General features: G+C 47.2%; 51 protein-coding genes, 2 tRNA genes and 2 pseudogenes (1 of these 55 cut by a window edge). 34 read left to right on the top strand and 21 right to left on the bottom strand.

From position 1 onward, the window contains the following. The 3 genes in view from O9K67_RS09435 to O9K67_RS09425 are tightly spaced (at most 55 nt apart) and all read right to left on the bottom strand, a layout consistent with a single transcriptional unit that may run on beyond the window. Positions 1-57, bottom strand: partial view of a LutB/LldF family L-lactate oxidation iron-sulfur protein gene (locus tag O9K67_RS09435; RefSeq protein WP_061494262.1) — the 5' portion only. 1,365 nt of this gene lie to the left of the window's left edge; the window shows 57 of its 1,422 coding nt (coding positions 1-57); it begins with the start codon at positions 55-57; its stop codon lies off the left edge, out of view. 10 nt (positions 58-67) lie between these two features. Further along, entirely contained in the window at positions 68-787 is a 720-nt protein-coding gene (locus O9K67_RS09430; RefSeq protein ID WP_061494261.1) for a (Fe-S)-binding protein, read from the bottom strand. A gap of 55 nt (positions 788-842) precedes the next feature. Then, a complete protein-coding gene (locus tag O9K67_RS09425) occupies positions 843-2,396 on the bottom strand; it encodes an L-lactate permease (RefSeq protein ID WP_061494260.1) in 1,554 nt (517 codons plus the stop codon). Positions 2,397-2,906: 510 nt separating this feature from the next. Between O9K67_RS09425 and O9K67_RS09420 the strand changes: the two genes are divergently transcribed. From O9K67_RS09420 to O9K67_RS09400, 5 genes and pseudogenes are all read left to right on the top strand, one after another. Then, a complete protein-coding gene (locus tag O9K67_RS09420) occupies positions 2,907-3,095 on the top strand; it encodes a YjfB family protein (protein WP_061494259.1) in 189 nt (62 codons plus the stop codon). A 152-nt stretch (positions 3,096-3,247) separates the two neighbouring features. Further along, positions 3,248-3,959, top strand: a pseudogene (gene acuR / locus O9K67_RS09415) (acrylate utilization transcriptional regulator AcuR). Then, positions 3,956-4,933 (top strand): acrylyl-CoA reductase (NADPH), encoded by a 978-nt coding sequence (gene acuI / locus O9K67_RS09410; protein WP_061494257.1) that lies wholly within the window; start codon positions 3,956-3,958, stop codon positions 4,931-4,933. The pseudogene acuR and the gene acuI overlap by 4 nt, the downstream one beginning before the upstream one ends. A 138-nt stretch (positions 4,934-5,071) precedes the next feature. Beyond that, positions 5,072-6,526, top strand: a complete 1,455-nt coding sequence (locus O9K67_RS09405) for an AMP nucleosidase (RefSeq protein ID WP_061494256.1) — start codon at positions 5,072-5,074, stop codon at positions 6,524-6,526. Positions 6,527-6,543: 17 nt separating this feature from the next. Further along, on the top strand, positions 6,544-8,322 hold the full coding sequence (locus O9K67_RS09400; protein ID WP_061494255.1) for an aminopeptidase P family protein: 1,779 nt from the start codon (positions 6,544-6,546) through the stop codon (positions 8,320-8,322). A 48-nt stretch (positions 8,323-8,370) separates the two neighbouring features. Here O9K67_RS09400 and O9K67_RS09395 read toward each other — a convergent pair whose 3' ends face one another. Then, a complete protein-coding gene (locus O9K67_RS09395; protein WP_061494254.1) occupies positions 8,371-8,982 on the bottom strand; it encodes a hypothetical protein in 612 nt (203 codons plus the stop codon). A gap of 266 nt (positions 8,983-9,248) precedes the next feature. On the opposite strand from O9K67_RS09395, the gene O9K67_RS09390 reads away from it, so the two are divergent. The 7 genes from O9K67_RS09390 (at position 9,249) to O9K67_RS09360 (ending at position 16,989) form a co-directional block, all read left to right on the top strand. Further along, a complete protein-coding gene (locus tag O9K67_RS09390; RefSeq protein ID WP_061499871.1) occupies positions 9,249-9,605 on the top strand; it encodes a YdiL family protein in 357 nt (118 codons plus the stop codon). 59 nt (positions 9,606-9,664) lie between these two features. Continuing rightward, a complete protein-coding gene (locus O9K67_RS09385; RefSeq protein ID WP_061494253.1) occupies positions 9,665-10,885 on the top strand; it encodes an MFS transporter in 1,221 nt (406 codons plus the stop codon). A 264-nt stretch (positions 10,886-11,149) separates the two neighbouring features. Further along, complete coding sequence (locus O9K67_RS09380) at positions 11,150-12,385, top strand: MFS transporter (RefSeq protein WP_061494252.1); 1,236 nt, start codon at positions 11,150-11,152, stop codon at positions 12,383-12,385. A gap of 38 nt (positions 12,386-12,423) precedes the next feature. After that, positions 12,424-13,290 (top strand): quinate/shikimate dehydrogenase, encoded by an 867-nt coding sequence (ydiB, locus tag O9K67_RS09375; protein WP_061494251.1) that lies wholly within the window; start codon positions 12,424-12,426, stop codon positions 13,288-13,290. 25 nt (positions 13,291-13,315) lie between these two features. Beyond that, positions 13,316-14,074, top strand: a complete 759-nt coding sequence (gene aroD / locus O9K67_RS09370; protein ID WP_061494250.1) for a type I 3-dehydroquinate dehydratase — start codon at positions 13,316-13,318, stop codon at positions 14,072-14,074. 157 nt (positions 14,075-14,231) lie between these two features. After that, entirely contained in the window at positions 14,232-15,827 is a 1,596-nt protein-coding gene (locus O9K67_RS09365; protein ID WP_061494249.1) for an acyl CoA:acetate/3-ketoacid CoA transferase, read from the top strand. Positions 15,828-15,840: 13 nt separating this feature from the next. Next, on the top strand, positions 15,841-16,989 hold the full coding sequence (locus tag O9K67_RS09360) for an acyl-CoA dehydrogenase (protein ID WP_061494248.1): 1,149 nt from the start codon (positions 15,841-15,843) through the stop codon (positions 16,987-16,989). Positions 16,990-17,036: 47 nt separating this feature from the next. Here O9K67_RS09360 and O9K67_RS09355 read toward each other — a convergent pair whose 3' ends face one another. Next, complete coding sequence (locus tag O9K67_RS09355) at positions 17,037-17,948, bottom strand: AraC family transcriptional regulator (protein ID WP_061494247.1); 912 nt, start codon at positions 17,946-17,948, stop codon at positions 17,037-17,039. Positions 17,949-18,275: 327 nt separating this feature from the next. On the opposite strand from O9K67_RS09355, the gene O9K67_RS09350 reads away from it, so the two are divergent. The 5 genes from O9K67_RS09350 to fadK all read left to right on the top strand — a co-directional run bounded on the left by O9K67_RS09350 (position 18,276) and on the right by fadK (position 23,405). Beyond that, complete coding sequence (locus O9K67_RS09350; RefSeq protein WP_061494246.1) at positions 18,276-19,040, top strand: electron transfer flavoprotein; 765 nt, start codon at positions 18,276-18,278, stop codon at positions 19,038-19,040. A gap of 20 nt (positions 19,041-19,060) precedes the next feature. Beyond that, complete coding sequence (locus tag O9K67_RS09345) at positions 19,061-20,008, top strand: electron transfer flavoprotein subunit alpha (RefSeq protein WP_061494245.1); 948 nt, start codon at positions 19,061-19,063, stop codon at positions 20,006-20,008. Positions 20,009-20,064: 56 nt separating this feature from the next. Further along, complete coding sequence (locus tag O9K67_RS09340; RefSeq protein ID WP_061494244.1) at positions 20,065-21,354, top strand: FAD-dependent oxidoreductase; 1,290 nt, start codon at positions 20,065-20,067, stop codon at positions 21,352-21,354. Continuing rightward, the gene (locus tag O9K67_RS09335) at positions 21,351-21,644 is read left to right on the top strand and encodes a ferredoxin family protein (protein ID WP_061494243.1); all 294 of its coding nucleotides are present in this window, start codon (positions 21,351-21,353) and stop codon (positions 21,642-21,644) included. The genes O9K67_RS09340 and O9K67_RS09335 overlap by 4 nt, the downstream gene beginning before the upstream one ends. A gap of 93 nt (positions 21,645-21,737) precedes the next feature. Beyond that, positions 21,738-23,405, top strand: coding sequence for a medium-chain fatty-acid--CoA ligase (fadK, locus tag O9K67_RS09330; RefSeq protein WP_061494242.1), 1,668 nt, complete (start codon positions 21,738-21,740; stop codon positions 23,403-23,405). A gap of 65 nt (positions 23,406-23,470) precedes the next feature. On the opposite strand, the gene shiA is transcribed toward fadK, so the two are convergent. Together shiA and O9K67_RS09320 are read right to left on the bottom strand one after the other, a co-directional pair. Further along, positions 23,471-24,790, bottom strand: a complete 1,320-nt coding sequence (gene shiA / locus O9K67_RS09325; protein WP_061494241.1) for a shikimate transporter — start codon at positions 24,788-24,790, stop codon at positions 23,471-23,473. Between the two features lie 225 nt (positions 24,791-25,015). Further along, complete coding sequence (locus tag O9K67_RS09320) at positions 25,016-25,933, bottom strand: LysR family transcriptional regulator (RefSeq protein WP_061494240.1); 918 nt, start codon at positions 25,931-25,933, stop codon at positions 25,016-25,018. Positions 25,934-26,082: 149 nt separating this feature from the next. Here O9K67_RS09320 and O9K67_RS09315 point away from each other — a divergent pair, with 149 nt between their 5' ends. The 6 genes from O9K67_RS09315 to O9K67_RS09290 all read left to right on the top strand — a co-directional run bounded on the left by O9K67_RS09315 (position 26,083) and on the right by O9K67_RS09290 (position 31,796). Next, a complete protein-coding gene (locus tag O9K67_RS09315) occupies positions 26,083-26,853 on the top strand; it encodes a 5-oxoprolinase subunit PxpA (RefSeq protein ID WP_271044651.1) in 771 nt (256 codons plus the stop codon). Between the two features lie 26 nt (positions 26,854-26,879). Next, positions 26,880-27,131: an acetyl-CoA carboxylase gene (locus O9K67_RS09310; protein ID WP_061494239.1), complete on the top strand. Its 252-nt coding sequence runs from the start codon at positions 26,880-26,882 to the stop codon at positions 27,129-27,131. A 16-nt stretch (positions 27,132-27,147) separates the two neighbouring features. Then, entirely contained in the window at positions 27,148-28,548 is a 1,401-nt protein-coding gene (locus O9K67_RS09305) for an acetyl-CoA carboxylase biotin carboxylase subunit (protein ID WP_061494238.1), read from the top strand. Beyond that, positions 28,538-29,428 (top strand): 5-oxoprolinase subunit B family protein, encoded by an 891-nt coding sequence (locus O9K67_RS09300; protein ID WP_061494237.1) that lies wholly within the window; start codon positions 28,538-28,540, stop codon positions 29,426-29,428. The genes O9K67_RS09305 and O9K67_RS09300 overlap by 11 nt, the downstream gene beginning before the upstream one ends. Continuing rightward, complete coding sequence (locus O9K67_RS09295; protein WP_061494236.1) at positions 29,409-30,389, top strand: 5-oxoprolinase subunit C family protein; 981 nt, start codon at positions 29,409-29,411, stop codon at positions 30,387-30,389. The genes O9K67_RS09300 and O9K67_RS09295 overlap by 20 nt, the downstream gene beginning before the upstream one ends. A 63-nt stretch (positions 30,390-30,452) precedes the next feature. Then, positions 30,453-31,796: a purine-cytosine permease family protein gene (locus O9K67_RS09290; protein WP_061494235.1), complete on the top strand. Its 1,344-nt coding sequence runs from the start codon at positions 30,453-30,455 to the stop codon at positions 31,794-31,796. 61 nt (positions 31,797-31,857) lie between these two features. Here the strand turns inward: O9K67_RS09290 and O9K67_RS09285 are convergent. From O9K67_RS09285 to O9K67_RS24740, 3 genes are all read right to left on the bottom strand, one after another. Next, positions 31,858-31,933: transfer RNA gene (locus O9K67_RS09285), tRNA-Asn, on the bottom strand. An 80-nt stretch (positions 31,934-32,013) separates the two neighbouring features. Then, positions 32,014-33,489: an EmmdR/YeeO family multidrug/toxin efflux MATE transporter gene (locus O9K67_RS09280; protein WP_148654700.1), complete on the bottom strand. Its 1,476-nt coding sequence runs from the start codon at positions 33,487-33,489 to the stop codon at positions 32,014-32,016. A 74-nt stretch (positions 33,490-33,563) separates the two neighbouring features. Continuing rightward, the gene (locus tag O9K67_RS24740; RefSeq protein ID WP_369407387.1) at positions 33,564-33,659 is read right to left on the bottom strand and encodes a DUF5951 family protein; all 96 of its coding nucleotides are present in this window, start codon (positions 33,657-33,659) and stop codon (positions 33,564-33,566) included. Between the two features lie 6 nt (positions 33,660-33,665). Here O9K67_RS24740 and O9K67_RS09275 point away from each other — a divergent pair. Continuing rightward, positions 33,666-33,741: transfer RNA gene (locus O9K67_RS09275), tRNA-Asn, on the top strand. A gap of 180 nt (positions 33,742-33,921) precedes the next feature. After that, the gene (locus O9K67_RS09270; RefSeq protein ID WP_061494233.1) at positions 33,922-35,196 is read left to right on the top strand and encodes a tyrosine-type recombinase/integrase; all 1,275 of its coding nucleotides are present in this window, start codon (positions 33,922-33,924) and stop codon (positions 35,194-35,196) included. A gap of 46 nt (positions 35,197-35,242) precedes the next feature. Here O9K67_RS09270 and O9K67_RS09265 read toward each other — a convergent pair whose 3' ends face one another. Then, entirely contained in the window at positions 35,243-36,631 is a 1,389-nt protein-coding gene (locus O9K67_RS09265) for a hypothetical protein (RefSeq protein WP_032186492.1), read from the bottom strand. 194 nt (positions 36,632-36,825) lie between these two features. Here O9K67_RS09265 and O9K67_RS09260 point away from each other — a divergent pair, with 194 nt between their 5' ends. Together O9K67_RS09260 and O9K67_RS09255 are read left to right on the top strand one after the other, a co-directional pair. Then, the gene (locus O9K67_RS09260) at positions 36,826-38,739 is read left to right on the top strand and encodes a site-specific DNA-methyltransferase (RefSeq protein ID WP_061494232.1); all 1,914 of its coding nucleotides are present in this window, start codon (positions 36,826-36,828) and stop codon (positions 38,737-38,739) included. A 9-nt stretch (positions 38,740-38,748) separates the two neighbouring features. Further along, positions 38,749-41,709 carry a type III restriction-modification system endonuclease gene (locus O9K67_RS09255; RefSeq protein ID WP_061494231.1) on the top strand — a complete coding sequence of 987 codons (2,961 nt, stop codon included), beginning with the start codon at positions 38,749-38,751 and terminating at the stop codon, positions 41,707-41,709. Positions 41,710-41,862: 153 nt separating this feature from the next. Here O9K67_RS09255 and pilV read toward each other — a convergent pair whose 3' ends face one another. The 5 genes from pilV to O9K67_RS09230 all read right to left on the bottom strand — a co-directional run bounded on the left by pilV (position 41,863) and on the right by O9K67_RS09230 (position 46,723). Next, complete coding sequence (gene pilV / locus O9K67_RS09250; protein ID WP_071889931.1) at positions 41,863-43,533, bottom strand: shufflon system plasmid conjugative transfer pilus tip adhesin PilV; 1,671 nt, start codon at positions 43,531-43,533, stop codon at positions 41,863-41,865. A gap of 304 nt (positions 43,534-43,837) precedes the next feature. After that, positions 43,838-44,161, bottom strand: a complete 324-nt coding sequence (locus tag O9K67_RS09245; RefSeq protein ID WP_001280266.1) for a conjugal transfer protein TraD — start codon at positions 44,159-44,161, stop codon at positions 43,838-43,840. An 83-nt stretch (positions 44,162-44,244) separates the two neighbouring features. Next, a complete protein-coding gene (locus O9K67_RS09240) occupies positions 44,245-44,760 on the bottom strand; it encodes a hypothetical protein (protein ID WP_061494230.1) in 516 nt (171 codons plus the stop codon). Between the two features lie 26 nt (positions 44,761-44,786). Next, the gene (locus O9K67_RS09235) at positions 44,787-45,296 is read right to left on the bottom strand and encodes a hypothetical protein (protein ID WP_032730746.1); all 510 of its coding nucleotides are present in this window, start codon (positions 45,294-45,296) and stop codon (positions 44,787-44,789) included. A gap of 944 nt (positions 45,297-46,240) precedes the next feature. Beyond that, positions 46,241-46,723: a hypothetical protein gene (locus O9K67_RS09230; RefSeq protein WP_004151478.1), complete on the bottom strand. Its 483-nt coding sequence runs from the start codon at positions 46,721-46,723 to the stop codon at positions 46,241-46,243. Between the two features lie 861 nt (positions 46,724-47,584). Here O9K67_RS09230 and mobQ point away from each other — a divergent pair. Next, entirely contained in the window at positions 47,585-49,105 is a 1,521-nt protein-coding gene (gene mobQ, locus O9K67_RS09225) for a MobQ family relaxase (protein ID WP_061494229.1), read from the top strand. 94 nt (positions 49,106-49,199) lie between these two features. Further along, a complete protein-coding gene (locus O9K67_RS09220) occupies positions 49,200-49,412 on the top strand; it encodes a hypothetical protein (protein WP_048240811.1) in 213 nt (70 codons plus the stop codon). Positions 49,413-49,590: 178 nt separating this feature from the next. Here the strand turns inward: O9K67_RS09220 and O9K67_RS09215 are convergent. The 5 genes and pseudogenes from O9K67_RS09215 to O9K67_RS09195 all read right to left on the bottom strand — a co-directional run. After that, a pseudogene (locus O9K67_RS09215) lies at positions 49,591-49,830 on the bottom strand (hypothetical protein); the annotation flags it as partial. A gap of 105 nt (positions 49,831-49,935) precedes the next feature. Further along, positions 49,936-50,211, bottom strand: a complete 276-nt coding sequence (locus O9K67_RS09210) for a hypothetical protein (RefSeq protein ID WP_049111569.1) — start codon at positions 50,209-50,211, stop codon at positions 49,936-49,938. Positions 50,212-50,220: 9 nt separating this feature from the next. Continuing rightward, a complete protein-coding gene (locus O9K67_RS09205; protein WP_061494228.1) occupies positions 50,221-50,772 on the bottom strand; it encodes a lipoprotein in 552 nt (183 codons plus the stop codon). 15 nt (positions 50,773-50,787) lie between these two features. After that, positions 50,788-51,354: a hypothetical protein gene (locus O9K67_RS09200; RefSeq protein WP_032278471.1), complete on the bottom strand. Its 567-nt coding sequence runs from the start codon at positions 51,352-51,354 to the stop codon at positions 50,788-50,790. Positions 51,355-51,859: 505 nt separating this feature from the next. Beyond that, positions 51,860-52,192 carry a hypothetical protein gene (locus tag O9K67_RS09195; RefSeq protein ID WP_032278472.1) on the bottom strand — a complete coding sequence of 111 codons (333 nt, stop codon included), beginning with the start codon at positions 52,190-52,192 and terminating at the stop codon, positions 51,860-51,862. 1,220 nt (positions 52,193-53,412) lie between these two features. Between O9K67_RS09195 and O9K67_RS09190 the strand changes: the two genes are divergently transcribed. The 5 genes from O9K67_RS09190 to O9K67_RS09170 all read left to right on the top strand — a co-directional run bounded on the left by O9K67_RS09190 (position 53,413) and on the right by O9K67_RS09170 (position 56,616). Next, positions 53,413-53,982 carry a replication/maintenance protein RepL gene (locus tag O9K67_RS09190; protein WP_001548721.1) on the top strand — a complete coding sequence of 190 codons (570 nt, stop codon included), beginning with the start codon at positions 53,413-53,415 and terminating at the stop codon, positions 53,980-53,982. Further along, positions 53,979-54,770: a hypothetical protein gene (locus O9K67_RS09185; protein ID WP_061494227.1), complete on the top strand. Its 792-nt coding sequence runs from the start codon at positions 53,979-53,981 to the stop codon at positions 54,768-54,770. The genes O9K67_RS09190 and O9K67_RS09185 overlap by 4 nt, the downstream gene beginning before the upstream one ends. 305 nt (positions 54,771-55,075) lie before the next feature. Further along, positions 55,076-55,369 carry a hypothetical protein gene (locus O9K67_RS09180; protein ID WP_000129503.1) on the top strand — a complete coding sequence of 98 codons (294 nt, stop codon included), beginning with the start codon at positions 55,076-55,078 and terminating at the stop codon, positions 55,367-55,369. A 221-nt stretch (positions 55,370-55,590) separates the two neighbouring features. Further along, on the top strand, positions 55,591-56,058 hold the full coding sequence (locus O9K67_RS09175; protein WP_045354301.1) for a DUF4756 family protein: 468 nt from the start codon (positions 55,591-55,593) through the stop codon (positions 56,056-56,058). Between the two features lie 153 nt (positions 56,059-56,211). Then, the gene (locus O9K67_RS09170; RefSeq protein ID WP_061494226.1) at positions 56,212-56,616 is read left to right on the top strand and encodes an H-NS family histone-like protein; all 405 of its coding nucleotides are present in this window, start codon (positions 56,212-56,214) and stop codon (positions 56,614-56,616) included. Positions 56,617-57,671: the final 1,055 nt, after the last annotated feature.

The raw sequence follows: 57,671 nt of genomic DNA, 5'->3' as shown, positions 1-57,671 counted from the left end.
ATCAATCTGCTGACGGATACGCGTTTTAAATTCGACCTGACTGGTTTTTAAAAACATGACATTTCCCTCAGCGACTCATCAGGACTTCAGCAATGTGCATCACTTTTACCGGTCGGCCTTCACGTTGCAGACGCCCACCAATATTCAGCAAGCAACTGACATCTGCGCCAATCAGGTAATCCGGTTGCCCCTCCATCAGGTGCACACTCTTCTCTTTCACCATTTCGCCGGAAATTTCCGCCATTTTGACGGAAAACGTCCCGCCAAAACCGCAGCAGGTTTCCGGGTGGCTGAACGGAAGCAACTCCAGCCCCTGAACATGATGTAAAAGCGCTAACGGCTCCTCCTTCACGCCCATCTTGCGAAACAAGCTGCACGACGGGTGGTAAACTGCCTTCCCTTGTAAACGCGCGCCCACATCCACGACACCCAGCGTATTTACAATAAACGACGTCAGATCATACATTCGTGCGGCAACCTTCTCGGCGCGGGCGGCCCATTCGGGTTCGTTCGCCAGATAACCGGGATAGCTTTTAATCGCGTACGTACAGGAACCGGCGGGGGAAACGATGGGGTAATCATTGTCCTCCAGCGCGGTAATAAGGTTTTTCATGCCCGGAATGGCTTCGTTGATATAACCGCTGTTAATGGCCGGCTGACCACAGCACCCTTGTTTCTCAGGGAAACTTACCCGACATCCCAACTGCTCTAACAGCAAAACCGTATCACGCGCCATACGTGATTTAATGGCGTCACCAATGCAGGTGACAAAAAAGTTAACATTCACGGTTAAAACTCCATTGCCCTATTTGTTGTTGGTTTCGCGCTGTATTGCGCACTCATCATGCCATGACCCAGTAATAATAAAGGCCGATTTCAAGACCAAGAATAAGAATATAAGCAGCACAGTATTTCATCGTGCCTGCCATAATATGGCTGTCCTGTCCTCCCATTCGCGCGGCGGAAACCGCAATGGCGATACTTTGCGGCGAAATCATTTTTCCGCCTGTGGCACCTGCAGTATTGGCAGCCGCCAGCCAGGTAGGATCAATATTCAGTTTTGCCGCCGCCATGGTTTGCAACTTACCGAACAGGACGTTTGAATTGGTATCACTGCCGGTTACAAACGTCCCCAATGCGCCAATAATCGGTGAAATAAAGACGTAGCTGCCGCCTGTTATATTCACCAGTACATGTGCAAGCGTGGAGATTAGCCCGCTAACATCCATCACCGTGGCCAACGCAACGATGGACATAATGGCAATAATGGAATTTCTAAGCTGCAGCACGGTTTTTACAAATACGTGTAGCATGCTGCTCATCGGAGCGCCCTGAATACAGCCTCCGATAACCGTTGCCAGAATGATGAGTACGCCAGGGGTCGCTATCCACTCAATTTTAAGTGTGAGCGTGGTGCCATTTTCCAGCGGGAAATGCAGTACTGACGCAACCGCAGAAACAGCCGATTTAATTCCCGGAAACAGCGGCGAACATAGCAGGATAAAAATAAAAATCAGGATATAGATGGAACATGTTTTCAGTAGCACCGCCGCGGTACGTGCCGGTCGCTCGCTCTCAGGACGGGTTTCGATAAGCCAGGCGGGATCTGTCTTTCCGTTACGGATGCGTCCGGCAATCGCCACGGCAATCAGGCTCACAAGGCTCCCGGCGAAAGCGGGTAACTCGGCACCCAAGTGCACCGCCACAAAATATTGTGGGATCAAAGTCGATATACCGCACAGAAGCGTAATGCCAAAAACGCCGCGAATGGCTTTCAGGCCACCGCCGATAATACAAATAATGACGAACGGCAAAAGAATGTTAAACAGCGCCAGTTGCAAAATGATCGTACCACTGAGGGTATTCACCGGCAGATTCACCTGCTGCGCAAGAATAGACACGGGGATCCCCACCGCACCGAATGCGGTAGGCACGGTATTTGCGACCAGTGATGCAATGGCTGATTTCAACGGCGGGAATCCAAGCGCCACCAGAATGCCGATGGGGATCGCCACCGCCGTACCGTAACCCGCTGCGGCCTCGAGAAAACCGCCGAAACACCAGGAGATAAGCAGAACCTGAATGCGCTTATCATCGCTAATACTGGCCAACACTTCGCGCAAAATATCCATCGCTCTGGTCGCCTGCATCAGGTTATAGCTGTAAATGGCGCCCAGAATAACGATGACAATAGGCCATAAACCTTTTAACGCACCATAGATGATGGCTGATTCAAGCGTCGGCATTGGCGTATGCCAGAAAAATAACGTCAGTAAGTACGTCAACGCCAGGGTAATCAGAACAGAATAGTGGACGGGCATTCTAATTTTTAGAATTAAAAAAACCATTAATAACAGGGGGATAAGCCCTACTATAAACAATAAGTACTCGTGCATTGTGTGTCCCTGATGAAATAGCGCAATCGCATTTATATGACAAATGGGAAATGTTTTATAACTTACCGTCAATTCGAAAAAGAGTGGCTGGATCGCTTCAGTGTAAATTATATTTTTGCACAATCCTAAAAAGATAAAAGAATGTACACACGATGTTATTTTTGCTTTGCAAATAAATACCCCCTCAATTTAAAAAAAGAAAAAAGGGAGTATCTTGCATTTTTTCATTATTTCTTCTGATACTTTCCGTCAACGCTGTCAATACCCTATTGGGAGTGCACTTTTCCACATAAAGAATTATTCACGTTAGAGCGCTTGTCCTGTTTTCCAAAAAATTTTAAAGAAATGCTTTATGAGGAAAATCTCATTAATCATCGCTAACAAATGAAGCCACTGAATACCTGCGTCCTGCACTACGCTTAAAGTTTGAGCAAAATCTGCCGATAATAGTGTGCAGCTATAATTTCAGCTGCTATCAGGTTGTTTTGTTCCATAACGAAGGATGAATGCATGGATCCAATACAAATCTCATCATTAGCCAGCAGTCTTGATTCCTATCAACTCAGCAACCAGGTCAACACGCTGGTGCTGAAAAAGGCGCTGGATAGCCAGCAGTCAATTGCAACGGATCTTATTAAACAGATCCCGCAATTACCCTCCAACCCGGCAATCGGTCGTAACATCAACACGACCGCCTGATCCGGTTTGCCCTCCAGCGCTCCGCCCTACCGCGTTGGTGGGCAAAAATGAATCCAGGCCCGCCTCGTGCGGGCTTTTTTTGTTTCTCTTAGCTTGCTTAGCACGTCAAATCGGCGTAGCCTGCCCCCAATTAAAACCAATCGGTCTAAATTATGAATGGCGAAACAGTCGTGCAGCACAAGCCCCGTCGTGGGCGGCCGCCGAAAGTAGAACGCGAATTCACCGATATCCGCAAAGCGCTAATTCGTTCGGGCCTCGAAGTGATCACCGAAACGGGCTATCTGTCGGCGGGCATTGATGCGGTGATCAAAAATATCGCGGTCCCCAAGGGGTCTTTCTACCACTGTTTTAAGAGCAAACAGGAATTCGGCACCGCAGTGCTAAACGCCTACGGTGCATTTTTCGCCCATAAACTGGACTCTTTTTTACTGAACGATCAGCTCACGCCCTTACAGCGCATAGAAGCCTTTGTGCGCCATGCGGGCCAGGGCATGGCGAAATATGATTTCCGCCGTGGTTGCCTGGTGGGCAACCTGCTACAGGAAACGCCGCTGTTACCGGAAACCTTTCCCGATCAGTTGAAAACAATCCTTGAAGAGTGGGAAACCCGTGTCAGCCACTGTCTGATGGCCGCAAAGCAGTGCGGCGAGTTACCGTCGACTGCCGACACCGGCGAACTGGCGCGGATTTTCTGGTCCGGCTGGGAAGGGGCGGTGATGCGCGCCAAACTGTTCCGCTCCGTGGAACCGCTCAATCAGTACTGGGCCTTCTTCCGGCACAGCATTACAACGAAATAAACACCTGCACAGGACGGCATAACCCGCCGAAAATCAACCTCATCCGACGAGGAAAACGCAGTCATGAAAGCATTAGTTCTGGAACAGCAAGAGAATCAAACCCTGGCGGAAGTCAAAGACATTGAGCTCCCCCCACTGGCGGAGGGCGACGTCCGGGTCGATATAGACTGGTCCAGCCTTAACTACAAAGACGCGCTGGCCATCACCGGCAAGGGCAAAATTATCCGCCAGTTCCCGATGGTGCCGGGCATCGATTTTTCTGGCCGCGTTAACGAAAGTCGCGACCCGCGTTTTGCACCCGGCCAGGCCGTGATCCTCACCGGCTGGGGCGTGGGTGAAAACCACTGGGGCGGTCTGGCGGCTCAGGCCTGTGTGAAAGGCGACTGGCTGGTTGCACTGCCCGAGCATTTAAGTGCCCGTCAGGCGATGATCATTGGCACGGCAGGCTTTACGGCAATGCTGTGCGTCATGGCGCTGCAGGATGCAGGGCTGAAACCGCAGGATGGCACGATCCTGGTGACTGGCGCGAGCGGCGGTGTCGGCAGTACAGCGGTGGTATTGCTTAAAGCGCTAGGCTACCGCGTAGCCGCGGTTACCGGGCGTGAATCCACCCACGATTTCCTGCGTCAGTTAGGGGCCGATGAGATCCTGCCGCGCAGTGATTTCGCCCAGACCCGTCCACTGGAAAAACAGCTGTGGGCAGGCGCAGTGGATACCGTTGGCGGCGCGGTACTGGCCAAAGTCCTGGCGCAAACCAACTATGGCGGCTGTGTCGCGGCCTGCGGTCTGGCAGGTAGCTTTGAGCTGCCGACCACGGTGATGCCGTTTATTCTGCGCAATGTCCGTTTACAGGGCGTGGACTCCGTTATGGTACCCACTGCACAGCGCGGCGCCGTATGGCAACGTCTGGCGGAAACGCTGCCCGCCAGCTATTACCAGCAGGCCGCAACAGAGATTACGCTGGCGCAAGCCCCTGCTACCGCCGCCGATTTTCTGCAAAACAAAATCCAGGGACGTACGCTGGTTAACATCCACGGCTGATCCCTGCCCCGGCGCGCACCGTCGCGCCGGGTTATCCCGCGTCACCCGTTTCTTCTGAATCCCTTCGCACCCGGCTTTCGTTTCCCGAACCTGTGACATACTATCGGGTACAGCCGTAGAGCAGATAAGGAGATAAAGATGAACAATATGGGTGCACACCTGACCCCGGAAGAGGCGCTGGATCAGCTTGAAGCGCTGTATGACCGCTCGGTTACCGCCTTGCGCGACGCCATCGCGCTGTATATTGAAACCGGTCAGCTTCCCGACGCTGAAGCCCGTGCGAATGGGTTGTTCGTCTATCCGTCGCTGTCGGTAAGCTGGAACGGTAGCGCGACCAATCCCCCCAAAACCCGCGCCTATGCCCGTTTTACCCATTCGGGTTGCTACACCACTACCGTGACCCGCCCGTCGCTGTTTCGTCCCTATTTACGCGAACAACTTACACTGTTGTGCCAGGACTACGGCGCACAAATCGAAGTGGGCCTGTCAGCGCATGAGATCCCCTATCCGTATGTGATTGATGGCTCCGCCCTGACGCTGGACCGTTCAATGAGCGCCGGGTTGACACGCTTCTTCCCTACCACTGAACTGGCGCAAATTGGCGATGAGACTGCCGATGGACTGTTCCATCCCACGGAACTCTATCCGCTGTCCCATTTCGATGCGCGCCGCGTCGACTTTTCGCTGGCGCGACTGCGCCACTACACCGGAACACCGGTCGAACATTTCCAGCCCTTCGTGCTGTTCACCAACTACACGCGTTATGTCGATGAGTTTGTGCGCTGGGGCTGTAGCCAGATCCTCGATCCGGAAAGCCCTTACGTTGCGCTCTCCTGCGCCGGAGGCAACTGGATCACGGCCGATACGGAAGCGCCGGAAACCGCCGTTTCAGACCTCGCATGGAAGAAACACCAGATGCCAGCGTGGCATTTGATTACCGCCGATGGTCAGGGTATTACGCTGATTAACATTGGTGTTGGGCCTTCGAATGCGAAAACTATCTGCGACCATCTCGCGGTGCTGCGCCCGGATGTCTGGTTGATGATTGGTCACTGCGGTGGGCTGCGTGAAAGCCAGGCGATTGGCGATTATGTACTGGCACACGCCTATCTGCGCGACGACCATGTTCTGGATGCGGTGCTGCCGCCGGATATTCCTATTCCGAGCATCGCCGAAGTGCAACGCGCCTTATATGACGCCACCAAAGAGGTAAGCGATATGCCGGGCGAAGAAGTGAAGCAACGCCTGCGTACCGGCACCGTGGTGACCACCGACGATCGTAACTGGGAACTGCGCTACTCCGCTTCTGCGCTGCGTTTCAACCTGAGTCGCGCCGTGGCGATCGATATGGAGAGTGCCACCATTGCCGCGCAGGGTTACCGCTTCCGCGTCCCTTATGGCACCTTATTGTGCGTGTCTGATAAACCCCTGCACGGGGAGATCAAACTCCCCGGCCAGGCTAACCGGTTTTATGAAGGGGCGATTTCCGAACATTTGCAAATCGGCATTCGGGCTATTGATTTGCTGCGCGCGGAAGGCGACCGTCTCCATTCCCGCAAATTACGCACCTTTAACGAACCGCCGTTCCGCTAATGACAAAAGGATCCCACATGCAATCCCCTTCACCGCTGGAAGCATTACGTGACCAGTTAGTTGCACTTGAGCTTGACGGCATCATCGTCCCACGCGCCGATGCTCATCAGAGTGAAAACTGCGCACCGCATGACAATAAATTGCAGTGGCTGACCGGTTTCACCGGGTCGGCGGGCATGGCGCTGGTGTTGCGCGATAAAGCGCTTCTGTTTGTCGATGGCCGCTACCAGGTGCAGGTGCGCAACGAGGTGGATCTGAGTGCGTTTGACATCCATCATTTGCACAACGAGCCGCTGGATCAGTGGCTTAATGCTTCACTGCCCGCCGGGAGCCGCATCGGGTTTGAGCCGTTACTGATGGTTAACAGCCAGTATCAGGCGCTGAGCGCGACGCACTGCCGGTTAATCGCGTTAACCACCGATCCGTTTGATGCTATCTGGCACGATCGCCCGGCAGCTCCGTGTGGGGCTATCCGCGAAATGCCGGTTGCGATCAGCGGTGAAAGCAGCGCCGACAAACGTGCGCGAGTTGCCCGTGTGCTGGCGGAAAAAGGGGCGGATTTTCTCGCTATCACCCTGCCGGACAATATTGCCTGGCTGTTGAACATTCGTGGATCGGATATCGCGATGAACCCGGTGGCGCACTCTTTTGCCCTGCTGAGCCGCGACGGCGAGGTGGAGTGGTTTGTGGCGCCACCCAAGACAGCCACACTTTCCGCCGCGCTCATCTCCACGCTGACGCTCAACGATGTTGACGCCTTCCTGCCCCGTTGCCAGCAGGTTGCGGCGGGCAAAAAGATCCTGCTCGACGGCGATTTCGCGCCTGTCGCACTACGTTTCGCCATTGAACAGCACGGCGGTGAGGTGCTGTGGGGCGCCGATCCGATTACCTTTATCAAAGCGCATAAAAATGCGGTTGAACTGGCGGGTTACCGCGAAAGCCATCAGCAGGACGGCGCTGCATGGGTGAACTTTCTTGCCTGGCTGGCGCAGGAAGTCCCGGCCCGCGAAGCAGCCTGCAACCCGGTGACGGAACTGGAAGCTCAGCAAAAACAGCTCGAGTTCCGCCAGCGGCAGCCCGGTTTTATTGAGCAAAGCTTCAGCACCATTTCCGCCTCCGCTAGCAATGCCGCCATGTGCCACTATCACAGCAGCGAAAAAACCAACCTGCCGATTACCCGAGCTCATCTCTATCTCAATGACTCCGGTGGTCAGTACCAGAACGGTACAACCGACGCCACGCGTACCTTGTCATTTGGCCCGGTAGATCCCCAGCAACGCCTGCACTATACCGCTGTGCTGAAAGGCTTTTTGTCGATGTTCACCCTGCAATTTCCGAACGGTACGCACGGGCATCAACTGGATGCCTTTGCCCGCCGTGCCCTCTGGGATTTAGGGCTGGATTTTGATCACGGCACCGGCCATGGCGTGGGCCACCAGTTGCTGATCCACGAGCAGCCACAGCGTATTGCCAAAAAGGTCAACCCATGGCCACTGTCTGCGGGCAATATCATGACCATCGAACCGGGTTATTACCTGGCCGATCGCTACGGTATTCGCATCGAAAACCAGGTGGAAGTGGTGGAAAGCCAGCCGGGTTTCTGCCGCTTTGCGTCGCTGACGCTGATCCCTATCGATTTAAGCCTGGTCGAATGGAATCTGCTCAGTGAACAAGAGCAGCAGTGGCTGGATGATTATCATCAGCAGGTTCGCGACACGCTATCGCCGCGGGTCGACAGCGAGGCCCGCCCGTGGCTGTTTGCCGCCACCGCGCCACTGCGCGTTCAGGCCGGGTGACGCCGCCATCAACAGATAAAGGGGCGCGGATGCGCCCTTTTTTTACGCTCATGCCTGTTCTTTAGCGCCGCCCCACCCCGCTCTTTCCTGCGCAAGAAACCCGGTGGCGACAGCATGACACAACGCCGCTTCCTGCCCGATCCCGGTATCGTCATCGTAGTAAATACCGGAGAGCCCCAGTCCCATCAGACACAGCATGTGCAACACGCGCAATGCGCGCACCTCCGGCGTGGCATCAGGATGAACAACAATACAGGGCGCAGTGGCGAACGCTATCACCATCCCCTGAGGATCTTCCCCCGGACGCTGCGGTATTCCCTCCTGATCCGGTTTAACCACGCGAATACCAAGCGCCCTGATATGCTGCACCAAACACTCAAAATAGGATTCGCTATCCACATGCTTCGGCTCCTCATCCACCGCCAGATAGCACCGGAGCGATTCCACAATCGCCTGCGCGTTACTGTCGGCGCACAAAGAGCCGACAAACGGGTTTGCACGACTCTCCGGTTGCCGCAGTTGTTCAAGGCGCTGAAGCTGCGACTGATACCACGGGTGGCGCTGCATGCCAGACAACAGTTCATGAAAACTCGCCGCCCCCATGTCGCCCCGTTGCATAAACTCTCGCATTTTTTCCGTCACAAATTCACTGTTCTTCATGGTGATTACCTTCCTGTGGTCATCAGATAAAAAGAGTATTGTCATAGCAGAAATAACCCTATTAATTTCATCGCGCTGTGGCAAATATCTTCGCATTGCACTGCGTAATAAAGGCAAATTCTTCGGCCTTGCTTCCAGAATCCAGCGTTTTAATTTACAGGCTGATAACAAATAATATTGCACAAGATCCTGTGACTCTGTTCAATATGCGTTCTGTGTATTCATGTTATTTATGCGTAATCGTTTTTACATGAAGCAATTAAATGATGAACGCATATGAATTGCAGGCATTACGCCATATTTTCGCCATGACCGTTGAAGAGTGCGCCATCTGGATAGCACCAGATAACACCACAGCGGAATGGCAGGCATGGGAAAATGGTGAGAAAGCGATCCCGGCGGATATTGTTGCAAAATTACTGGAACTGAGAAAAAAAAGACAAACTCACATCAACGCCCTTATCAGCCGAATAAATAATCGTATTGGCAATAATACGATGCGTTTTTTCGCGGATTTAGCCGCTTTTCAGACAGTATATCGTGATGGCGATTATCTGGACTGGAAAGTTTATCAGTCGGTGGCTGCCGAACTCTATGCACACGATCTGGAACATCTGTGTTAACGCGTTTGGTCCGCTCACGCCACTGACGATTCATTTTACCGTCACGCAGTACACACAAGATGAAAAATACCTATCTCTCTACTGCATTGGGTCTCTATCTGAATTACCTGGTGCATGGCATGGGGGTCATTCTGATGAGCCTCAATATGTCCTCGCTCGAACTCCAGTGGCAGACCAACGCGGCCGGTGTCTCTGTGGTGATTTCGTCGCTCGGTATTGGCCGGTTAAGCGTCCTGTTTTTCTCCGGAGTCTTGTCCGATAAGTTCGGTCGACGACCGTTTATTATCTTTGGCATGATCTGCTACCTCACGTTTTTTCTCGGCATCATTAATACACACAACATTCTCGTGGCCTACGCCTTTGGCTTTGTCGCCGGGATTGCCAACAGCTTTCTGGATGCCGGAACCTACCCCAGCCTGATGGAGGCATTTCCACGCGCACCCGGCACCGCGAATGTGCTGATCAAAGCATTTATTTCCGCAGGACAGTTTCTGTTACCGCTGATCATCAGCCTGTTGGTGTGGGCAGAACTGTGGTTTGGCTGGTCCTTTTTGATTGCCGCGGCCATTATGCTCCTCAACGGCGTGTTTTTGCTGCGCTGCACGTTTCCTCCTCACCAAGGGCGTCAGGTTACAGCCGCCAGACCGGCGCCAGACTGCGTGGCGCCGCCTGTTAAACACCGCTGCTCGGTTATCGATCTCGCCAGCTATACGCTGTATGGCTATGTGGCAATGACCACGTTTTATCTTATCAGTCAGTGGCTTGCACAGTACGGCCAGTTTGTGGTGGGTCTGTCTTATACCGCATCCATCAAACTGCTCAGCGTGTACACCTGTGGATCGCTGCTCTGCGTATTGATTACTGCTCCGCTGGTACGGAAAACTGCCAGAACCATGGCCCTGTTAATTCTGTACACCTTCATGTCGTTTGTGGCGTTATTGACGGTGTGCCTCCATCCCAGCGTATATGTGGTGGTGATTTTTTCGTTTGTCATTGGCTTCTCCTCGGCAGGCGGGGTCGTGCAGATTGGCCTGACGCTGATGGCAGCCCGCTTTCCGCATGCCAAAGGCAAAGCCACCGGTATTTATTACAGCGCGGGAAGCATCGCCACCTTTACCATCCCGTTAATCACAGCACGCCTCTCGGAGCACAGCATTGCCGATATTATGTGGTTTGATACCGCCATTGCCGCTGTTGGTTTTCTGCTGGCACTGTTTATTGGTCTGCGCAGCCGGATGGAATCCCGGCGTTTAGTCCATATATCACCGCTCGCGGAATAACCTGCCGGGTTGCCCATGCAATATTGTTGAGGCTCTTCTGCAAAATAATACGGACGTTATTTACCGTCTTAATCGCTCACGCCGGAAACCGCATTAAAGGCAATTCACATCACATTTTACCCTGCAATAAACCTGGCAAATTAAACGCCATGCTATGTATGTCCGGCCACAGCAACCACGTACAGTAATCACTAAACTCGCTGCCAGATATCACAGTAACAGGCGCGGGAGAACAAATTTAAAATTAGCATGGAGCTGTGAAAAATGTCTCAGAATAAGGCTTTCAGCACCCCTTTTATCCTCGCCGTTATCTGTATCTATCTCAGTTATTTTTTACACGGGATAAGTGTTATCACGCTGGCTCAAAATATGACGTCGCTGGCGGCAAAATTTTCCACCGACAATGCAGGCATTGCTTATTTAATTTCCGGCATCGGTCTTGGCCGACTGGTCAGTATTCTCTTCTTTGGTGTAATTTCCGACAAGTTCGGCCGCAGGGCGGTAATTCTGTTAGGCGTTGTCTTATATATGTGTTTTTTCTTTGGTATTCCCGCCAGCCCGAACCTGATGGTGGCCTTTGTTCTGGCCGTCTGCGTCGGTGTCGCCAACTCGGCACTGGATACTGGCGGCTACCCGGCGCTGATGGAGTGTTTCCCGACAGCCTCCGGCTCGGCGGTGATCCTGGTGAAAGCGATGGTCTCCTTCGGGCAGATGCTCTATCCCATGATCGTCAGCTATATGCTGCTCAATCATATCTGGTACGGCTATGGCGTCATCATTCCGGGCGTGCTGTTTGTGCTTATCACCCTGCTGCTGTTGAAAAGCCGCTTTCCCGGTCAGCAGGTGGACGCCAGTGTCGCCAAAGCATTACCGCAAATGAACAGCAAACCGCTGCCGTGGCTGGAAGGCGTCGCGTCGGTACTGTTTGGCGTTGCCGCCTTCTCGACATTCTACGTCATCGTGGTGTGGATGCCGAAGTACGCCATGGCATTTGCCGGCATGGTGGAATCCGACGCACTGAAAACCATCTCCTACTACAGCATGGGATCGCTGCTGTGCGTGTTTATCTTCGCCGTGCTGTTGAAAAAAGCCGTGCGCCCTATCTGGGCTAACGTCTTTAACGCCGGCCTGGCGACGCTGACCGCAGCGGTTATCTATTTATACCCGTCGCCGCTGGTGTGTAATGCCGGTGCTTTTGTTATCGGCTTTTCCGCCGCGGGCGGCATTCTGCAACTCGGTGTGTCCGTCATGTCGGAGTTCTTCCCGAAAAGCAAAGCCAAAGTCACCAGCGTTTATATGATGATGGGCGGACTGGCAAACTTTGTTATTCCGCTGATCACCGGTTACCTCTCAACGATTGGCCTGCAATACATCATCGCGCTGGACTTCGTTTTTGCGCTGCTGGCCTTCATCACCGCGCTCATTGTTTTCGTCCGCTACTACCGCGTATTCAATATTCCAAAAAACGATGTGCGGTTCGGCGAACGCTATTTTCAATAAACAGCTTCGATTCACGATAAAAATTCAAGGAGTCTATTATGGATGTTACTGCTAAATATGAACTGATTGGGCTGATGGCCTACCCCATCAGACACAGCCTGTCTCCGGAAATGCAAAATAAAGCGCTGGAAAAAGCCGGACTGCCTTATACCTATATGGCATTTGAAGTCGATAACACGACCTTTGCAAACGCCATTGCCGGGTTAAAAGCCTTAAAAATGCGTGGTACCGGGGTTTCCATGCCCAATAAACAGCTGGCATGCGACTATGTTGATGAATTAACCCCGGCGGCAAAACTGGTCGGTGCCATTAATACCATTGTTAACGATGATGGTTACCTGCGCGGCTACAATACCGATGGCACAGGACATATTCGCGCCATCAAAGAGAGCGGTTTCGATATCAAAGGCAAAACCATGGTGCTGCTGGGTGCCGGGGGCGCGTCCACTGCGATTGGCGCGCAGGCGGCTATTGAAGGAATTAAAGAGATTAAACTGTTTAACCGCCGGGACGACTTCTTTGAAAAAGCCGTCGCCTTCGCCAAACGGGTTAACGAAAACACCGATTGCGTGGTCACCGTGACAGACCTTGAAGATCAGAACGCCTTTGCGGCAGCCCTCGCCACAGCGGATATTCTCACCAACGGTACCAAGGTCGGCATGAAACCGATGGAAAATGCGTCACTCATCAGCGATGTCAGCCTGCTGCGCCCGGGATTGTTGGTCACCGAATGCGTTTATAACCCGCATATCACGAAGTTATTGCAGCAGGCGCAACAAGCCGGTTGCAAAACAATTGACGGTTACGGCATGTTGTTATGGCAAGGGGCTGAACAGTTCAAGCTGTGGACCGGCAAAGAGTTCCCTCTGGAATACGTGAAACAGGTCATGGGCTTCGAAGCCTGACAGGCTGGTGAATAAAAGGTACTCAATGAAAACCGTAACCGTAAAAAACCTCGTGATTGGCGAAGGGGCACCCAGAATTATTGTGTCGTTAATGGGAAAAGATATCGCCAGTGTGAAATCTGAAGCGCAGAGCTATCGCGACGCGGATTTCGATATCCTCGAATGGCGCGTCGACCATTTCGCCAATGTAGCCTCAGTTGAGGCCGTGCTGGAAGCAGCATCCGTCATCCGTACGATCATCACGGATAAACCGCTGCTGTTTACCTTCCGCAGCGCCAAAGAAGGCGGCGAGCAGGCGTTATCGGCTGAGCAGTACATTGCGCTGAACCGTGCGGCAGTCGATAGCGGCCTGGTGGATATGATCGATCTGGAGCTGTTTACCGGTGACGAACTGGTCAAAACCACCGTGGAACATGCACACGCGAAAAATGTGAAAGTCATTATGTCCAATCATGACTTCCATAAAACACCGCCGGCGGAGGAGATCGTTCAGCGCCTGCGGAAAATGCAGCAGCTTGGCGCAGATATCCCCAAAATCGCACTGATGCCGCAAAACAAAACCGATGTCCTGACGCTGCTCACCGCGACGCTGGAGATGCATGAGCGCTATGCTGACCGCCCTATCATCACCATGTCGATGTCTAAAACCGGCGTAATTTCACGTCTGGCGGGTGAGGTGTTCGGGTCTGCGGCTACCTTTGGCGCGGTTAAAAAAGCCTCCGCACCGGGCCAAATATCCGTTAGCGACCTGCGAACAGTATTAACGGTATTGCATCAGGCTTAATAAACCCAATTCAGGCGGGAATAAACATGCCCGCCCTTAATTAAAACAAATGACCGGACGTGAATATTTTCAATAAATATTCCGCGGCTTCGTACGCCTTTATTTCGCTGCACAGCGAATAATGCGGCTACCCGCCCGGTTATTTCGAGGAGCGATGATGAAACCTGAAAGACCCACACGCATTAATGGGCGTGTCACTGTGCTGTCTGCGCAGGACGCGGTGAATTATATTCCGGACGAAGCCACACTTTGTGTTTTAGGAGCAGGTGGCGGCATTCTTGAAGCCACCACATTAATTACCGCTTTAGCGGAGAAATATAAACAGACGCAAACACCGCGGAATCTTTCCCTCATCAGCCCGACCGGTCTGGGCGATCGCGCCGATCGTGGCATCAGCCCGCTGGCGCAGGAAGGTCTGGTGAAATGGGCGTTATGCGGGCACTGGGGGCAATCACCGCGCATCTCCGATCTGGCTGAGCAAGGAAAAATTGCTGCCTATAACTACCCACAGGGCATATTGACGCAGACATTGCGCGCCGCCGCCGCCCATCAGCCCGGCATTCTCAGTGATATCGGTATCGGGACGTTCGTTGACCCCCGCCAGCAGGGCGGCAAGCTGAATGAGGTCACCAAAGAGGAACTGATCAAGCTGGTGGAGATCGATAACAAGGAGTACCTCTACTACAAAGCGATTGCGCCTGATATTGCCTTTATCCGCGCGACCACCTGCGACAGCGAAGGTTACGCTTCGTTTGAAGATGAAGTGATGTATCTGGATGCGCTGGTGCTGGCCCAGGCTGTGCATAACAACGGCGGCATCGTGATGATGCAGGTGCAGAAAATGGTGAAAAAAGCCACCCTGCATCCCAAATCAGTGCGTATCCCCGGCTACCTGGTGGATATTGTGGTCATTGACCCAAACCAGACGCAGCTGTACGGCGGAGCGCCGGTGAACCGCTTTATCTCTGGCGATTTTACGCTCGATGACAGCACCCAACTCACCCTGCCCCTCAATCAGCGCAAGCTGGTGGCGCGCCGTGCGCTGTTTGAGATGCGCAAAGGTGCGGTGGGTAACGTCGGTGTCGGTATTGCCGATGGCATCGGGCTGGTGGCACGGGAAGAAGGCTGCGCAGACGACTTTGTCCTGACGGTGGAAACCGGGCCAGTTGGCGGCATCACCTCACAAGGGGTGGCCTTTGGCGCCAACGTGAATACCCGCGCCATTCTGGATATGACCTCGCAATTCGATTTCTACCACGGCGGTGGTCTGGATGTCTGTTACCTGAGCTTTGCCGAAGTGGATCAGCACGGTAACGTCGGCGTGCATAAATTCAATGGCAAAATTATGGGCACCGGCGGCTTTATTGATATTAGCGCCACCTCAAGAAAAATTGTGTTCTGCGGCACGCTGACCGCCGCCGGTCTGAAAACGGATATTACCGACGGCCAGTTGCGCATTGTGCAGGAAGGTCGGGTGAAAAAATTCATTTCCACGCTGCCAGAAATTACCTTTAGCGGAAAAATTGCCCTCGAACGCGGGCTGGATGTCCGTTATATCACCGAACGCGCGGTGTTTACGCTGAGAGAAGACGGTCTCCATTTAATCGAAATTGCGCCAGGCATCGACCTGCAAAAAGACATTCTGGACAACATGGAATTCACCCCGGTTATTTCCCCTCATCTGAAACAGATGGATGAACGCTTATTTATCGACGCCACCATGGGGTTCGTCTTACCCGAAGCGGCCCATTAACAGGAGTACAATAATGGATTTTTCTTTAACCGAAGAGCAGGAATTGCTGCTTGCCAGCATCCGCGAACTGATCACCAGTCACTTCCCGGAAGAGTATTTCCGCACCTGCGATCAGACGGCAACCTACCCGCGAGAATTTATGCGCGCGCTGGCCGATAATGGCATTTCCATGCTTGGAGTACCGGAAGAGTTCGGCGGCATTCCGGCAGATTATGTCACGCAGATGCTGGCGCTAATGGAAGTATCAAAATGCGGCGCACCGGCGTTTCTTATCACCAATGGGCAGTGTATCCACAGCATGCGCCGTTTCGGATCTGCCGAGCAACTGCGTAAAACTGCCGAAAGCACCATGGAAACCGGTGACCCGGCCTATGCACTGGCCTTAACGGAGCCAGGTGCGGGTTCGGATAACAACAGCGCCACCACGAGCTACACGCGCAAAAATGGCAAGGTGTACCTGAACGGGCAAAAAACCTTTATTACCGGTGCGAAAGAGTACCCTTACATGCTGGTGCTGGCACGCGATCCGCAACCGAAAGATCCGAAAAGAGCCTTTACGCTGTGGTGGGTGGATGCCAAAAAACCGGGTATCAAAGTTAACCCGCTGCATAAAATCGGCTGGCATATGCTGAGTACCTGCGAAGTCTACCTCGACAATGTGGAAGTTGAAGAGAGCGACATGGTTGGTGAAGAGGGGATGGGCTTTCTCAATGTGATGTATAACTTTGAGATGGAACGTCTGATCAATGCCGCGCGTAGCACCGGCTTTGCTGAATGCGCGTTTGAAGATGCCGCTCGCTATGCCAATCAGCGTATTGCCTTTGGCAAACCAATTGGTCATAACCAGATGATCCAGGAAAAACTGGCGCTGATGGCCATCAAAGTCGAGAACATGCGCAATATGGTGCTGAAAGTGGCCTGGCAGGCAGATCAGCAACAGTCTCTGCGTACCAGCGCAGCGCTGGCGAAACTCTACTGCGCACGAACGGCAATGGAAGTGATCGATGACGCCATTCAGATCATGGGCGGGCTGGGTTACACCGACGAAGCGCGCGTTTCCCGGTTCTGGCGCGATGTGCGGTGTGAACGTATCGGCGGCGGCACGGATGAGATCATGATTTATGTGGCGGGCCGGCAGATCCTGAAAGACTATCAGGACTAAGCGGATAATCCCTCAGTTCCCGGTAAACCGGGAACTGAGGTAACCACCTAAAACAGGACATTCTCCTGCGGATAAAAGCTGGGCAGGTGCTCTTGCTCACTCACATTATTTTTAAATTGCCGCCGGTAATCGCTTGGCGAGCAGCCGCCATGACGCAGAAAAAGCTTGGCGAAGTGATCCACATTTTCATACCCCACACGCCAGGAGATTTCCGCCAGCGAATTATCGGTATTGGTCAGCGCAAATTTGGCTTCGGTCATCCGCCGCTGGATCACATAGTTGATGGGGGAAATACGGTACTCTTTAGTAAATTCGTGACAGATATAACTGACACTGGCGCGAAATTGTTTTGACAACTGTTCGAGCGTTATTTTTTTGCGGTAATTGTTATTCAAATAGACCAGAACATCTTTAATTAATGCATCTTTTTTAATATAGCCCTGTTCCGAACGGTAGGCATTTTTAAAATTCTCGTAATACAACACCGTCAATGCATAGGCAAAGGCATCATAGACGGAGGACGTTAAGGTATTTTTACTTTGAGGTAACATTACACTCAATTCATTAAATATGCTTTTAATCACCGCTTTCCCCTGACCGGCGGAAACGACCGGACATGAATGCGGCTGCAACAACTGGTGCTCCTCCCGGTCACGAAAACGGAAGCTATGCAGGGCGCAGGTATAGGTGGTGGCAGGCGCAGTGGCATCCGATGCCACTGCGTGCAACCGCCCACGTTCAATCACCACAATATCATCCGCATGTGCGACATACAGTGAGGAGTCGATGATTAATCGCGCCACACCGTTTTTCACGTAAATAAGCTCGGTTTCATTATCGTGAACATGATGCCCGGATTCCCAGGCCGGATCATCGCTGATGACAAAGCGTGAAAATCGGGGTGTTTCCCCCTGCGCGAAAAGGGGTTCCATGGCATTATCAAAGCATCGCTGATACATGACAACCTCACATTTTGAGAATAAGCCCAAACAAAATAATAAGGATAAAATAGAGCGAGCGCTGCGGTTATTCAACTGGACTTTACAGGTGCAGAACAAGATTATTTACCGGGCATGCAAGATAATATGTTTACGCACGCAATTTATTTTCACTGACTTTTATTTTGCTTAATCGATCTCACTTTTTTTGCAAGATTGTTAGCAACGAAAACAGCTTGCCCCGTCGAAAACCCGATCCCGCTATCGCACACTATTTCCAGTCACGTTTGACCTTTCGTCGATGTTGGCGTCACCGCCAATATTCGCCCGCGACTTACAGGAGATGCCATGAAAATAATAACCTGCTTTAAACTGGTGCCTGAGGAACAGGACATTATGGTTATGCCCGACCATACGCTCAGCTTTGATAATGCAGAGGCGAAGATCAGCCAGTTCGATCTCAATGCCATCGAAGCGGCCACACAACTCGCCAGTGAAGGCGATGAGGTTACCGCACTGACCGTCGGCGGCTCGCTGCTGCAAAACTCGAAAGTACGTAAAGATGTCCTTTCCCGCGGTCCAAACAGCCTGTTTATGGTGCAGGATGCGCAACTGGAGCATGCCCTGCCGAAAGAAACCGCCCAGGCGCTGGCCGCAGCGGCAGAAAAAATAGGCTTCGATGTGATGCTGTTTGGCGAAGGTTCCGGTGACCTCTATGCCCAACAAGTGGGGTTGCTGGTTGGTGAGCTTCTGCAACTGCCGGTGATTAACGCGGTCAGCAGCATCCGGCGCGATGGCGCAACACTCACCGTTGAGCGCACGCTTGAAGAAGACGTGGAAGTGATCGAACTGACGCCGCCCGCCGTGCTCTGCGTCACGTCGGACATTAATGTCCCGCGCATTCCCTCCATGAAAGCCATTCTTGGCGCAGGCAAAAAACCGGTCAATCAGTGGCAACCCAGCGATATTGGCTGGAACCCGACCTCGCCGCAGGCGGAACTGATGGAGATCATCGTACCGCCAGCCACCACGCGCAAACACATCATCCTCGACAATGATTCGCCGGAAGCAATCGCTGCCCTGGCCGAACACGTGAAAAAAGCCCTGAATTGAGCCCAACGGAGAAGAACATCATGAGTCAATTAACCCGTGTCTGGGTACTGAGCGACAATGCTGAACGCTACGCAGAATTAATGACCGGTGCACGTCAATGGGGCCAACAGGTGCATGCCATTGTGTACGGTGCTGAACAGGCGAGCCGCCTCCAGGCACTGGGCGCAGATAGCGTGACGGTGCTTGAGCCGCATTCCGACCTGCAACGCATTGAAAACTTTGCTGAAACCCTTGCCGCTCTGATTGAGCAACAGAGCGCCGGTCAACCCGCGCTGCTACTGATGGCCACGACAAAACGCTGCAAAGCCTTGGGGGCAAGACTCAGCGTGCTGCTCAACGCCACCCTGGTGAACGATGCCACGGCGGTTAGCATTGACGCCAGTGGCGTCTGTGCGCAACACCGCATGTATGGCGGTCTGGCCTTTGGTAAAGAAAAGCTGAACAGCGCACTGACCATTATTACCCTTGCGCCAGGGGTAATGGAGCCCGTTGCCACCGATCCCTCCCATACCTGCCCCGTCATCACGGCGGAGTATATTGCGCCGCGCCATGAGATCCGTTGCCAGCAGCGCCGGGCGAAGACGTTGAGCAGTGTGGATTTGAGCAAAGCGAAACGTGTGGTTGGCGTGGGCCGTGGTCTGGCGGCACAAGACGACCTCGCTATGGTACGTGAACTGGCCAGCGTGCTGGGCGCAGAAGTGGGATGTTCCCGGCCGATTGCTGAAGGCGAAAACTGGATGGAGCGCGAGCGCTATGTCGGCGTCTCCGGCGTGTTGCTGAAGTCCGATCTCTACCTGACGCTGGGCATTTCCGGTCAGATTCAGCATATGGTCGGCGGCAATGGCGCGAAGGTGATCGTCGCCATCAACAAAGACAAAAATGCGCCGATCTTCAATTATGCCGATTACGGCCTGGTGGGCGATATCTACAAAGTCGTGCCGGCCCTGATCGACGCGCTGAGCCACTGACCCTTGTTCTTACGCAGATATCCCGCTGCGCGGACAGCGGGAAGGGAGCATAACGCATGTCGGATGAAAGATTTGATGCCATCGTGGTTGGCGCGGGCGTGGCGGGAACGGTGGCCGCCTATGTGATGGCTAAAGCCGGGCTGGATGTGCTGGTTATCGAGCGCGGTAACAGCGCAGGCAGTAAGAACATGACCGGAGGCAGGCTTTACGCACACAGTATTGAGCGCATCATGCCTGGCTTCGCGCAGAACGCGCCGATTGAGCGAACGGTGACCCGCGAGAAAATCTCCTTTTTGACCGAAGAAAACGCCGTCACCCTCGACTTTCAACGGGAAAAACCCGCCCTCCCCGCGCAGGCCTCTTACTCGGTGCTGCGCAACCGGCTTGATCCATGGTTGATGGAGCAGGCGGAACAGGCAGGCGCGCAGTTTATTCCGGGCGTACGGGTGGACGCGTTGATCCGCGAAGGCAACCGGGTCACCGGTGTGCAGGCGGGCGATGACATTCTTGAGGCCAATGTGGTTATCCTGGCGGACGGCGTTAACTCTCTGTTGGGCCGTTCGCTAGGCATGGTACCCGCCCCCTCGCCACACCACTATGCCGTGGGGGTGAAGGAGTTGATCGGCTTGCCCACAGCGCACATTAACGATCGGTTTAACCTCGAGGGGAATGAGGGCGCAGCGTGGCTGTTTGCCGGTTCGCCATCGGATGGCCTGATGGGCGGCGGATTCCTGTATACCAACCGTGATTCGGTCTCTATTGGTCTGGTGTGCGGGCTCGGCGATATCGGCCAGGCAAGGAAAAGCGTGCCGCAGATGCTGGAAGATTTTAAACAGCACCCCGCCATTCGCCCGCTGATTCAGGGCGGTAAATTACTGGAGTACTCCGCACATATGGTACCGGAAGGCGGTCTGGCAATGGTGCCGCAACTGGTGAGTGACGGCGTGATGATCGTGGGTGACGCCGCCGGTTTCTGTCTCAATCTGGGTTTTACCGTGCGCGGCATGGACCTGGCCATTGCCTCAGCCGAGGCGGCGGCCAACACCGCCATCGCGGCAAAACGTCAGCAGGATTTCTCTGCGCACGCATTGTCGGACTATAAACGCGCGCTGGAGCAGAGCGTGGTGATGCGTGATATGCAGCACTTCCGTAAGCTCCCGGCACTCATGGAAAACCCGCGTCTGTTTACCCAGTATCCACACATGGTGGCAGACATCATGAACGATATGTTTACCGTTGATGGCCGGCCGAACCAGCCGATGCGCAAAATGATGATGTCCCATATGAAGAAAATCGGACTAATGAATTTACTGAAAGATGGCATCAAAGGGGCGACCGCATTATGAGTCAGGAAAACAGCGTTAATGTTGACGTCAAACTGGGCGTCAATAAATTCCATGTCGATGAGGGCCATCCGCACATTATTCTGGCTGATAACCCCGATATGGCTGAGTTTCGCAAATTACTTAACGCCTGCCCGGCCAACCTCTACAAGCAGGATGCGGATGGCAACATCCATTTTGACTGCGCCGGTTGCCTTGAATGCGGCACCTGCCGCGTGCTGTGTGGGGAGACCATTCTCGACAAATGGACCTACCCGGTGGGTACGTTCGGCGTCGACTTCCGCTACGGCTGAGTCCCCAATACTGCCTGAAATTCGCGAAAGGACATCCGCTCACGATGTCCTTCCTGTTCGCACGTTTAACGGTTTATTGACTGAGAAGAGTTCATGAGCGTCACGATAACGTTTAATGCTGAACGTCGGGAAGCGTACCGACGGCAAGGTTTTTGGGGCGATGCATCGCTGGGAGATTACTGGCACCAGACCCTACGCGCCATGCCAGATAAAGTCGCCGTGGTGGATAACCACGGCGCGTCTTATACCTACGCGGCGCTTGATCACGCCGCAAGTTGTCTGGCGACATGGTTGTTGAACAACGGTATTCAGCCTGGCGATCGCGTGGCATTCCAGCTTCCTGGCTGGTGCGAATTTACCGTGATTTATCTGGCCTGCCTGAAAACCGGCGCGGTTTCCGTGCCGTTGCTGCCTGCGTGGCGGGAAGCGGAACTGGTGTGGGTGTTAAACAAATGCCAGGCGAAAATTTTCTTTGCCCCTACCCTGTTTAAACAGAGCCGCCCGGTGGATCTGATCCTGCCGCTGCAAAACCAGTTACCCGGCTTACAGCGCATTGTTGGTGTGGATAAACTGGCTCCGGCGACAACCACGCTCAGCTTCCACCAGCTACTGCAAGATAACGCCCCGCTCGCCGCACCACGCCAGGTGCACGGCGATGCACTTGCCGCCGTGCTGTTTACCTCCGGCACCGAGGGGATGCCAAAAGGCGTGATGCTGACGCACAACAATATTCTCGCCAGCGAGCGGGCATACTGCGCGCGGCTGAATCTGACCTGGCAGGATGTGTTTATGATGCCTGCCCCGCTGGGGCACGCCACAGGTTTTCTGCACGGTGTCACCGCGCCGTTTCTGATTGGCGCACGCAGCGTGTTGCTGGACATCTTTACGCCGTCCGCCTGCCTTACGATGCTGGAGCAACAGCGTTGCACCTGCATGCTCGGTGCGACACCGTTCGTTTATGACATTCTGTGCGCGATAGAAAAGCAGCCAGCCGATCTCTCGTCACTACGTTTCTTTCTCTGCGGTGGAACCACTATCCCGAAAAAAGTGGCGCAGGGTTGCCAGCAATTAGGGATCGCGCTGCTAAGTATTTATGGTTCGACGGAAAGTTCGCCCCACGCGCTGGTCAATCTTGACGATACTCCCTCACGAATGATGAATACCGATGGTTATGCCGCAGCCGGAGTGGAAATTAAAGTGGTGGATGAGTCGCGTAAAACGCTGCCGCGCGGAATGGAAGGAGAAGAGGCGTCACGCGGACCCAATGTGTTTATGGGGTATCTCGGTGAGCCGGAGCTGACCGCCCGCGCGCTGGATAAAGAAGGCTGGTATTACAGCGGCGATCTCTGCCGCATGGACGATGCGGGGTATATCAGCATTACCGGGCGTAAAAAAGATATCATCGTGCGCGGCGGCGAGAACATCAGTAGCCGCGAAGTGGAAGACGTGCTGTTGCAGCATCCAGCCATTGAAGATGCCTGCGTGGTCGCCATGCCGGATGAGCGGCTGGGCGAGCGCTCATGCGCTTATGTCGTGCTGAAAGTGCCAGGGCACCCCCTGCCGCTGGCGGACGTGGTGGCGTTTTTCAGCCGTAAGCGGATGGCGAAGTATAAATACCCGGAACGCATCGTCATCGTGGATAAACTGCCCAGAACATCCTCCGGCAAGATCAAAAAATTCCTGCTGCGCCAGGACATTATCCGGCGGCTGAGCAACGAGAACGAATGCAGCAGCCCGGCGCGGCGCTACTCACATTCGTAGACGCGCGGCGGTCGAATCTGCCGGTCTGCTGGCCTACCCCCATCAGATCGGCAAACCACCCGGCATTATTTGGGCTGCGGTGTTTTCATTAACATCGCCGTCAGGGCAGAAAGCAGACACCCTACCATCAGATAAATCGCCACCGAATGCCACTCACCGCCGGAGAAGGTTAACAATGCGGCGGCAATAAACGGCGTAAACCCACCGCCCACCACGCTGGCGACCTGGTAACCCACACCCGCGCCACTGTAGCGATAACCCGCACCGAACATTTCAGTGAACATCGGCTGTTGCACGCAGACCACCATATCGTGGGCGATATTGGCCAGCATCAACGAGAAAATCACCACACCGAGGATCGATCGCGCCTCCAGCGCCATAAAGAACGGAAACGCGCTCAACGCGCCCAGCAACGCGCCGGTAATATAGACGCGTCGCCGGCCGTAGCGGTCCGCCATCCACGCGAACAGCGGAATAGTCAGGCAGCTGATTCCGCCAACCAGCAGGCCAATATTGAGAAACAACTCGCGCGGTAACCCGAGGTTCTGCGTCGAGTAGTTAAGCGCAAAGGCCGTGACGATATACATCGTCAGCAGTTCACACAGGCGCAGAGCGATAATTTTTAAAAATGCAGCCGGGTGACGCACCAGCGCTTCAAACACCGGCAGACGTTTTTTCTCACCCGTTGATTGCTGTGCCTGCGCGTGCTCAAACTCGGCGGACTCTTCCATACCATTGCGCACCCACAGCGCACCCAGCACCAGCACAATGCTGAACAGGAACGGCAAACGCCAGCCCCAGCTCAGGAACTGCGCATCGGTGGTCAGACTGCTGATTAACGACACCAGCCCGGTGGAAAGCAGCAGGCCAACGCCATACCCCACCTGCACACCGCTACTGTAGAAAGCTTTTTTACCGTTGGGCGCACTTTCCACCGCCAGCAGCGCCGCACCGCCCCATTCGCCACCGACAGCAAAGCCCTGAAGCGCACGGAGGATCACCAGCAGCGTGGGAGCCCACCAACCGATGGTGGTAAATGACGGCAAAATACCAATACAGGCGGTGGCGATGCCCATCATCCAGACGGTCATCATCAACATCCGTTTGCGTCCCAGACGATCGCCAAAATGGCCGAAGATAATGCCGCCCAGCGGACGGAACAAGAAACCGACGCCAAAGGTGGCGAAGGCGGCGAGCGTGCCCATCGCCGGATCGATCTGCGGGAAAAACTCGCGGTTAAACACCAGCGCCGCGGTAATGCCGTAGAGCAGAAAATCGTACCAGTCGACTACCGCGCCGGCAAAGCTGCCCCAGGCAGCACGGCGGGCGCGGTGAAGTGAAGGTGTCTCCTCGTTGGGGCGGGGGGTAATGAGCGTGGAGTCCATAGTTGTCCTGTCCGTTCCTAATCTCAATTTTTATAGTTATGTATTGCGGGAAAAGATTACTCACATCGTACGCAGCAAAATAAAAGCCGCACCTGAGACTACAGCGACAAGCGGCGAGAGAAAACCCTTTTACGGGGCGACGGGCATGAATGGGGAATTTAACTCAGGGAAAGCGGATGCATAGAACATTATCCGGTGAAGCCTGCAAACAGGAGCAGAGAGAGGTTAACGCCGCACCATAGTGATCTGCTGTGTGACGAATGCACTGCGGAAATATTCACGCAGCGCCGCCATCGCTGGGGTAAAACGGGCATCATAGCGCCACGCCAGACCGACGCTCATCGGATGCACATTATTAACCAGCGAACGGGTCTCAATGCGCCGCCCCTCCAGCGACCACGGCCGATAAACCAGGTCTGATAAGATGGTAACGCCCGAACCGTTGGCGACCATACTGCGTACCGCCTCAACGGAGCTGGTGCGTAGGATGACGCCAGGACTCGCCCCGGCCTCTTCCCAGTAGCGCATGGCGCTGTCTGCCGCTTCATCAACGGTGAGCATAATAAAGGGTTCATCGGCCACATCCGCCAGCGTCACCTGCGATTTTTCGCATAACGGGTGGCGCGATGGCAGCCACAACCGGCGCGTTGAGTTAAACAGGGTTTCGGCATAAATCGACTGATGGCGCAAATTACCGGTCAACACCAATGCCATATCCAGCGTCTGGTCTATCAGACCCTGCTCAATATCCTGACGCTCATACTCGAATAGCTGGATATCAATGTGCGGGTAGTCCTGCATCAGCCGCTGAAGGTGAAACGGTAAAAAATAGCCAATCACGGTGTAACTTGCCGCCAGACGCAGCGTGCCGCGCACACCGGTATCGCTGACCGGCATACTGCGCACGGCATTTTCCACGGTCTGCAAAACGGTATAAGCATGATTGAGAAAGTGATTTCCGTAGTCCGTCAACATCATGCCATGCACCGAACGGGTAAACAGTTTCTTGCCCAGCAGCTGCTCCAACTCCTGAATAGCGCCCGTCACCGCCGACTGCGAAATATTGAGATGGACAGCGGCCAGCGAGATCTGCCCCATTTCAGCTGTGGCGACAAAATAACGGATCTGGCGTAGCGTCAGCATTGATTTGCCCTCTGATCATTTCATCGTAAATGTTCACAAATATGCGTTCTGTTTTTCTGATACCAGCGTATCTAAAAATACTACTTTCCGGATACAAATAAATATTCATATAGTGAATTAATGCTCCCCACCGGAAATAAGAAATTATTATGATGCGAACCGTAGATATCAACTCCGATATAGGAGAAAGTTTTGGACCATGGGTAATCGGCGACGGTGTTGACAATGAATTAATGACGATAATAAGTTCCGCCAATATTGCCGCTGGCTTTCATGCTGGCGACCCCAATATTATGCGCCGAACCGTTGAGGCAGCGAAAAAAAATGGCGTCGCGCTTGGCGCCCATCCCGGATTCCATGATTTACAGGGGTTTGGCCGCCGATATTTATCCATCCCAACAGAAGAACTGGTTAACGATATTATTTATCAGTTGGGGGCATTACGCGAATTCGCTCGTTTATATGCGTTGCCGTTGCAACATATAAAACCCCACGGCGCATTGTATATGTACCTGGCGCGGGATGAAGCGGCAGCACAGCATTTTGTCTCCATCCTGCATCAACTCGACGCCGAACTTTACCTCTACTGTATGGCGAACTCGGCGGTCTGGCAGGCAGCTCAACGGCTGGGACACCCGGTAATTACTGAGTTTTATGCCGACAGGGAGTATGACGATCACGGGTTTATCGTCTTCACCCGCAGCACGGGTCGCCTCAGCGTGCAGGCGATCACAGAGAAAGTGTTAATGGCCTGCCTGGAGGGGAAAGTGAAAACCGTGACCGGCAATATCATCCCTGTGCGTTTCGATTCAATTTGTATCCACAGTGATACACCTGGCGCACTGGAAATTATCAGTTCGGTAAAAAAGGCGCTGGTGAACAATGGCATTACCGTCTGTTCGCCGGTCGCACAGAAATAAGACCCGCTTATCTGGAGAAAAATACAATGTCTGATATTGAGGTTATTTCACCGTTGCCAGGTGTTTTTTATCGGCAGCCATCACCGGAAGCCCCACCCTTTGTTGAGGCCGGAGATAAAGTCACACCGGATACGGTAATTGGTTTAATTGAAGTCATGAAGCAGTTCAGCGAAATATTCGCCGAGACCCGAGGAACAATAACCGCCATCACCATACAAAATGGTGATGGCGTCGAACCCGGACAGGTTCTGGCCATAATAAAAACCGATAACGAATAAGCGCAGCGGAGGAGATATGGCGGGGAAAATAAAAAAACTCCTGGTTGCTAACCGTGGAGAAATCGCGGTGCGTATTATTCGTGCTGCGCAAACACTGGGGATCCCAACGGTAGCGGCTTGTAGCGAGGCTGACAGTGAAAGCCTCGCTGCCACTCTGGCCGATGAGGTGTGCATTATTGGCCCGGCGCCAGCTGCACGCAGTTATCTTAATATCAACGCACTACTGGAAGCCGCAGCACAAAGCGGCGCGAATGCTATTCATCCCGGTTATGGTTTCTTGTCGGAAAACGCCCAGTTTGCCGAGCGGGTGGAACAGGCCGGGTATATTTTCGTCGGACCGGATGCGCAAACCATCCGTGTGATGGGGGATAAAGCCGCCGCGCGCCGCACTGCAGCAGACGCGGGCGTACCTGTTGTGCCGGGCTCACGGGTGCTGGAAACGGTGCAGGCGGCGCAGATTCGTGCCGGAGAAATCGGTTATCCCTGTCTGATTAAAGCGGCCGCTGGCGGCGGTGGGCGCGGGATCCGCGTGGTCGAGGATGACGAGGCGCTGGCGCGTGAATTCCCTGTCGCTCAGAGTGAATCGAAAGCCGCGTTTGGCTCCAGCGCCGTCTACCTCGAGCGGTTTATCGCTCGCGCACGGCATATCGAAGTGCAGATCTTGGGTGATGGTGAACAGGTGATCCACCTGTTTGATCGCGAATGTTCGTTGCAGCGCCGTCGGCAGAAAATCTTTGAGGAAGCCCCCTCGCCCGCCCTGCGTCCTGACCAGCGTGCCGCGCTTTGTGACAGCGCGGTGCAACTGGCACGGCACTTACGCTACCGCGGTGCAGGCACGCTGGAATATCTGTTTGATGAAACGCGCGGCGAGTTCTGGTTCATCGAAATGAATACCCGTATCCAGGTGGAGCATCCGGTGACTGAAATGGTGACGGGCGTCGATCTGGTGCAATGGATGCTGCGTATTGCCAACGGTGAGTCGCTGACACTGGCGCAGTCGGATGTCCGTCTGAGCGGTAGTGCCTGCGAAATGCGCATTAACGCCGAAGATCCTGAGAAGAATTTCTTTCCCTGCCCGGGGCTAATAGACGGCGTAGTGTGGCCGGGAGGCGAAGGGATCCGCATCGACAGCCATGTTTTCAGCGGCTACCGCGTTCCGCCCTGGTATGACTCCTTACTGGCCAAAGTGATCGCCTGGGGCGCGGACCGTCCCCAGGCACTGGCTCGCGCACGCCAGGCGCTCGATACCCTTGAACTTCGTGGCATCAAAACCACCGCGCCGCTTCATCAATGGCTGCTGCAACATCCGAAATTGCTGGCGGGTGAATTCACCACCACCACCCTCGAGCAGTGGCTTGCGGAACGCGACCGTGCCTCATCGGCTCAGATACAGGAGATCCGTCGCTATGGTCAGTAACCCGATTCGCTACTCGTTTGGCGGAGATGAGCACCTCTTTGCCGAAATTGAAGAGTCCATGTCGTTAAGCGCGTTTTTCCGCGGTCTGACGCTGACACGGGCGCTGGAAGCATGCCAGCTTCCCGGCGTACTGGATATTTGCCTTGCTAACGCCTCTTTCCAGGTGCGTTTCAACCCGGATGAACTCCCGCCCGACACCCTGCTTGCCAGACTACAGACGCTGGAGGCCGACAGTGACGGCGACAGCACGCTGGCGACGCGCATTATTGAAGTCCCGGTGCTGTACAACGACCCATGGACACACGAGACGTTAATGCGTTTTCGCGATCGTCACCAGGCGCCGGAAGGAAGCGACCTCGATTATGCCGCACACATCAATGGTTATACGGATAAAGATGCGTTCATTGCCGCACACAGCGGGACGCCATGGTTCGTGTCGATGGTGGGTTTTGTTGCCGGGCTGCCGTTTATGTATCAGATGGTCGGGCAGGAAAAACAGTTGCAAGTGCCAAAATACTTGCGCCCACGTACTGATACACCGGGTTTGTCTCTCGGTCATGGCGGCTGTTTCGGCTGTATCTACTCCGTGCGAGGCGCGGGGGGATACCAGTTGTTTGGCATCACACCGATGCCCATTTACGACCCGGCGCAGCGTCTGCCGTATCTGCAAAGCGAAATGGTGTTTTTCAAAGCGGGAGACATTGTTCAGTTTCGGGCGATCGACCGCCAGACCTATGACGACATCCGTGAACAGGTGAAAAACGGCGTATTTTCTCCGCGCATTCGCGATGTGACGTTTGTGCTTGCCGACTTTCTTGACGATCCACAGGGTTATCCGCAGCAGTTGAAAAGGGGGCTGTATGACCATCAATGTGATTAAGCCCGGCCTTGCCACCACAGTGCAGGATAGAGGGCGTGAAGGGTATTACCACCTCGGGATACCGCCCTCCGGTGCGCTGGATCCCTACTCGATGCAGATGGCGAATCTGTTGGTGGGAAACGCGGTGGATGATGCCGTGCTGGAGATGACGCTGCTGGGGCCGGAGCTCCATTTTTCCGTCGACGCGCTGGTGGCTGTGTGCGGCGCGTCGATGACGCCGATTATCGACAATCAACCGGCCGCTGCGCACACCGCGTTGTATATCCGCGCCGGGCAACATTTGCGCTTTGCGTCTGCGCGCCAGGGATGCCGTGGCTACCTGGCTATCGCTGGCGGCATTGATGTGCCGCGCGTCCTGGGTAGTCGCTCAACCTATACGCTGGGTGCGCTGGGAGGTTTTCAGGGGCGTCGGCTGGCGGCGGGTGACGTGTTAAACACTCACCCGGTCAACGAAGCGCGTTCCCGCCGGGAAGGTAACACCGTTCCCGACGCGTTACTGCCGGTACTGGAGAAATCCGTCACCCTGCGATTGGTGCCGGGTCTCTATATTCATCGCCTGACCCCAGCGGCAGTAGACACATTCTTTGCTGACAGCTGGCATGTGAGCACCGAAGCCGACCGGACAGGCTACCGCCTGAAGGGCGGACAACCCCTGGCGTTCACGCCGCGGACGCCGCCGTTTGGCGCGGGCTCCGATCCTTCCAATATTGTCGATGCCTGTTACCCGATTGGCTCGGTGCAGGTGCCGGGAGGAGTGGAACCGATTGTTCTGCTGCGCGATGCGGTGTCGGGCGGCGGTTATATGACACTGGGGACGGTTATCAGCCCCGATCTTGCCATTCTTGGTCAGCTACAGCCGAATCAACACGTTCGCTTTATGCCCGTCACGCTGGAGGAGGCGCTGGTTGCCCGCCGTCAGTCTCAGCAGCGGCTGGCGCAGTTAGCGAACGCGTTGCGTTAACCCTGCCAGGGGCATCGCCCCATGGCGTCACTCTTTGGTTATTGCGTGTTTCAGGAGGTTGCTATGGCTTCAGCTCCACAATCCCGCGCTGCGGATAATGTTGATCGGTCAGCGCTGCCGGAACCGGTGCGCATGGGAAAACTCTCCCTCACGATGGCCTGGTGGGCGGTGTGCAGCGCCGTGTTTTACATAGTGGTTGGCGCGTCTCTGGCACTGACCTACGGCGCGGTTAACGCCATTATTGGGATGGCATTATCCGTTGTTTCATACGGTTTGATTAACAGCGTTATCAGTCGTTTCGCCATCCGTAGCGGTTTGTCTGTCGCCCAGTTCTCACGCCGCCTGTTCGGGCGTATGGGCGCATCACTGGCGACGCTGATCTTCTTCTCCACGGCCATTTATTACGCCGTGTTTGAAGGCTCCGTTATCGCCTTTGCCATTAACCATCTCTTTCCGGGCGTGGTCTACTGGGCGGCGGCAGCGCTGGTGGTGCTTTACAGCGTGCCACTGATTTTCGGCAGCGTTCAGCACTGGCTGGATAAATTTAACGGCGTACTGCTGCCGTTCTATCTACTGGGGTTACTGGCGACGATCGTCGTTTCGGTGATGCACTACGGCTACCAGGCAAACTGGCTCCAGTATGGCCCGGCCAATCCTTCTCCGTGGGGCTGGTGGAACTGCTTCACCTATTACATGGGCGTCTGGGTATTAATGATGTATACCTTCGATTATGCCCGGTTTGGTCGCGAAGAAGACAGTAAGTACCACGCACGTTTCAACTTCGGCATGCCGTTCTATCTGGTCACGTTTTTCCTCAATGGCGTGGCGGGTATTTACCTCGCCAGCAGCCTTCGCGATGCCGGGGCACTCAGCGAAACTGCGGTAGTTGTCGCGATTTTAAACCTGCTGGGGATAGCCGGGTTGGGATTTGTTTGGGTAACGCAGACGCGAATTAATACCGCCAACTATTATCTCGCCACCGTCAATATGCAGGTCTTTTTCCACAGTTTGTTTAACCTGAAGTTGCCCAAGCTTGTCTGGGCATGCGTGGTAGGTGGGGTGGTGTATATCCTGATGCTGGCGGATGTGTTCGCCTGGTTGTTGCAAGCGCTGGCCTATCAGGGTGTTTTCGTGGTGGCCTGGGTGGGCGTGGCATTGGCAGGAATTGCCCATAACGTGCCGCCCGATCACGAACACGTCGCCATCAATCCCGTGGGGGTGGGTGCGTGGTTTATCAGCGTGGCGCTGGGGATTGTATTAATGCATGGACCCGCCTCATTCGCCGCGTTTTCGGCAGTGGCCACGTTTGTCTCCGCCTGCGGTTTATACACGCTCTTTAGCCAGTGGGCGCGGGTGAGCGTCAATAAACTGCCGAAGCCCCGACGTCCGGCCAGCGTTCGCCGCTGATCGATAATTGGCAGTACAGTAGAAAAGCAAAAAGCCTGCTCGTAAGCAGGCTTCTTAAATTTGGCTCCTCTGACTGGACTCGAACCAGTGACATACGGATTAACAGTCCGCCGTTCTACCGACTGAACTACAGAGGAATCGTCTGAACGGGGCGAATATTAGCGGTGCCCCCTGCCCTTGTCAAAGCCTGAATTCACATTTCAGTGCGTTTGCCGAATTATTCTCCACTCTGTGCAGAAAGAGGGCGTTGCGCCGGCGTTTTCTGCGACTTCGGATACTTCCACAGCCAGCGCCCGCTGACCATACGCCAGTAAAACAACACGCCGCGCACCGCCCAGTCGAGGAACATCCCCAGCCAGACCCCGATGACGCCCATGCCGAGCATGATCCCCAGCACGTACCCCGCCACCACGCGGCAACCCCACATACCCAGCATCGACACCCACATAGCGAAACGGGCGTCACGTGCGCCTTTCAGCCCGGCAGGCAACACCCAGGAGGCCGCCCAGATTGGCATAAATGCAGCGTTAAGCCACAGAAGCACTTTAACCACCTCTTTTACATCTTCTTCCCGTGTGTAAAACGAGGCGAACAGCCCTGCAAAGGGTGCCGTCCCCCAGGCAATCGCCGTCAGAACAAGCGTTGAAAGCCAGAACACATGCCGCAGTTGCCGTTCCGCCTGCGCGATCTGCCCTTTGCCCAGCCGTTTGCCGGTGATAATGGTCGAGGCAGAACCGAGGGCGTTGCCCGGCAGGTTGATCAGTGCCGCCACCGAGAAGGCGATAAAGTTACCGGCGATGACGTTGGTGCCCATCCCGGCGACAAACATTTGCGTCAGCAGTTTGCCGCCGTTAAACAGCACAGACTCGATGCTGGCGGGAATGCCGATGCCCATCACTTCCCAGATAATGGCGAAGTTAAGTTTCTCGAAGTAACTTTTGAGCGAGATACGTAGCGCCGGGTTAAACCCAATCATCAGCACCCAGATAATCGCTACCGCACCAATATAACGGGAGACCGTCAGCCCCAGCCCTGCACCGGCGAAGCCCATGCCTTTCCAGCCAAACAGACCGTAAATCAACACGCTGCTGATCAGAATATTGAGGATGTTCATCCCGCCGTTAATCAGCAGCGGGATTTTGGTATTGCCCGCCCCCCGCAGCGCGCCGCTGCCGATAAGCGCAATGGCCGCCGCCGGGTAGCTAATGACAGTCAGTTCCAGGTAAGTCAGCGCCAGTGCTTTCACCTCCGGCGTGGCCGACCCGGCGATAAAATCAACAATTTGCGTGCCAAAGGTGTGGATAACCGCCGCCAGCACAATGGCAAATAAGGTCATGATAACCAGCGATTGCCGCGTGGCCGCCCTCGCCCTTTCCGCGTCGAGTTTACCGAGGCTAAAGGCCACGACGACCGTGGTACCCAGATCGATAGCCGCAAAAAAAGACATCACCACCATGTTGAAGCTGTCTGCCAGGCCAACACCCGCCATCGCTTCTTTACCTAACCAGCTCACAAGGAAAGTACTGAGCACGCCCATCATCAGGACGCAGGTGTTTTCCAGAAAGATAGGTACGGCAAGGGGGGTGATTTCTCGCCAGAGCAGGACACGGTAACTCTTACGCTTTTTGTACCAGGGGGTGCGCATGACAGCCTGGCGCAGGGTGGTGACGACGTTCAAAATTTTCCTTAGCACAAAGGGTGAAACCTCATTTCAAATAATGGGGGAGAAACCCTGATCCTGCAAAGCATTTCCTGAGAAATCGTTGCTTATTGCGGCAAACTGTCGAGGGAAGCAGCAGACAAACGCGCTGAGCTAAAATGAGGTTTGACAAATGTTTTTTCGCCGCTAAGATAAGCCTCCACAACGATTCCTCTGTAGTTCAGTCGGTAGAACGGCGGACTGTTAATCCGTATGTCACTGGTTCGAGTCCAGTCAGAGGAGCCATTTTCAAGAAAGCAGACGTTCACTAACGTCTGCTTTCTGCATTTCTATCAATTGGTTATCCCCTCTCAGTCGTTCACCCTCGTTCACTAAAAACCACTCGAAGCCATATCATTTTGATGGTAAAAATGCTGGTAATGCTGGTTCGATTTCCCTTTTACCAACAAATGAGGGGGTGTTTTCATGTCACTGACTGATATTAAAGCAAAAAATGCAAAACCCCTTGAGAAGGAATACAAGCTTACTGATGGCTTTGGTATGTTCCTTCGTGTTACCCCTAAAGGTTCGAAATACTGGCAAATGGCTTACCGCTTCGAAGGGAAACAAAAACTCTTCTCTATTGGTGTTTACCCTGCAGTTTCTCTTTCTGACGCAAGACAACGCCGTGACGAGGCCAGAAGGCTTCTGGCTCAGGGTATTGACCCTAATGCAAAGAAACAGGCAGAGGTTAAAGAGCTTAAAGCCAAACGTGATAATACACGCTCCTTCAGAACAGTAGCCAAAGCGTGGTTCTCCACGAAAACAAAATGGTCTGATGATTATGGTGATGCCGTATGGAAGCGCCTTGAAACTTATGTCTTCCCGGTAATCGGTGACAAAGATGTTGCCGAACTGGATACGGGTGATCTGCTGGTTCCGGTGAAAAAAGTTGAGGCTCTTGGTTATCTTGAAGTTGCCATGCGCATTCAACAATACATTACGGCAATCCTGCGTCATGCCGTCCAGCAAAAGCTGATACGCCATAACCCAGCCTATGATATGGAAGATGCAGTTCAGAAACCACAAACTGAACACCGCCCTGCACTTGAGCTGGAAGAAATACCCCAGCTACTGAACAAAATTGCCGAATACAAAGGCCGCAGGTTAACCATACTGGCAATACAGCTCAATCTGATGATTTTCATTCGTTCCAGTGAGCTTCGTTTCGCTCGCTGGTCTGAAATTGATTTCAAAAGTAAGTTATGGGTGATACCCGAACAGCGTGAAGCAATTGAAAACGTCAAACATTCGACTCGTGGTGCCAAAATGAAGCGTAAGCACTTCGTTCCCCTTTGTAAGCAAGCTATGAGGATACTAAAAGAGATCCGACAACTGACTTATGAAGAAGGCCATGATGATGGATTAATCTTCACTGGCTGTTATGACTCGTTTAAGCCCATGAGTGAAAACACCATCAACAAAGCTCTTCGCAATATGGGATATAACACGAAGCAGGACATCTGTGGACACGGTTTCCGCACTCTGGCCTGTAGTGCCTTAATTGAGTCCGGGCTATGGTCAGAAGACGCTGTAGAGCTTCAGATGAGCCATAAGGAAAGCAATAGTGTCCGGGCAGCTTATACCCACAAGGCTAAACACCTTGATCAACGCCGTCTGATGCTTCAGTGGTGGGCCGATTTCCTTGATGCTAACAGCAATCATATGGTCAGGCCGTTTGAGTTTGCTTCAAATAAATAAAGGGAAAGGCCGTTCGCGGCCTTTCAACTTCATGCTTAATTACACTCTATGCTGAATATGATACTGAATCTTTCTCTATCACTAAACCAGCGATTTTTTCCAGCATTATTTCCCAGAGTGCGTATTTTCTTTTGTGCTCAATAAACAGGGATTTTAAATACTCTTCTGTAGAAGGGATTTTTTCAGTCCATGTAATATCTTTACTGTAATCAATGCTTTTTTTCATATCAGATGCCGCATAGGTGTAGTATTTACTCTGAGAACGACTGATACTGTCCTCTGCCAGCACTCTACGGAGCAGAGTTGCAGAACATGCATAACCATGCCTGTAAAGCTCACTCGATAAGGTACGAACAAAAGAACCGCGTAATAAAGACATCATCTCTGCGATTTCATTTTCACTCGCATTCATGACTTCAGAATCAAGTTTTCCATAACTATCTGTCCCGGACAAGAAAAGAATAACAAACGGAAAGCCTTTGTTCTTTGCTATGCCAGAGAACAAATCCAGTGAGTCATTATTTTTCTCTACCCGATTATAGATATTATAAAAAATAACATCACACCTGTTCTTAAATCCGTCTATACAAATTGTTTTTGCCTGCTGAATCTCGCCTTCTTCAATCAACGCCAGAGCCAACACCTCAGTCCATTTATCACGAAGCCCTGCCTGATCAACTGATTTATCTTCTTTGATTTTATTGAGAACCTGAATGGCTTCCTCAGTGCACAGTTCATCAACCAGCAACTCAGCAAACTTAATGATGTATTCTGGCTGGTTCAGTTTTCTTTTCTCAAAGCATTGCCTGATGAAATCAACATCCCTGATGTACAGACTTAACTCAACAGCATAATTAACATCACCTGTCTTAAGAAGACTTTCCCTTAAAGCACGAATAACATTGTATCCCAGCTCTTTTTTATACTTATCAAAAATATCAAAGTTGAAATATACATCACCTTTAAGCACGGAAAGTATTTTATCCGCTATAACATCAATGCTTTTGTCTTTTTGTAGGGACAGGGATTTTAACCATGTTTCGACAGCACCATTATAATAGTCCATCCATGATCCATCTGATGTATCAGCAATTTCGCTGATTTTATCAAATGAGAGCAGTAAATCATGGCAAAACGCCTCGGTTTTTTCAGGCAGCGTTGATACCGTCTTTTCAAGTGGAAATATGACATTCCTGTATAGCCCCTCAAAAAAAACCGCTGCTTCATAATAATCATAAAAGCGTTTTGTTTTAATTACCCTTTTGTATTCAGCCTCAGCCTTTTTCAGTGATTCTTCTGGTGTTAACAGATATTTATTAATAATAAAGGATTTTGCCTGACCATTATTCTCTGCAATATCACAAATTATTTGCATGAGTTGATCGGCAGGCATTTCCTTGAGTAAAGCAAGTTGTTTCTTGTTCAGTTTAGCCATCATCACATCCTGATAATGTTTGGTAGACGCATAAAAGCTAATTGTACTAATACAAGGACAGGACATTCAATAAATGCATTAACATAATGATTTAAAAAGAAATCTGTAGCACACTGTTCATTGATGAAATGCACTATTTACCGTAAAATATCCCCCATCACACAGTAACCTGATACAGATACGTGGAATGGTCAATGAACAAACTTTCGCCTGAAATGCCCGAACTGCAATCAATGAATATCACTGCCGATAACATCACCAAGCTTAAATCATTGTTTCCTGAAGCCTTTAATGAAAACGGCATTGATTTTGACGTTTTAAAACAGCTTTTGGGTGAAAATGTAGACGAAAAAGAAGAACGCTATGGCCTGAACTGGCATGGTAAGCGTCAGGCTCGTCAGCTTGCTCTTACCCCTTCCCGTGGCACCTTACGCCCATGTAAAGATGAAAGCGTTGATTGGGATAACACCAAGAACCTCATGATCGAGGGTGATAACCTTGAAGTGTTAAAGCTTCTTCAAAAAAGTTATGCCGGAAAAGTGAAGCTTATTTACATCGATCCGCCTTACAATACCGGTAAAGATTTTGTCTATCCTGACAACTTCCAAGATAATATAAAAAATTATCTTGAAATTACTGGACAGACAGAAGACGGAGCACGTTTAAGCACAAATACAGAAACCAGTGGGCGTTATCATACAGACTGGTTAAATATGATTTACCCACGATTAAAGCTTGCTAGAAACTTGTTGAAAGAAGATGGGGTTATTTTCATATCAATAGATGATAGTGAACAAGCAAATTTGAAAAAAATATGCGATGAGATATTTGGCGAGGAAAACTTCCTTGCATGTATCGCATGGGAAAAAAGATATACTCGTAGTAATAATGCCAAAAGATTTTATTCATTAAAAGATTCAATCTTATGCTATAGGAAATCTGATGCATTAGAGTATGTTAAAGAAGCAAGAAATGAAAAATCAGACTCTAATTATAGCAATCCAGACAATGACATCAGAGGGGACTGGACAACATCTTCATACATAAACCCCGCAACCAAGGAACAGCGTCCAAATTTAGCCTATGAAATAACCAGACCATTAAATGGCGAACAAGTCACGCATCCAACTCATGCTTGGAAGTATAGTATAAATGAACATTTGAAACATGTTGATGAGAAAAGGTTGTGGTGGGGTAAAGATGGTACTGCACAGTACCCAAGATTGAAATTATTTTTATCTGAACAGACAGATGGTTTAGTGCCGATTGATTTATGGAGTTATAAAGATGCCGGAACTACTGATGAGGGAGGCAGTGAAATAAAAGCACTTTTTGATAAGGTTGTTTTTGACACACCAAAACCTAAAAAATTAATTAATAAAATGCTATCAATAGCAACCAACAATGAATCCAATGATATAGTTCTAGATTTTTTTTCAGGTTCAGGAACTACTGGACACGCGGTAATTGAGAAAAACACGGAAGATAATGGAAATCGTAAATTTATTTTAGTACAACTTCCTGAGATTTTATCTGAAGAAAATAGAGATCAGAAAGTAGCTGCTGATTTTTGCGATTCGATACTAAAACCTAAAACAATAGCCGAACTGACCAAAGAGCGCCTGCGTCGTGCAGGTAAAAAAGTTCGTGAAGACAATCCTGACTGGAATGGTGATGTCGGTTTTCGTGTGTTTAAACTCGATACATCTAATATCCGTCCGTGGGAAGCCTCTGCCGAAACCCTTTCAGAACAGATTGATGCCTATGTAAGCCCAATTCTTGAAGGCCGTAGTGAAGAAGATTTGCTCACAGAGTTGATGCTCAAACGTGGCATTGACCTGAGTGTAAACATTGAAACCCGTCAGTTTGATGGATTAACCGTTTCTTGTGTTGACGGTGGCAAATTGTTTACCTGCTTTACCAGTCAAATCCCAGCCTCTTGTGTTGAGGTACTAACCAAGGGGATCATCGACTGGCATAAGAGTTTAAAAGCTGGCAAAGATACTGTCTGCTATTTCCTTGATGACGCATTTGAAAATAACGTTGCTAAAACAAATCTTTGCGCCATTCTGGAACAACATGGCCTAACTAACCTGCACAGCCTGTAAGGGAATGAGATGAAACTACATTTTGAATCTGACCTTACCTATCAGCAAAACGCCATAACATCGGTCTGTGATTTGTTTGAAGGGCAAGAGAAATGGGAAAGCGAAATGACTGTGCTGGCCCCAGCTCAGGGTGCACTCTCATTTGAAGGCGCAACAGGTTCAATGCCTGTTAACCCACAAATACCCGAAGATGATGTTCTGCTGAAAAACTTAAACAATGTTCAGTTAAAAAACCAGCTTCCACCTTCACCTGTGCTCGACAGCCATGATTTTACTGTCGAAATGGAAACAGGGACAGGTAAAACGTATGTTTATCTTCGCACCATGCTGGAGTTGAACAAACGCTACGGCATGAGTAAATTTATTATTGTGGTTCCTTCAGTTGCTATCAAGGAAGGCGTTTATAAAACACTACAAATCACTGAAGAACATTTCAAAAGCCTGTATGCGGGAGTTCCATACGAATACTATCTGTATGATTCGGCAAAACCTGCGGATGTTCGAAATTTTGCAACCAGTTCTGTTATGCAGATCATGGTAATGACTGTGGGTGCGATTAACAAAAAAGATGTTAACAAGCTCTATCAGTCCAGTGAAAAAACAACTGTGGACGATCTGGATAAGCCCATTGATTTAATCCGTGCTACACGTCCAATTATTATTGTCGATGAACCGCAAAGTGTTGATGGTGGCTTGAACGGTGCGGGTAAAACCGCACTTAATGCTATGCACCCCATGTTCACCTTACGCTATTCAGCAACACATATTCATAAACATCATATGGTGTACCGCCTTGATGCCATTGATGCTTACAACCAAAAACTGGTCAAACAGATCGAGGTTGCCGGGCTTGAAGTCCAGAATGCAAGCAATAGCCCCTATGTAAAACTGGTCAGTATTAACAGTAAGAAGAATAGCATTAGCGCGACTGTTATTGTTGATATAGCCGATAAAAAAGGGAATGTAACTCGTTCTGAAATTACCGTGCATGACGGTATGACACTTGATGACGAAACGGGGCGTGATATTTATCAGGGATACAGGATAAGTGAGATCCGCACGGGCAAAGAAGGCTATCTGACACTGGAGACGCCTTCTAATACCTACTATATGCAAGTGGGTGATGTCGTGGGGGATATTGACCCTATGCTCATCCAGCGTCATATGATCAGACGTACAATCCGTGAACATCTGGATAAAGAACTTCGCCTGAATACTCAGCAAATCAAGGTTCTTACCCTGTTTTTCATCGATAAGGTTGATTTCTATCGCCAGTTCACTGAAGAAGGACAACGTGAGCCGGGTGAATATGCCCGTATCTTTGAGGAAGAATACCTTAAAGCCATCAAAAGTCCTGCCTATAAAGATTTACTCCCTTCTCATCCAGAACATGCTAAAGACGTTCATGATGGTTATTTCTCCATTGATAAAAAAGGTGCATGGGCTGAAACAAGCGAAAGCAATAATGCAGGCCGCGAAAATGCGGAACGTGGTTATAATCTCATCATGAAAAATAAAGAGAAGCTTTTGAGTTTCTCGAATCCGGTGAGGTTTATTTTTTCACACTCTGCTTTGAAAGAAGGCTGGGATAACCCCAATGTATTCCAGATCTGTAGCCTCCGAGAGATGGGAAGTGAACGAGAACGTCGTCAAACATTAGGCCGTGGTCTTCGCCTGTGTGTTAACCAAGAGGGTGAACGTGTTCGTGATGACAGCATTAACATTCTGACAGTCGTTGCCAGTGAAAATTATGAAGCCTACGCTGAACGATTACAGTCTGAAATTGAGAGCGAAACAGGCATACGTTTTGGTGTGATTGAAAAAGATGCGTTCGCCCATCTTATCTTCGCTGATTCCTCACAAGGTTTAGGTATTTCCGGTTCACATGATATCTGGTCTGAACTTCAGACTGAAGGTTATATTGAAAAATCGGGAAAAATCACCAAAACCCTGAAAAAAGTATTATTCGAAAACAATTTTGTTGTTAGTGAGAAGTATGCCTCACTACAGGAACAAATTGAAACTATCCTGCGTAAATCAGCAGGGCGACTCAATATAAACAATGCTGATGAACGTAAAACAATCAAATACCGGAAAGAAGTCTTAAACAGCCCGGAATTCGAAGCGTTATGGCAGCGAATTTGTCAAAAAACACTGTACCGACTGGCATTTGACGAAAACGAATTGATTAAATCCTGTACGAAATCACTTTCTGAAATGCAGCCTGTAGCAAAAGCAATGGTCAGTTTCAGCAAAGCAACAATCAAACAAAGTCAATCTGGCCTTGATGTTAAAGCTCTGTCTAATGGAACAACAAGCTCTGTAGTTGATGTTGCAGAGCAGCCATTGCCAGATATTCTTGGTGTTCTACAGGAAAAAACCGGACTGACAAGACGCAGTTTAAGCACCATCCTGAAAGAGAGTGGAAGACTCGCTGATTTTGCTAAAAATCCACAGCAGTTTATCAGTGAAGCTATAGGCCGAATCAACTACTGCAAACGCCTGTCAATTGTTGATGGTATTAAATATTATCCACTAAAAGGAGATGTGTATGCGCAAAGCCTGTTTATGGATAAAGAACTGACGGGATATGCCCGTAATCTTTTTGAAACTTCGGCTAAGTCAGTTTATGAATACGTTCCAAAAGATTCTGAAGTCGAAAGCCGTTTCGCTCAGGAACTCGAAGAACAGGATGAAGTAAAGCTTTATGTGAAGCTGCCGGGATGGTTTAAAATCCCGACACCATTAGGGACTTACAATCCTGACTGGGCCTTAGTTATTGAAGACAATGGTGAAGAACATATTTACTTTGTTGTAGAGACAAAAAGTAAACACATTGGTCTTGGTCATGAAGAAGATGCGAAGATAGCCTGTGGAACAGCGCATTTTAGTGCTTTAGAAGCAGAAATAATCAATGCGGCAAAATATGTTCGAGCCACAGATCTTACAGAAATACTGAGCAGCTTTTAAGTTATATAAGCTGACCTTTTAGGAGGCCAGCTTATACTTCACAAAAGTAAAATATAAAAAATACACATTTTAGTTATATTTTGTCTTCCGTTGCTCGCAACAGTTATAGTAACCCATACTCAAAAAATTTTCATAAAAATGGGACAAAAGGTTTTAACCTTTTTTAATAATATACATTAGTGCTACGTTTTTCGGTCTGTTTTCAGGGGCTGTTGGAACCTGTCTTGAAGCATCAAAAGCAAAGTCGTCATTACAGTGTGATGAGCATGTCCCTGTTGTTTGAGCATTATTACCATGCCTTGCTCCAGAATCATAAAATGAGCCGTAATATGCATCAAATCTCACTCCTCCAATACCACTTACTGATCCTGATATATTTCTTATAGCATCACCCTGTGTAGATAATATACCTCTTGATGAGTCAGAATCAATACCAGCACCATGATCCCACGCTCTAACAAACTGCCCTCGTATATCTGGAACCACACCAGAAGGATATAGAGTTGCCAATGTTGGATTTTTGCTCTTATCAAAAGCCTGTCCGTTTAATTCCAACCAGCCAACCGGAGCATTGGATGTTCCCCACATTTTTATTGTTCCGGGCTGTTCTCCAGAAAAATTCCACACACCATTAACACAAGATAAAATCTGACCATCTGCTGTTCGTCCCTGTAATCCATTAGATTGACATTCTTTGCCAACCTCAGCCTGTCCGTTCAATTGAACAAATTCTCCCACCGTAGCGCGTCCTGTGGATTCTAATGTAGCGCCTTTGACATTTTTGGCGGCCTCTATGTTTCCAGAGGCTGTAATGTTTCTAAGAGAGCTAATGTCAGTCTGAACCCTCATATTTCCATCAATATCTAATATAACATCATTTCCGCGACTAGACGTTGGTGAATGTATCGTTAGTGGATGGTTAGATAGCATTTTTATTTCATAATCTCGACCTAAACCTCCAGAATATCCATCTCCACCAAAACCTATAGCGTCCCCATATCCATTCTTAGCCCACATCCAATTACCGGCTGAAATATTACCGTCCGCATCAATTTTTCCAGTAGCCTTAATGTTTCTTGCCTGTAGGTCACCTGTCGTCGTAATGTTGCCAGTGGCATTAAGTGCGGCGACATTGTTGATATTGTGTCCGTCAAGATTTAGATCGCCAGTCATGGGCAAGGTTCCATCCCGTCTTAAATATACAGAATATAACGCACTATTAAAACCAACTCTAAATGCTAACTGTCCAGCGGATGTAATATTATTAAAATTAGCAGACGTTTCTGACCATTGACCACTATGCCCAGAAGCAATAGATGTTGTTTTAGTCATACCGCTATCTATACCTGCTGTTTGCATGGCTTTCCCTAATAAATCATAACGTGTTTTTCCGCCTTCAATCCATGCCGTCGATGTCGTTATAAGACCATTAATAACATAGTTAGGTGAAGTTCCATCTCGTTTTAATATGATTTTATACGAGGATTTATTAGCATTAGTGCCTGTGTAGGTTGAAGGTAGTAAACCTTCTTTAATCAATGTCTGGTAAGTAATTTCACATACTGAGCCTGAACAGGTTCTTGGTCCCGGATCGGTTCCTGTTCCGGCAGCATTGGATAAGGTTGACAATTTATCATAACGGATATTTATATAGCCATTAACTGCTTCACCGATCTGTTTCATTTGTTGCCCAACAGCAGAAGCCAATATACTCTCCTGTTCATTTTTCATATCCTGAAACTTCATAAAAGCCACTATCGTCCCAACACCTAAAACAAGAGTTAATTCTAGTAAAGAGAATCCTTTTTTAATTTTCATTTTCATCGTCCTATTTTATATTCACGTATTAATTAATTATCAAATAACAAACAAAAATCAAGATACAGATAAAAACAAATCCCCAGCCATATTAAAATTAAGCTAGAGATTTGTCAGGACGTGAAATATAAACCTAAAAATTATATTTTATTATTTTATAGATGAAAAAATCTGATTATATAAGATTATGAATCATTGTACTGATAGATATATCATCATAAATAGAATGTCAAATCTTTTAATGAAAGTTAACGATAATTATCTATTGGAATTTTTTCTCAAATAAGTGTCAAATAGTTTATATGCATTATCAAGTTTTCCTTCCTTTCATGCTCGCCAGAAATAACATTCCGCTTCTTTTAAATCTTTCTTTATCATCTGGATGTAGGTGGGGTATCTCTAGTAGCATACCTAAAACAAGATCCTTATCCACCGTAAAAACATCACAATCAAGAGCCTTGGCAACTTCAGCCCCTAAAATTATTTTCTGACGTGTCTCTATCTGTTTAGCTTCTTTCTTAGACTTATATTGCAAACGATTTAAACGCATCTGAGCAGATGCTAATTGCTGCTCCAGTGTCTTTTTTATTCGTGGTTTCTTTCTGGTTTGCTCTTTATCTGAAATATCACTCATTTTCTATCCTCTTATAGTTCCATGATACATATATATTTCTTATATATATGTTAGTCAATGAGGATATTTGAAAAATTGGATTATTATTTCTTTTTATGCGATGGGAGCTTTTCTTTTAAAATATTAAAGCAGTTGATAACATTCTCATGCTCTACTGAAAAATGATCTATACTCCTTTTCAGAAGATCATTGGCAACATCAACGATAAATTGGCTTCTTTCATTATGATTATAGACAGTAAATACATCAGCTATCCAGTGATAGCAGCAAAGCGTCAACAAAATACAATAGTCTTGATATTCTTTAATGCCTGATATAAAAGTACATCCGTTATAATCTACTTGCCTTGTTCTTCTATAATATTGTTTAAGCGTGGGCTTCATTATTATTAAATTATTTTTAACCATGTCATAGTGAATGTCATCCTGAACGTAGTCGTTTTTAAGAAAGAAACTATTGCTATGAACATATAAAGCATAGGCAATGGTTTCAGTAGATATTCCATATTTTTCGCATAAAGCCGTTGAGACAACAGGATTGTTTTCAATATATCTTATAAACTCACTTTCTTTCAAGTTTTTTGTTTTGGTTTTCTTCATATATTTCTCACCATTATTATATTCGATTAACGACGGAAGGTTTCTGGTCTTTTCCACTCAAACACTACTGCATGACGTTCTTTGTCTCTTTCTTTTTTGATCTGACAAGATATACGATTGTTGAGGATCTTTTTTCGAGCAATTTTTAAAACTTCTTTCATTTCACATTTTACAAGCTTTCTACCTTTAATTTTCATTTCTTCATATATGGCATTATTGATAAAATCTCTTTCTTTAGCTGATAGTATCTTTAATCTTCCTTGCTCATCCGCATTATTTGATATGGTATTAATTGTTTCATCTTCTTTTTTTTCCATATCAACTCTACTCTTCTTTTGTTTTTTTGATTTTTGCTCTTTTCTAATCGAGCGGACTTGATCACGAGCAATAAATTTGACAGTTTGTTTTTCTTTTTTATTTAGTGCTTTACCTTTTAACTTAGCGGCTTCTTCCAGAAAATCATCTATTATCTTTTTTTCATTCTCAGTAAGATTTTGTATCCATCCCATTCTTAGTTTTTTTGTTTTACTTTCCATATCATTACCTTTTTATTTATATTTTTTAATTAATACAATTAAAAAACAAAAAACTCAAATTAATCCATGCACCATATTTAATTTATAAACCTACTTATCTTTCGTTAGTGCCTTGATGAAATGGCACCTACCTACTGATATTTTTAAAATTATTTTTTTGTACTAGTAGTACTAGAATTTTATTAGATTAGGTTCTGGGGTTTTAGATAGCGACTTTCAGTCGTAGTAGTTTTCCGTCAGGAAAACTTAGTTTTTCTGCAAGCTTCACCCCCCTAACCCCCCCGTAAAAAAATACTATTGTAATATTTTTTTTAGGTTCGCAGGTTGGCGATTCTCACCGTAGCTATTGAGTTCCAGCACGTTTCCATTACTGGGACACCCCATCGGACTCCTACGGATACATCATGATCATTTAAAGCATTTTCTCGTTTTACTAAAGAAAATTATACTACCGCTTTATAGATTTTAGATGAACGCTTCAAGTTGGTGGCTACCGACTTCCCCCCGTTTATATGCCACCTACAATAACCTAAGAACAAAACAGTTTTTAACACATGATGTCCAAAGATTCTTAGACCTGATACAGCAGGTTTTAACGTTATTGCTTTCGAGAACTAAAATGTTTTTGGAAATGGTATTTGAAAGGCTTGTAAAAAAGTTGCGATTTAGATTTGACAAATATGAAAAGATTATTTAATACTTTATTATATTTGTAATCACGTTGTCTCTTAACTGATTACAAGGCTTCAAAAGTCGGCAAAACTTTTTTAGTCCTTAAAAAGTCAACTTTGATAAGTTGGCTTTTTTTGTATCTTCATTTTATTTACATCGACATTTTTTATTTGTCAAATAATAATCAATAAAATATTTTCCACACATAGCTTTCAAATTATTATGTATTGAGCTATAGCCAATCATATTCTCTTTTTCGCAGCCTGAGCCTTCTACCATTTAACCATCCCATGATCAATACTTTTACCGAACTTCTTAATTAACCCGTCATTTATATATGATCTTATTTTTAATTTTCTAAAATTGAACCCATAAACTTCCTGTTGAAAAATTGTAATAATCATCGGAACGTCAGAATGCACAATCCTCCCACTATCTAGCCAATTAATCATTTTTTCCAAAACACTCTCTCTGAAACGTTCAGTCACAGTTTTAAATGATATATCAGCATCATCCATCACCTCTTTTATTTCGCTATTAATTTTATCACCATGATCACACAAAAGACTTAAAGATATTTTTTCGCCTATATCGCTTTTGATTTCCATTATCTCATCATTATATGATTTGATGATACCTTTTAGCTCATCGTAAAACTTACCATAAAAATAAAAATCTCGTGTAATGCATAGATTAATATGTTCAAGTTGTTTTTTGTTTTTCTTCTCATTATTATTTGAATTATATTCACTCATCTTATCCACCCTCAGCTAAATAGATAATACTCTTCTTATATTTATTTGCTTTTGTCAAAAACAGCACTTCGTGATTGTCATAAACAATCACTATGCTGAATAGGGCTTGCCCTATTAATGATGGTTTGTTCCAATCATGGGTTTTATTCTCATACCTTGCTAGCGCTCACTCACATAAAACAGGTTAGACCAATTAAACTAAAAGTGATGGAATATTGGAAATAATGAAATTTAAAAACATGATATGTAAAATCCACCTAGCTTTCAAAACCAGACCTCTCCGCGTTACTTATTTTTACATATTAGTGCTTTTCATTTAACCTGTTAATATCCATTCTATTTCTCATAACTAAGCTGTGATTTGTGCAGCACATAAAAGAGTCTGTTATTTTAGGAATTTCAGTTATCAACTAAAGATTTTCAACTCAATTTTAATAAAATTCACGTTCCCGCCTACGGCGGGAGACTAATTAAACTACTTTTGCCCTTACGGGCGCTCTCTAAAACCATAATCATTAAGATTCGTGTAATACCTCAGCCGTTCATCCGAATCTAGCCCTGTAAATTTCACAGCCTATAAAACTAGAGTTATTATTTAAGTATAGAAAAACTTTAAACATTGTCGTTATTTTTAGCTCCGTTAGGAGATATAAAAATAAAGCAATGCCCACCTATACACTGCTACGCAGTGTGTGGGGTCTACCGACGGTTGCCTGCCGCAGGCTAACACCGTTTCCTTCGGAAACAAGGTCAACGTCAACACCAGAGTTTTTCTTGCGAAAAACTAAAACCAGCATAGTCGCATTGGAGATTTATATTTTAGTTTGATATTTAAATTTATATTGAGGTTGTTTTTATTGTATGGCTATTTTTCATCTTGATTTTAAAATTGTGAAACGTTCAGAAGGTAGGTCTTCCGTTGCGAAGGCTGCCTATCATGCTCGTACACGTATAACAGATGAAAGAACAGGTGATACGTATGATTACAGTCGCCGTACTGATTTATATGGGCATTTCATATTAGCTCCAGTTAATGCACCGGAACATATCATAAAAGACTCTACAGCATTGTGGAATGAAGTTGAACGGGTCGAGCGTCAGCAAAATGGTCAAACATCTCGTTATTTCGATGTTGCTATTCCCACCGAGTTAAACAATGACGACAAGAAAAAACTTGTCCTTGAGTATTGTCAGAAAAATTTCGTTGATAAAGGCATGATTGCCGACATCGCTTTTCATGATCTTGATAGCGACAACCCACATGCTCACGTTATGTTGACGTTAAAAGCCATAGGCCCGGAAGGTTTTGGTAAAAAAGAAAGAAGCTGGAACGACAGAAAAATGTCTGTGTTGTGGCGTGAATCATGGGCATCTATGGCTAACAGCTATCTCGAAGCCGCAGGTTCATCAGAACGTATTGACCATCGTTCCCTTCAGGCCCAGCATGAAGAGGCATTAGAAAAAGCGGCGGCTGCTCTGGACAATGAAGAACAAGCGCTATGGCTTGCTAAAGCCGCTGAAACAAACCGCCCTGCAATGAAACGTATCCATAGTGCCAAATGGCGCAGTAAAGCTGCTCAGGAACAAAGAGCCGCAGAACAGGCTGTTCGTGACGCTGCTAAACAAGAAGCTGTTGAAGTCTACAAAACATTCAGTGAACTTGACCTTGAAATCGTCGTTGATGTCAGAAGCTTTACGATTACACATCTTGCTGAACCAGAAGAGATTGTTTTACCAGAAACACGCTCCGGTTCTTCTGCCAGTGTACCGCAAAGACCTGTTCTGGTTGCCCCGGCACCTCATACTCGTATGCGTGGCGTTAAATCCTATCGTGATAAATCCAAAGTCAGTAAGGTTGTTGCTGGTAAGAAACCATCGGTCAGTATTTCTGATTATGAAACAAATACTATTTTGAAAACATCCTCCTCTCAAGCCCTAAACAGGGCATCCAGAAGCGCCCCTGAACGTGTTAAGAGGAAACAGACTACTCCACGTCAGGATAATATTTTTAAACGTTTCACAACTCTTGTCATAGATTTTTTCAAGCAGAAGTTCGTATGGGCTAAAACAGACAAAATTAAAGTTGATATTATCAGTGAGGAACATGATAAACGTATTGCTGAAAACTACGTCTTTGACGAGGTATTAGGCCGTCATGTTTCACGTAATGAATATGAACAACGTGCTAAATTCAATAATGATGAAAAACAAAAACAAACTGAGATCTGCGCCACGAAACCAGCGGCAGGTGAAATTTATCGTTTCCCAAGTCGTGTGAAAAAATCTGAACAACCCAGTAACACACCAGACTACATACCTACACTCTCATCTGGTAAGCGCAATGGGCCAAAATTAAGACCGCCGGGTTTCCCCCAAAAATAAGATGGTTTTTACCGCACTGACCTCGTTCATTGAACTTGAAAAACAGATGCCCCCCTGACATAATCCTTGTCTTATAAAATCAGAGGGTTTAAAAATGACAGACCGTTTCTTGATTACTCCACATAGCACCACACTTACTTACAGAATCGGGGAAGGAGAGGAAATCACTCAGGAAATCCCTCTTCATATCGTGTTTGATATTGTTTCTCAGGTTGTTATTGGGGTTTATGGTTCTTTAGAAGAAGCTCAGCTAAAAAAGACCGAGCTTGAAGAAAAATTAAAATCTACACGAAAACTTCGCATGTAATGATTGGCATTTCTTTATACCTGTTTTTATGCTCCTGAATCTCAGGGGCATCAAACATGATTACTGCATCATTCCCTTCAGGTGATACATACCAGCAGCCATTTTCTTTTTTATTATATGGATGTCTCTTATCTGTTTTTGATATAAAACCTTTTCTTATGTTAACACCTTCAGGCCATTCATTGATTTCTTCAATCATAAATGAAGTTTCATCTATGTGTGTATGCCTGAAAAGTTGAAATTCTTTTATCTCTACAGAAAAAGGCATTTTTATATATGACTGATAAACATTACCATCTTCACATAATAAAAAGCATTCGATGCCGGACCAAGGAATCTTGTGAACCCACTTATCAAGGACTGGATTGCCACTCACATGTTCAGGCCAGTCATTACTCAATTTTATTAAAATTTTCATACTCTCTCCTTTTTATTATTAATTAGCAAAACAAAATCCAATGTCAAATAAAAAGCTGAGAATAAAACCATGCCTTTCGAAAAAAGACATGGTTTAAATTTTATTTTACATCCTTCGCCTGAAAACAACATTATCAGAGAAAATTGCCTTACCTGCGACAAACCCAACAGCCGCAATTATTGGTAGGCTGATAGTAGCTCCCGCCATACCTGTAGACATTCCGATCAGTATAGACAGGCCGAAGGTCAATAATATAACCACGAAAGCATACCAGCCGGGGAAGGTTCCATACAGAACCGTCGCCATGCAGCCGGTGCAGACATGGACGCCTCTCTGACTTTCTTTTAGGCACAAAGGACACTGAATAGTTTTGTTTTCCATGATAGCCCCTTAGATAGCTTTCCAGCCATTGCTGGTTTTAACAAGATTAATCATGCTCTCTTCAGGTTCATTCATACCCTTGACGCTGGAGAACGCTTTTTTGTCCACCCATGCAGGAACATCCGCCAACTTCCATGTATAAGACACGCGAACAATTTTCTGATTACCGTTTCCCGGTTCAGTCCATTCCTTTATCTCAGCAACCGCACGATGACCAATACAGGCACCATTTTTACGATCCCAAAACTCAACCGCTTGGCCTTTGTCTGTTACTTCCAGAACATCGACACTACTAAAACCATTAGCTTGTTGAGAAACATCAAGCAGTCCCTGATTAGCCAGACCTTTCAATATTTCATCACTGGCACTATACCCCGCTGAACGGTAGCCATGGTTGACCCGGATGGGGAAGCCCTTATTGAACACAATGTCATTATCCTGCAAGGAGTAGCACAGCTTTGATTGTGATATTTTTGCGTTGATCGCTTTTTCAAAATCGCCTTTTTCACCGCATCCCGATACAAGAGCAGCAAGACCCGCCACGAGTAAAAATTTACGCATAGTGTTATCCCAGAGTTAATGGTTGATTGTGCCGTTTCTCAGAACAACAAGACGAACTGGCATATCGGCATTGTTTACTGTGGCGAAGCCACGAACTTCAAAGTTGTTGACTGTTCCAGTGACACTGACTTTCTGGCCTTTCTTGTAAGTAAGAACGGCATCATCAATACCAGAGTAGTAATCCAGCCAGACCATCGCGCCGCAGTAGCTGGTATCAGAGGTTTTAAATAAAAGGTAATAGTTAGGGGCTGACTTAGGCATTCCCGTCATCATATCGCTGGCACTTCTGCCCTTCGTAACTTCCAGAACAGTGGCATTGGTGATAGAGATCCTTTTGCCAGTCCACTGTTTCTCTGCCGCCATTGCGTTTTCTTCATAGTCTTTGCAGACAGCACCAAGGCCAGATACAGACGATACCGGGCCAAGGCTTTGAGTGGTGGCGGTGCCCCCCAGCGCTTTACCTACTGAAGACAACGAAGAACTGATTGCTCCATTAACTGTATTCACACCATCGTTGAGCTGCTGGCATCCTGTCAGTGCGGCAGCAGACAGCAGTAGAGGCATCACTATCCGTAATTTCATATCTATCCCCAATGTGTGGAAACTTTATGTCAAAGACAGCCCTACCCATAGGTTGGTCTCTCTGGGCTGTAAAAAAGCATTAATCAATTGATAGGATTCAATTTATTTTTCTGTTCGTCATATCGTTTGTATCGATCGAATTCAAATCATTTGATAGATCAAAACTATCATATATCTATAATCGATCGATATAAACTATTAAAACACCGATCAATTGACGCTAATTTGATAGTTAATATCTATCAAATGCAGTTTATTGATCTTTTATATCGATCAATAAGAGGTGTAATGTACACGAAGAGCCATGTCAGTAGCTGTTTGCACATGGATGGAGATAGAAAGGTATAGGTCGGAACAGATAATACCCTGTCGACCATTACGCAGACAGGTATTGTTAGATCTCAGGTAATGTAGCTATCTACAGATATGGTGTTGTAAAAACCTGTATGCAACGCATGTTTTAATATACTGTTTCATATGGAATGGTAGCTACCATTCAGACTTTTCAATCATCTTCCAAAGCACTCACACCACTTGCCGGGAAATTGGTTTTCATATTATTCGATATCTTCGGAACTAAGGACTCTATTGTTTCTTCGCTAACTTGGCTGAGTTCAGAAATCAATCTTCTGTATGTATTAATCATTCGTTCCTGATCAAACTGATTTGCTGATTCTGATAAGAAGAAATAGCCATAATCTTTGACATGGATATTATCACCACTTTCCAAAGTGAGTTTTATTCCTTGTTCATTTTCTTCAACTTCTTTAACAATACAAGTCATAAATGGTATTTTTTTATTTGTATGAAAGAGCGTAATAATCTTAATGTTGTTCATTCATTATTTTCCTTCTTTTTTATTATTTAATACCATATCGAATCGGTAAAAATCAAATTTAACTCATATAATAAACGTTTTACCTGTTTTTTCTTATTCTTTTGAAAAGATATTTCTCTTATGAGCTAACGCTCATGTGCTGACGCACGGCTACGCCCTAACTCTGTAAAATATATTTAACGATTTAACAATAGTCCTTGCTATGTTTTAGGGTAAAGCCAAAAGGATCAACATCTATTCTTTTATTCATGATTAAATATTTTAGATCCTATATTTCATAACAGTATTAGCACTAAAAAATATAGTATTTGCTCTTAAACGCATAGGAAAACTATATCCTCAATAGCAGCACTGAGTGATTGTCCAAAACAATCACATTGCTGGAACAGGGCTGGCCCCTGTTAATGATGGATTTATCCATAAAGAACTGCGGCAGTAGCCGCTGACCTAATAATAGTATAATTAATCTTATCAATTCATATTCGATTTAGTTCTTAAGATTTTATATACGCTAGCTTTACCTTGAAATTAATTAAAACCTCATATTGAAAACAGATCTTTTCTTATGATCTTTCGCTCATGGCTCCGCCCCTTATCTATATATTAACGAGGAATCAATCAAGGTTATAGCATTTGCTCTTAAACGCATAGTAAAACTATATCTCCATAGCAGCACTTCGTGATTGTTCAAAACAATCACATTGCTGGAACAGGGTTCATCCCTGTTGATGATGGATTTATCCATGAATAATTGCGGCGATAGTCGCTATGAGGTAAATGGGAAACAATTTCAACTTTAATAAGATATCAGCAGCGCTTAGTGATTGTTTGAAACAATCACTTCGCTGAGATATAAATTGAAGAGAGGAAACCAATGCAATAAATAGTTAAACTATACCCTTGAAATACCTCTGCATAGTTGTTCTCAACTTCACTAATTGAATAATGAAGAAGGAAAATGCTCTCAGGGCAGCTATAGCTCAAAACCAAGTACCGACATCCGGGAGTTAAAGTCCCGAATCCCGGTACTTAAGTTGATAAGTATTCTCAAATAAAAATGATAAAGTGTTATTTATATATATTATGTAGCACTACAAGTTTCATAAGTAAAAACATCAAGTGTTAGTTATTTTAAAAAATATAAACTTTAAGTATTGACTTGCACGCAAAATATAGTATTTACTTAAATGTATAACTAAAAAAATAAAGGAGTAAATACCATGATAGAAAATAAGATACAAACTGAAGTAAAGAAATCAAGAAGAGGTCTCCCACGTCATACTAAAAACCCATTTCTTAATGATACAAGTCTACATACAAAAACTGGAGTCAGACGTATTACTACAGGAAAAGATCGATTAGCATTAATTAATGAAAATACTGGAGAGCAAGTTGGTAATGGCGGTTTCTATCAGGCTATGGAGGTTGATAAGACACAGTTCGTGAAACTTTATGTTGACGGAGTATCTGCTATTGAAGGACTGTCTTCATCGGGTAAAAAAGTTTTCAAGATCCTTTATCTTGCTATCAGAGATAATAAGGATACTGATACTATTTTGATGTCATACGATATTGTTGATCAAGATGTCGTAAAAATATCCAGAACAACATATTTCAAAGGCATGAAAGAACTTGCTGACAAGAAGTTTATTGCAGAGACCATGATACAGAACTATTACTTCATTAATCCAGACTATATGTTTAATGGCGACCGTTTAACATTTATGAAAACATATTATCTTTCCAGCAGTAACTCTAATAAACCCAGTAATAATAAGGTGAAGAAATGAAATACTTACCCGGCTCACTCGAAATAAAACTGCATGATAGATTATCAAAAACCGATATACTTGACATCTTAGCTGAACAAATGACTATGCTTGAGGAAACATTTGGTATCGAAGAGTTTAGTCTAAATTACTATCTTGGATGTTATATTGATAGTAAGAAACAATCCTTCTATCATGAAGAACATAACGCTATTGTAGAGTCATTTAATTTAAAAAATGATACGAAGCTTGAGAACACGTCTAAACTCATCTCAAAAAATGGTAATGCCCGAATTGTTTCCTTTGATAAAAATATTAATGTAGATAAAATTCGCTCAACCGTAGAAAGCATTCAGATGCATAATCCATATCGATATTGGTCTAATAATATCAAAGTTATTCCATCATCCGTAGTTAAAAACATCATTCAAGATAAAGAGAGAAAATTACAACTAGAAAGAGATAAAATTAACTTACTCAACCAACTAAGACGTAAACAACAAGAGGAGCAAAAGCGTAAGGAGCGTGAAGAATTTGATCGTCCGTTAAAATCACTCATTGCAAGAAAGATCATGGAAAGCGGTCTAACTGATGTAGAGTTCAAAAGAACAATATGTTCAAGCTTTGACTATATAAAGAGCCGTTCTGTAATAGCAAAATACCTAGCCAATAAACCTGATTTGTTAGAAAAATATCATGATTCCCGATTAATAAGAATGTCCATCAAAAATGATGAAGGTAAAGTCGGCAAGGTTGAACTTTATGATCTTTCTGGAACACTAATTTTTGAAAGCTATAAAAACAAATAAGAGAGGTATGATATGCAATGTTCATGTGGTAGAGAAATGACAGAGAGGTTTTCTGTTTCTAAGAAATGCAACTTGAGATGGGAATACTCTTTTTGTAAGTCTTGTGGAAGAATCGATGCAGATTATCTTTATAGCTACGATAAAACACAGTTTATTGAACGAGGTTATTCAGCAAGGCTAAATTATAGAGACATGACAAGAAAAATAGATAATTAAATCCATGCCTCTCCATTAAATTTGACACTTTGAACCAATCCCTTAAAATAAAATATATACACAATCCACTAAAAATAAGAGGAGTCAACATGACAGACCATATAAAAAAAGAACCGGAAGATGAAACAATTATTGATAGTGCTAAAATTTACGATGCGCTTAGAAAAAATTATTTTGATAGATGCTTCCTTTCTTCTTACTTAGATGAAAAAATAGATGATAACTTACATCCTTTCAGTGACGAAGCATATAATAAAATGAAGTCCTTGCATGATGAAAGAGATAATCTTAATTTTAAAAACAAAATGAAAGAGATTAAAAGGAATTTATCTACATCACAAAAAAAAGAAGTCGAAAAAATAATGAAAAACAAAATAAAATAATTTTTTAAATATCCAGCCATGAAAAACACTTTCTCCGATGAGATAAATCTCATCTCTGTTTCAGAAGATGGCATTTTTGTTGATTATCCTGAAGATGTTGATCAAGAAGAAATAATATAGTTTTCATCTGAATATTATCATTCTTATTTACCGGTTATATTTGACACTTACACTATATCTCGTAATATAGATATACCCACTATTTTATTTACGAGGTATATATGAGGAAAGTAAAATTAGACAATGATGATTTAATTCAGTACATGAACACCATTAAAGCATTAAAAAAATATCCAACGATGACTGAATACAGAGATGAATATCGCAGGATAAGAACCGATGGTTCACCGTTGAGTGAAGCCAAGAAATTTAAATCGGCACATACCGAACTTCTGAGATTAGACAGGAAGAAAAAGTCACTACTCGAAAAATTTATTGAAGAACTCAACCCTGTAAGTCACGCATCAGCCCTTGCATCAAGAAAGCTTGAAAAAGTACAAGAGTCCATTATCTACCGAAAGTCATTACTTGAGAAAAGCCCTGATGAACTCGTCGCTCTGGTCATAAAACAGCGCACAGAAGCGGCTCTTGAGTTCCAGCGTTCTGTTGAGCAAAGTCTTGAGCAACTTTCTAACATTTCGTCAGAGTTCGAACCATCAAGTCAACTACAACGAAAAATGGCCCTATAAATCGATCCTCCGCTTTTCGTTTGAAATGGTTCTAATAGATTGCTCTAATGCTAATATTTACTATATTATTAATATGTTGGTGTGTTTTAAATCGATCATCAGACAATACTGCACACCCTTCGATCCCCCATTTCAAACACAGGATGGCATAGTATGAGTGAAGCATTAAAGGTACTGAACAATATTCGTACACTTCGCGCACAGGCTCGTGAAACTGATCTGGAAACGCTGGAAGAGATGCTGGAAAAGTTAACAGCAATCGTTGAAGATCGTCGTGAGGAAGAAAGTGCCATCCGTAAAGAACAAGAACAACGTCAGGCTAAGCTTGAAGCCTTCCGCCAGAAACTGTTAGAAGATGGTATCGATCCTGCGGAGCTACTTTCAGCGGTAGGTTCCACTAAGCCTAAAACCAAATCGACACGCACTCCACGCCCTGCTAAATATAAATATACAGATGATAACGGTAATGAGCAGACTTGGACTGGTCAGGGCCGTACTCCGAAAGCAATAGTGGCTGCTATTGAAGCAGGTAAAACACTGGAAGATTTCCAGATTTAATCTCATTACATTTTTTATTAAAAGCCGCCAATGTAATATTGTCGGCTATGCTCTTCACTTTAATTCTTACGATACGAATATGAGAAAGATATGACTGACCTATTCGATATAATCTATTCAGATCACCGTTCAATTAAACATATACAAACCTGATCATGTGATTATAATAGGATTCTTAGGCGAATCATTATCAGGGAAAACATGAACAGAGTTAATCTACGTCAGAGACAACGGAATTCTCTGTTATTATTTTCAAACTTATTATCTACTTGATATTATTAGGTATAAATCAAGGTTTTAATAATATTTTTTAACGAAAATAACCTGATTTATCATACGAACCCAAATGGTTCTATGATAGTTTTAAAACAATTTCTTGTTTTTATGTATTTTTCATCTCTGTGTGAAAAATCTCTAGCCACTATCTATGTAAATCTATTGTATCATATATTATTACCATAATAAAATCAAATATTTTTACGTGGATAATTTTTAGTTAAATATTTCATATTTAACTTGGTTTTTTATATGATCAGGTTTGATCATTTATTTCTCATACTGCTAAAAACCCAAAATCTGCAATTTTTTTTCTGTTTTTCGTAGTAGTAAATTTAATCCTATGGGGTTGGAACAAAAAGCACCCGAACAGAAAAGGTGAAAATGATGCTCTCAAAAAACCACTACTTTTCTTTCTTATTGTTGCTGGAGTCATTTACTTTATTCTGGTTGGTATTTCTGTAGTAGATTATTCCAAGAGTAAAAACCCAGTCAGTGATGTTCAGTATAACACTATTAAATAATAGTCTACCTCCCTCAAGGGAGGTTTTAAGCATAAAAGTAGATGTTCCATACAATGACAAATATGACACTAATGCATGTAATAACGTTAAAGTGTTCATCAAAGTATCGATATAATTTATTATCTTTGAGTGATGACAAGAATCTTACTGTTCTTTTTTTCATTGAAACCTCCTTTCTTATATAGTTACTAATTGAAACCTCTCACAAGCGCCCTTCAGTCTTCTACTAAAAAGAGTAAGTCTTTTTATATGAAC

It is taken from the genome of Kosakonia oryzendophytica (genome assembly GCF_027886705.1).
GTDB classification, from domain to species: domain Bacteria; phylum Pseudomonadota; class Gammaproteobacteria; order Enterobacterales; family Enterobacteriaceae; genus Kosakonia; species Kosakonia oryzendophytica.
Note: the sequence above shows the minus strand (reverse complement) of the source record. Positions and strands in the feature narration are given on the sequence as shown.

Bases quoted from the DNA above. Each gene is read 5' to 3' on its own strand.
- O9K67_RS09185 (WP_061494227.1), top strand. From the start codon at position 53,979: ATGAAATACTTACCCGGCTCACTCGAAATAAAACTGCATGATAGATTA.
- O9K67_RS09205 (WP_061494228.1), bottom strand. From the start codon at position 50,772: ATGCGTAAATTTTTACTCGTGGCGGGTCTTGCTGCTCTTGTATCGGGA.
- O9K67_RS09270 (WP_061494233.1), top strand. From the start codon at position 33,922: ATGTCACTGACTGATATTAAAGCAAAAAATGCAAAACCCCTTGAGAAG.
- O9K67_RS09420 (WP_061494259.1), top strand. From the start codon at position 2,907: ATGGATCCAATACAAATCTCATCATTAGCCAGCAGTCTTGATTCCTAT.
- O9K67_RS09170 (WP_061494226.1), top strand. From the start codon at position 56,212: ATGAGTGAAGCATTAAAGGTACTGAACAATATTCGTACACTTCGCGCA.
- O9K67_RS09295 (WP_061494236.1), top strand. From the start codon at position 29,409: ATGACCATCAATGTGATTAAGCCCGGCCTTGCCACCACAGTGCAGGAT.
- shiA (WP_061494241.1), bottom strand. From the start codon at position 24,790: ATGGACTCCACGCTCATTACCCCCCGCCCCAACGAGGAGACACCTTCA.
- O9K67_RS09405 (WP_061494256.1), top strand. From the start codon at position 5,072: ATGAACAATATGGGTGCACACCTGACCCCGGAAGAGGCGCTGGATCAG.
- O9K67_RS09235 (WP_032730746.1), bottom strand. From the start codon at position 45,296: ATGGAAAGTAAAACAAAAAAACTAAGAATGGGATGGATACAAAATCTT.
- O9K67_RS09315 (WP_271044651.1), top strand. From the start codon at position 26,083: ATGATGCGAACCGTAGATATCAACTCCGATATAGGAGAAAGTTTTGGA.
- O9K67_RS09380 (WP_061494252.1), top strand. From the start codon at position 11,150: ATGTCTCAGAATAAGGCTTTCAGCACCCCTTTTATCCTCGCCGTTATC.
- O9K67_RS09345 (WP_061494245.1), top strand. From the start codon at position 19,061: ATGAGTCAATTAACCCGTGTCTGGGTACTGAGCGACAATGCTGAACGC.
- O9K67_RS09255 (WP_061494231.1), top strand. From the start codon at position 38,749: ATGAAACTACATTTTGAATCTGACCTTACCTATCAGCAAAACGCCATA.
- O9K67_RS09320 (WP_061494240.1), bottom strand. From the start codon at position 25,933: ATGCTGACGCTACGCCAGATCCGTTATTTTGTCGCCACAGCTGAAATG.
- O9K67_RS09365 (WP_061494249.1), top strand. From the start codon at position 14,232: ATGAAACCTGAAAGACCCACACGCATTAATGGGCGTGTCACTGTGCTG.
- O9K67_RS09180 (WP_000129503.1), top strand. From the start codon at position 55,076: ATGACAGACCATATAAAAAAAGAACCGGAAGATGAAACAATTATTGAT.
- O9K67_RS09190 (WP_001548721.1), top strand. From the start codon at position 53,413: ATGATAGAAAATAAGATACAAACTGAAGTAAAGAAATCAAGAAGAGGT.
- O9K67_RS09200 (WP_032278471.1), bottom strand. From the start codon at position 51,354: ATGAAATTACGGATAGTGATGCCTCTACTGCTGTCTGCTGCCGCACTG.
- mobQ (WP_061494229.1), top strand. From the start codon at position 47,585: ATGGCTATTTTTCATCTTGATTTTAAAATTGTGAAACGTTCAGAAGGT.
- O9K67_RS09305 (WP_061494238.1), top strand. From the start codon at position 27,148: ATGGCGGGGAAAATAAAAAAACTCCTGGTTGCTAACCGTGGAGAAATC.
- O9K67_RS09400 (WP_061494255.1), top strand. From the start codon at position 6,544: ATGCAATCCCCTTCACCGCTGGAAGCATTACGTGACCAGTTAGTTGCA.
- O9K67_RS09355 (WP_061494247.1), bottom strand. From the start codon at position 17,948: ATGTATCAGCGATGCTTTGATAATGCCATGGAACCCCTTTTCGCGCAG.
- O9K67_RS09390 (WP_061499871.1), top strand. From the start codon at position 9,249: ATGAACGCATATGAATTGCAGGCATTACGCCATATTTTCGCCATGACC.
- O9K67_RS09300 (WP_061494237.1), top strand. From the start codon at position 28,538: ATGGTCAGTAACCCGATTCGCTACTCGTTTGGCGGAGATGAGCACCTC.
- O9K67_RS09210 (WP_049111569.1), bottom strand. From the start codon at position 50,211: ATGGAAAACAAAACTATTCAGTGTCCTTTGTGCCTAAAAGAAAGTCAG.
- O9K67_RS09245 (WP_001280266.1), bottom strand. From the start codon at position 44,161: ATGAGTGATATTTCAGATAAAGAGCAAACCAGAAAGAAACCACGAATA.
- O9K67_RS09425 (WP_061494260.1), bottom strand. From the start codon at position 2,396: ATGCACGAGTACTTATTGTTTATAGTAGGGCTTATCCCCCTGTTATTA.
- O9K67_RS09175 (WP_045354301.1), top strand. From the start codon at position 55,591: ATGAGGAAAGTAAAATTAGACAATGATGATTTAATTCAGTACATGAAC.
- O9K67_RS09310 (WP_061494239.1), top strand. From the start codon at position 26,880: ATGTCTGATATTGAGGTTATTTCACCGTTGCCAGGTGTTTTTTATCGG.
- O9K67_RS09290 (WP_061494235.1), top strand. From the start codon at position 30,453: ATGGCTTCAGCTCCACAATCCCGCGCTGCGGATAATGTTGATCGGTCA.
- O9K67_RS09385 (WP_061494253.1), top strand. From the start codon at position 9,665: ATGAAAAATACCTATCTCTCTACTGCATTGGGTCTCTATCTGAATTAC.
- pilV (WP_071889931.1), bottom strand. From the start codon at position 43,533: ATGAAAATGAAAATTAAAAAAGGATTCTCTTTACTAGAATTAACTCTT.
- ydiB (WP_061494251.1), top strand. From the start codon at position 12,424: ATGGATGTTACTGCTAAATATGAACTGATTGGGCTGATGGCCTACCCC.
- fadK (WP_061494242.1), top strand. From the start codon at position 21,738: ATGAGCGTCACGATAACGTTTAATGCTGAACGTCGGGAAGCGTACCGA.
- O9K67_RS09335 (WP_061494243.1), top strand. From the start codon at position 21,351: ATGAGTCAGGAAAACAGCGTTAATGTTGACGTCAAACTGGGCGTCAAT.
- O9K67_RS09220 (WP_048240811.1), top strand. From the start codon at position 49,200: ATGACAGACCGTTTCTTGATTACTCCACATAGCACCACACTTACTTAC.
- O9K67_RS09350 (WP_061494246.1), top strand. From the start codon at position 18,276: ATGAAAATAATAACCTGCTTTAAACTGGTGCCTGAGGAACAGGACATT.
- O9K67_RS09395 (WP_061494254.1), bottom strand. From the start codon at position 8,982: ATGAAGAACAGTGAATTTGTGACGGAAAAAATGCGAGAGTTTATGCAA.
- acuI (WP_061494257.1), top strand. From the start codon at position 3,956: ATGAAAGCATTAGTTCTGGAACAGCAAGAGAATCAAACCCTGGCGGAA.
- O9K67_RS09260 (WP_061494232.1), top strand. From the start codon at position 36,826: ATGAACAAACTTTCGCCTGAAATGCCCGAACTGCAATCAATGAATATC.
- O9K67_RS09240 (WP_061494230.1), bottom strand. From the start codon at position 44,760: ATGAAGAAAACCAAAACAAAAAACTTGAAAGAAAGTGAGTTTATAAGA.
- aroD (WP_061494250.1), top strand. From the start codon at position 13,316: ATGAAAACCGTAACCGTAAAAAACCTCGTGATTGGCGAAGGGGCACCC.
- O9K67_RS09340 (WP_061494244.1), top strand. From the start codon at position 20,065: ATGTCGGATGAAAGATTTGATGCCATCGTGGTTGGCGCGGGCGTGGCG.
- O9K67_RS09265 (WP_032186492.1), bottom strand. From the start codon at position 36,631: ATGGCTAAACTGAACAAGAAACAACTTGCTTTACTCAAGGAAATGCCT.
- O9K67_RS09230 (WP_004151478.1), bottom strand. From the start codon at position 46,723: ATGAGTGAATATAATTCAAATAATAATGAGAAGAAAAACAAAAAACAA.
- O9K67_RS09360 (WP_061494248.1), top strand. From the start codon at position 15,841: ATGGATTTTTCTTTAACCGAAGAGCAGGAATTGCTGCTTGCCAGCATC.
- O9K67_RS09195 (WP_032278472.1), bottom strand. From the start codon at position 52,192: ATGAACAACATTAAGATTATTACGCTCTTTCATACAAATAAAAAAATA.